The sequence below is a fragment of the Bacillus sp. JST-5 genome, from assembly GCF_057747715.1.
Genome location: NZ_JBYLHW010000013.1, coordinates 1 through 45,212 on the forward strand (window position 1 = coordinate 1; position 45,212 = coordinate 45,212).

Genomic DNA, 45,212 nt, shown 5'->3' on the forward strand with positions numbered 1-45,212 from the left:
AGACCTCTTGGAGGGTGGAGTGACCACTGGCATAAAGAGAACAGCTATTCACGGAAGTTATAAAGACTTGCGTCAATTATCTTAATTGAACCGCCGTATACGGAACCGTACGTACGGTGGTGTGAGAGGACGGGAGTTAATCGCTCCCTCCTACTCGATTAGGACTAATGACGTGAATCATAGCTACTTATTTATAAAAATAAGTTGTATCCTTTGTACATGAAAATATACTTATATTAAGAGAAAAAATCGAAGTTTGTCCAATCAAGAAGAAAATTATGTAATATAAATGTAATAAATATGGAAATAAATTCAAAATTTTAAAATCATTAAAATTATAAAAAAGCCACATATTATCTTAATTTTTAAAAATATCTAAATATTCAAAGTGTAAATCAAGGAAAACATTTGGAAAATTTATACAATATCAGTAATAAAATGTCATTAATTATACATTTATGTTACATTATGAATACGAATACCCAATTTATTGGATTTTATGATAAAGTATAAACTAGCTAGATTCTAGTAAACTTAGGTATTTGGGACTAGTTTAATAACTAAGCTGTTTGTTTAAACACGTTTAGGAGGATTTTTAAATGAAAACAAACATGAAAAAAGGTCTTCAACAAATGTCTGAAAGAGCTTTAAAGCTTCGATCAGAATCAACAAAGGCATTGAAGAAGACGATTGCAGCTACGATGGTGTTTTCTACAATATCCTTTAACACCGTCTTTGCAAGTGAAAATGATGATTCTTCACAATTAAATACAGTTTATCATGTATACTATAACGATAAATATTTGGGAACCGTTTCAAATAAAAGTGTTATTAATAAAGTCATTGATGAAAAGCTAGAAAAACTTCAATTAGTATATGAATCTTATAATCTATCACTAGGGGAAGAAATTACCTACATACCAGAAGAAGTATTTCGTCCAGTGAATACAAATAATGAACAAATTGCTGAAACGATTCGAGATTCATTACAAATAAAAGCAGAAGCTGTTGCCATTAAGGTTAATGGAGAAGTGGTTGGTCATGTTGAAAGTCATGAAAAAGCTGAAGAAGTAATAAAAAAATTAAAATTAAAGTACGTCTCTGAAGAAGACTTAAAAAAGCTTGAAGATTTGGAAAAGAAAAAATTAAACGGCGAAAAATTACCACCACTTAAGGAAAATGAATCTCGCATATTAGACGTTCAATTATCAGCAAATGTTACATTATCTTTAGATAAAACTTTACCAAATCAAATTTTATCTGTTGATGAAACTGTTAAGCTTCTTCAAAGAGGTACTTTAGAAGAGAAAATTTATAAAGTTAAAAAAGGGGACGTCCTAGGATCTATTGCAGAAAAACATGGATTAAAGCTTAAGCAATTACTGGAATTAAATCCTGGTTTAAAAGAAGATACTCTCCTACAAATTGGTCAAAAAATTAATGTAACAGCATATGAGCCTTATGTTAAAGTGATTGTTACTAAAGAAGTAAATAAAAAGGAAAAAATTCCGTATAAAACCGAATATGTTGAAGATTCTTCTATGTATAAAGGAGACACTAAAATAAAACAACAAGGACAAGAAGGACAAAAATCTGTTACATACTTAGTAACTGAGTCAAGCGGTAATACATCTAAGAAAAAAGTTATTAATGAAAAAGTTATTAAAAAACCAGTTAATCATGTAGTAATAAAAGGAACTAAAGTCATTCCATCAAGAGGAACAGGATCATTATCTTGGCCAACTGTTGGTGGATATATTTCCAGTCATGTAGGTTATCGTTGGGGTCAACTTCATAAAGGAATTGATATTGCAAGACCGTCTGATTACACAATCAAAGCTGCTGACAATGGTACAGTTGTATTTGCAGGATGGGATGGCGGTTACGGTAATAAAATAGTTATTGATCATAACAATGGTATCAAAACTGTGTATGCACATCTTTCCTCTATAAACGTATATGTAGGACAAACGGTTTCAAAAGGTTCAAAAATTGGAGTAATGGGATCAACAGGAAACTCAACGGGAACACATTTACATTTTGAAGTATATAAAAACGGTCAATTACAAAATCCATTAAATTATTTAAATTAAGAATAGAATCTCCGGAAGACCGGAGATTTTTTCATTATGAATATTAATAAGAAAAAGGATATTACAAGTAGAAAGGTGAAAATAAAAAAATAAAGTGATAAAGTAAAAGATATAATAAATTCAACTACAAATCGTGATACTTTTACTAACAATTCCTAAAATAAATAGGAAGGGAAGAAAAAGTAATGGAACAAAAGAAAATTTTAGTTGTAGACGATGAAAAACCAATTGCAGATATACTACAATTCAACTTGAAAAAAGAAGGATATGATGTTTATTGTGCACATGATGGGAACGAAGCCATAAAAATGGTTGAAGAAATCAAACCAGATTTAGTTTTATTAGATATAATGCTTCCCCAAAAAGATGGAATGGAAGTTTGCCGAGAAATTCGTAAAAAGTATGAGATGCCCATCATTATGCTAACGGCTAAGGATTCAGAAATCGATAAAGTATTAGGATTAGAACTTGGTGCTGATGATTATGTAACAAAACCTTTTAGTACTAGAGAATTGTTAGCTAGAGTGAAGGCAAATTTACGCAGACATCAACAAGGAATACAAGATAACGAAGATGATAAAAATGAAATAACCATTGGGTCATTAACTATTTTACCAAATTCCTATTTAGTTTCTAAAAGAGGGGAAACAATTGAATTGACCCACCGTGAATTTGAATTGTTGCACTATTTAGCGAAACATATTGGACAAGTAATGACGAGAGAACATTTATTACAAACTGTATGGGGATATGATTATTTCGGTGATGTAAGAACAGTGGACGTAACTGTTCGCCGATTACGTGAAAAGATTGAAGATAATCCAAGTCACCCTACATGGATCGTTACGAGAAGAGGGGTAGGGTATTATTTAAGAAATCCTGAACAGGAGTAACCTTTTTATGGGAAAGGTAAAATTTTTTCAGTCTATACGAATAAAGTTTATTCTCGTATTTGTTCTTTTAATATTAATTGCGATGCAAATTATAGGAGTTTATTTTGTTCGGGTATTAGAAGACAGACTTGTTGATAATTTTAAAAACGCAATGAACCAGCATGTGAACATTCTAACCTACTATATAGAAGAAGTTTTAGCTAAGGAAAGAAATGAACAAGAAACAACAACAATCGAACAAGATATTCAAAGTATTTTAGAAGATTATGCTGGAACGGCTACCGATATAAAAGAGATTAGAGTTATTAATAAGGACTATAGAATTATTGGAACGTCCAGTAGTGATCAACAAGGGCTTGTCGGACAACGAATTACGGACGAATTAATAAAAAGAACGTTCGTTATCGGAGAACGTGATGGGAGGATGTTTATTGATCCTCATACAGGACATCGAATTTGGTATTTATATTCGCCTATAAGATCCAATAATGAAATTATTGGAATTATTTATATGGAAGGTAAAATTGAAAAAGTATTTGAACAGTTAAGATTTATTAATGGCATACTAACAAAAGGTACTTTAATTGCTTTGGCAATAACAGCTTTATTAGCTGTATTTGTTGCTCAAACGATTACACGTCCAATTTCGGATATGAAAAAACAAGCACAAGCGATGGCAAAAGGTAATTTTTCAAGGAAAGTAAAAATTTACGGTACGGATGAAATTGGACAACTAGCTTCTACTTTTAATCATCTTACTAAAAAGCTTCAAGACGCCCAAGAAACTACTGAGGGAGAAAGAAGAAAGCTTTCATCTGTGCTAGCATATATGACAGATGGAGTAATTGCTACTGACAGAAAAGGTAGGATCATTCTCATTAATGAACCTGCAACCAATATGCTAAATGTTACACGTGAAACAGTTTTATCCCAGCCGATCGTATCTGTCTTAGGGATTGAGGACAAATACACATTTGAAGATTTATTGGAAGAAAAAGATTCGGTAACATTAGATTTTAGTACGAAAGATAAACCATATATTTTGAGGGCCAATTTTTCTGTTATACAAAAAGAAACAGGGTTTATGAATGGTTTAATTACCGTGCTTCATGATATTACAGAACAAGAAAAAATTGAGGAAGAAAGACGTGAATTCGTTGCGAATGTTTCACACGAGCTAAGAACACCTCTAACTACGATGAGAAGTTATTTGGAGGCACTGTCGGATGGTGCATGGAATGACCCTGAAATAGCTCCGAAATTTTTAAAAGTGACTCAAGATGAAACAGAGCGAATGATTCGCCTTGTCAACGACCTTTTACAACTTTCTAAGTTGGATTCAAAAGATTACCGTCTGGATAAAGAATGGGTAAATTTTTCAAGCTTTTTTCACCACATTATCGACCGATTTGAAGTTACAAAAGATCCTTCCATCACCTTTAATAGAGTAATACAAAAAGATAGTATGTTTGTAGAAATAGATCAGGATAAAATTACACAAGTATTAGATAATTTAATTTCTAATGCATTAAAATATTCTCCGGAAGGTGGAACAATTACTTGTAAAGCAGTTGTGCATAATGACGAGCTGCTTGTTAGTATCTCTGATGAAGGTGTCGGAATACCGAAAGAAAGCATACACCGTATTTTTGATCGATTTTACAGGGTTGATAAAGCAAGAACAAGGAAATTAGGCGGAACAGGTCTAGGATTAGCAATTGCTAAAGAAATGATACAAGCTCATAAAGGTAAGATATGGGTAGAAAGTCAGGAAGGAAAAGGAACGACTTTTTATTTCTCTTTACCATATGATCGAACTCAAGAGGATGATTTGGAATGAAGTACGAAAATGTAAAATCGTTAATCTTAACGATATTGGTGTTTTTAAGTATCATTTTGTCATGGAATATCTTGACCTTTCAGCCTAAAAATGATGTCAAACAATCTAATTATGTTGAGGAAATAAATATTAGTAAAAAGCTAAATGTATCTGAAATCATCAAACCTTATAAAGTGATGTACCATGACCAAAATGAATCTCATCGTGGTTCATGGAATATGGGAAATATAAATTTATTAATGAATGAAATTTTGAACTGGACGTTCTATGATTTTACTTTAACAGAACCTGTCAATCACTTGGACGATATCATCCATGGCCCTAATCGAGTGGAATTAATTTTTCCAAACTCTGTGCCATTTGAAATCTTTAAAAATGTAATAAATATAGATTCGAAAAATGTACCTAGCGGGTCATTTGATCGAATGATAATTAGCCAAGGAGAATTTCAAGGAGATGAGGGAGTTATATACTTTATCTCTCATGAAGAAAACGAAGTAATTAAAAGTTTGGTTCGTTCCCCGTTATTTAATCAGTTTACTGAAGTGTTAAATGAAGTGTTGCCAAACTTTCAGTCTTTTACCGTTTTTCAAAAGCCTAATGGACAATCATTATATTTATTAAATGAAGAAATGGTTTTACCAAAATATCGTTTTTATCCTCAATACATTCCATTAGAAGAATTTAAAAAAGCTCTTTTTCCAAATCCTGAATTTGTTACGCGATCAGATAACGAATATACAGATAGTTCAAGTTTACTGAATGTGAATGAACCAGTCATTGAATATGTTGATCCAACGAACCGTCATCAGATTTTAACACCGTCAGAACTTCTGCAAAAAGGGATAAATTTTATCAACTCTCATGGTGGTTGGACAGATACGTATATCTTTGATGATTTAAGAGGAAATAATGTTTCATTTCGTTTATATTTGCATGATTATTTTGTTATGAATGAATCAGGTTTAGCAAATATATCTTTAAGCTTTGATAATAAGTGGTTTAAATATAAACGAACATATTTAAAATGGGATATTTCGATACCTCAATATAATTCTGATGTAATATTAGTACCAGGCGAGAGAGTTATACAATATTTAGAAAAAAATAAGTCTACTAATATAGATGAAGTTCAAGATATTGCAGTTGGATTTTACTTAACGAAAAACAACAATGATCAACTATATCAATTAGAGCCCTCCTGGTTTTACCGAACGAATGGAACATGGAAGAGAATTGCCCCTGAAGAGTTAGGAGGGATTCTACATGGACTGGAGTAAAACGAAGACCATTTTTATTATTATGTTTTTAATACTGGATATTTTTTTAATATATGAGCTTATGAATCAAAGAAATGAAAGTCAAGTTCAATACAAAAAAGAAACATCACTTGAAGAAAAGTTAGAAGCTGAAAATATTAAAATTCCTCAAGTTCCAGAAGAACCAAAAAAAGAAAAGTTTGTAGAAGCATCATTAAAACAGTTTAAAGCTAAAGACTTAACAAGTCTTAATAATCAAGAGACAAGCATAATTGAAGGAACATCCATTCATTCTATTTTTCCTGATCCAATTCCTTTAGGGAAGGATTGGACAAAGGCGGATGTGGATGAATTTGTAAGGAAAAATATACTTTACGGGGATAAATATAAATATTGGTCATATGATGAAAAATCTAATACGATTACTTATTATCAAGTTTTTGAAGATAAATTGTTTTTTGAAAATAGCCGTGCACAAATTAAAATATTTTTGAATGAAGAGAATGAAATTGAATCATATGAGCAAACAATGCTTGACCAAATACAAAAGTTAAAAGATATAGAAATTATGACAGCCTTAGAGGCGATTGAGGTTTTATACCATAAAGGTATACTAGAGGCCGGAAGTGAAATTACAGATATTACGTTAGGCTATTATTCTCTTATTCCGAGTACATCCACCCAATTATTGGCGCCAACATGGAACTTTGTTATTGACGGAGAAGAGAATGTATTTGTAAATGCTTTAGAAGGTCATGTCATTCAACGTACGAACAACGAGAATAAAGTGTTGGAGTGAAAATAATGTCTTTTCAATTTAGTGTATTAGCCAGTGGATCTTCGGGAAATGCCATTTATGTGGAAACAGATAAACATCGATTTTTAGTAGATGTAGGTTTAAGCGGAAAACAGATGGAACTATTATTTAAACAAATAAAAAGAGAGATTAACCAACTAAGTGGAATTCTCGTAACACATGAGCATAGCGATCATATTAAAGGACTAGGTGTTTTAGCAAGAAAATATCGACTTCCGATCTATGCGAATGAAAAGACATGGAAGGCGATGGAACCATTAATTGGAGATATCCCAACGGATCAAAAATTTATTTTTCAAATGGAGGAAGTAAAAAGCTTTAATGGACTTGATATTCAATCATTCGGTGTATCTCATGATGCAGCTGAACCGATGTTTTATGTGTTTTATTCTGGAAATAAAAAATTAGTGCTTATTACTGATACAGGGTATGTGAGTAACCGAATGAAAGGGATCATCCATAATGCGGATACGTACATATTTGAAAGCAACCATGATGTGCAAATGTTACGTATGGGAAATTATCCGTGGAGTATAAAAAGAAGAATATTAAGTGATGTTGGGCATGTGTCCAATGAGGATGCGGCTTTAGCAATGAGTGATGTTATTGGTGAAAGAACAAAACATATTTATTTAGCCCATTTAAGTAAAGATAACAATATGAAAGATTTAGCTAGAATGAGTGTAGAACAAACATTATTAAGCCGAGGAATTGTTGTTGGAGAACAAGTGGAACTTCATGATACTGATCCAAAAATACCGACTCCTTTGGCTGCAGTATAATTTATTTTAAAAATCATTAAAATATACTAAAATATTTTCAGAAAAAAGGTTAGAACGATCAAATGTTAGAAAGAATAACTCTTAGTAATCGTTTCTTTTAAGGAGAGGAATGGTGAGAATGGGTTATTACGATGATCATGCTCATAACACACGAGAAAGTAATCGAAAACAAAAAGGAAATCGCAGCGGATATTTACTGGCTAGCCTCGTAGGAGCTATTTTAGGAGCTATGTTAATAGTGATTTCGATACCAACATTAGCGAATTTTGATATACTACCATACAGTATAGAACCACATGAGTATTCCAATGAAGAAAGTAAACAGCCTTCTGCAAGACAGACGGTATCGATTGACGTTGTGTCAGATATTACAAAAGCAGTGGATAAAGCTAGCGATGCTGTTGTAGGAATTACAAATATTCAAGCAGGAAGCTTTTGGGAACAAACAACAGAAGCGGGTACCGGTTCGGGTGTTATTTATAAAAAAGCAAAAAATTCAGCATTTATTGTGACCAACTTTCATGTTATTGAAGGTGCAGATCAATTAGAAGTAACACTTTCTGATGGGACAAAATTAGAGGCAAAATTACTAGGCGGTGACGTTTGGACGGATTTAGCAGTGCTTGAAATCGACGGTTCCAAAGTAAAAACCGTTGCTGAGTTTGGTGACTCTGATGCATTGAAACCGGGAGAAACTGTCATTGCCATCGGTAATCCGTTAGGTCTGCAATTTTCAGGTTCTGTTACACAAGGGATCATTTCTGGATTAGAACGTGCAATCCCTATCGATTTAAATCAAGATGGTGTCGTTGATTGGCATGCAGAAGTCATACAAACGGATGCAGCCATTAATCCTGGTAACAGTGGTGGTGCCTTAGTAAACGTCGCTGGTCAGGTTGTTGGAATTAATTCAATGAAAATTGCTCAAAGTGCGGTTGAAGGAATAGGTTTATCCATTCCAATTAATTCAGCTATTCCAATTATTGAAGATCTTGAGAAATATGGTGAAGTGAAACGACCATATATGGGCGTACAGCTTAAACCGTTAAGCGAAATATCGTCATACCATCAACATGAAACGTTAAAACTTCCTCCTGATGTAACAGGGGGACTAATGATCATAGAAGTTGTACCAAATTCTCCTGCTGATTTAGCGGGCCTCCAACGAATGGATGTAATCGTCCAACTTGATGACGAAAAGATAGAAGATGTGATTGATTTAAGAAAATATTTATACATTAAGAAAAATGTTGGAGATCAAATGAAAGTGAAGTTTTATCGAAACGGAAAGTTAAAAGAAACAACTGTTAAATTAACAGGAGAGTCAATGTAAATCACAAAAGCACTTTATCACGAAAATGAATGATAAAGTGCTTTTGCCTTTAAATTTGTCTTATTTCCTACAATTTCATTTCATGATAAGCTTTTAAATGTGGATAACTATTAATAAAAAGGGAAAGGATGTTCCAACATGATTTACGCCTGTGATGAACATGTGGATATTGCTCTAGAAATGATTGTAGATCGTTATGAAACAGCTCCAACATTGGAACCTATCCAAGAAGAAAAAAAGATATCAACAACCTGTGAATTTTGTCAAAAACCAGCTGCATATATTGTGGCGAACTAATATTCTGATACAACATGTGGATATAAATTGTGTATATGTGGATAACTTCTGTGGATAACATGTTTGTAAATTGTTTATAATTCAAATGGGAGTAGAAAATGAATATTTCAATTATTACGGTAGGAAAATTAAAAGAAAAATATTTAAAACAAGGCATAGAAGAATATTTAAAAAGATTATCAGCTTATGCCAAAATGGAAATTATTGAAGTTCCTGATGAGAAAGCACCAGAAACATTAAGTGAAACTGAAATGGAAATGGTGAAGAAAAAGGAAGGGGAGAGAATTTTAAGTAAAATTCATCCCGATACATATGTAATAGCATTAGCTATTAACGGTTCAATGAAATCATCAGAACAATTTGCAGAAAAAATTAATCAACTAGCTTTATATGGAAAAAGCAAATTAACATTTGTAATTGGTGGATCATTGGGATTAAGTGACGGCGTATTAAAAAGAGCAAACGAGTCCCTATCTTTTTCAAAAATGACATTTCCACATCAGCTAATGAGATTAATTTTAGTAGAACAAATCTATCGGGCATTTCGGATTATAAGAGGAGAACCGTACCATAAGTAAGTGCGGTTTTTTTAGGCTAAGACAAAAGGTTTTTAGGTAATGAAAAACCCGAACTATTATTTGAAACCTACATTTCAGGCTTCATTATAGTTCGGGTTTTAATCTAGTTTTTAAGATAGCTAATCCTTATTCGATTTTACGAGTGTTAATTTTCGTTCTTGATTCAGTATTTTTTTTATGCAAGTAGCACTAAACTAATTGCCATAATAGCCATTCCTGCTACTAAACCGTATATCGATAAATGTGTTTCATCGTATTTTTTCGCTGCTGGTAACAACTCGTCAAGTGAGATGAATACCATAATCCCAGCAACCCCAGCAAAAATGACACCAAACATAACATCTGTTAAGAACGGCATTAAAATCAAGTACGCTATAAATGCACCAAACGGCTCAGCTAATCCTGACAAAAAAGATAATTTAAACGCCTTCATTCGTATACCTGTTGCATAAAAAATCGGAACGGCTACAGCAATTCCTTCTGGCACGTTATGAATCGCTATCGCAACGGCAATTGCTACTCCAAGGTTTGGATCATGTAAGGCAGACATAAATGTCGCAATACCTTCAGGGAAATTATGAATCGCAATTGCAAGAGCTGTAAATGTACCAATCTTCATTAATTTATCTGCATCTCTAATCTTGTTCGCTTCTACTTGATTAATATCTTCCACCATACGTACTTCATGGGGGTTGGTTTTATTGGGAATAAACTTATCAATCAACGCAATCAGTAACACACCACCAAAAAAACCGACAAGTGTCATCCAATATCCTTGTTTATCTCCTAGTGCAGACGTTAAAGAATCTTTTGCTTTGACGAAAATCTCAACAAGCGAAACGTAGATCATTACCCCCGCCGAGAATCCTAATGCAATGGATAAAAATTTGGTATTTGTGCGAGATGTAAAAAAGGCAATTAAACTACCGACCCCAGTTGCAAGACCCGCAATTAATGTAAGACCAAGTGCGAGCAGTACATTTTCATCCATTTGAAACTCTCCCATTATCTATTTTTATAAACTGTATTATATACATAGAGTTTCCATTTGGGCAACTCTCTAAATTTATATATGAAAATGGGGATGAATTTATGCTTTTAGCAGTACAGGATAGTGAATTATAGGAATACAACCAATATGTACAAAGGTTTATTAATAATGATCCATGTAATTGGAATTAAAAAACATTCATTAGCAAGAAGTTGTCGGCAAATGAAAGTAGTAAAAAGCGCAATAAAAAAGAAATAAAGAAGCATTATTTAAGTACAAAGGTAGATGAGTAAGTGATAGTGGTGTATATTTTGTTTAGGTACATTTGTTGGATTAGCTTCTAGCATGTTATCAGAGGTAAGGGATTAAAAAAAATACTTAGAACGTCGATAAAACAACGTTCTAAGTATTTTTATGTTTAATAGTCTTATTTAGATTAGGATCATTTATTAAGCTTTTTTATCAATAGATAGCTTCTTAACTTACATTTATTATCTAGTTAATCTTCTTTTTCCACAAAAAATGTCACTAAAACAAATAGTAAAAATGCGAGTAATAAAATCGTTCCGCCAATGATAAATAGTACCATGACGAAAGTGTCGTTTAGGTTAAATGGATTTAGGTTGTACATCCACATACCAAACGTTAAGCCAAAAGCACCGAGCATGGATAAAATTGCATGTGCTGTTACTAACTTTTTATACTTTACACGGTATACTTTATAGAAAATTCCCCAGGCAAAAACTGAAAGCCAGCAAACAAGTAACATGTGTGCATGAATAGGGCGCAATGAATAATCCATACTGCCTGACATTCTTGAGCCTAAAATTACACCGATTAAACCGAAGATCGCCGCAAAGCGAATTAAACGAATACTCCATTTTTGTTCCATTATAAATATCCTCCTATGATTGTGTATGATCTGTTCCACATGTTGGGACCAGATAATCCCTATCATTGAAATTTTATTGTCAGAGTATTTCCCGTATGTATTAGCTTTACCATCAACAGAGATATCGCCCTCACATACAAATTGATATTTTATTTACAGAGTGGAATAATATTTGATTAGCATGTAAATTAATACTTTATTTATTATAAACATTTATTGAAAAAACTGCACTTCAAAAGTTCGTGTGAACCGTAGCAAACATACTCTACTTGGAGAGGTACAATTGGATTTTTTAGTTTAATGATAAAGGGGAAATGAACATGTCAATAGCCGTTATATATGGGGGAACCCGTCCTCATGGAAATTCTGAGATCTTGACAGAACAGGTGATACAAGATATAGCTACTGAAAAAATCTATTTAAGAGATTTTAAAATCCAACCCATTATTGACATGCGACATACGGAGGAAGGTTTCCAAGACAGAAATGATGATTATAATTCAATCATTGATCGTATACTCCCACATGATATTTTAATATTCTCTACCCCAATTTATTGGTATAGCATGTCAGGAACAATGAAAAACTTTATTGATCGATGGTCGCAAATGTTAAGGGACCCTAAATATCCTGATTTCAAGAGTAAAATGGCTTCTAAAAAAGCGTTTGTAATTGCTGTGGGAGGAGATGATCCTTACATTAAAGGACTGCCTTTGATTCAGCAATTTCAATACATTTTTGATTTTATGGGAATTGAATTTGCCGGTTATATCCTTGGGAATGGAAATAAACCTGGAGAAGTATTACAAGACAAAGTAGCACTTTTCGCAGCTAATCAATTGCGAAATAAATTAACTGAAATTCTCTAAAATAAATCATGTAATTGAGTTATTGTAAAGAATAAAACTCATGATGGAAAAAGGATGAAAAGATAGCGAAAAATACATAAACGATTACTGATTTCAAGACAGAAAGTATATAGGGATACAGTTTTTGATTTGGCTTAGAAATGGCATATTCGACTGGATTTAGGAATGGGGCGGAACTATAAAACCTTATTTAGGATTGTTCAGTGAACTGTATCATAAGTATTAGAACTTTTTGAAAACAACTTTAAATTTTATGGAGCCACACAAATTGGCTCCATTTTTTTTTGGTAATGCGTATAATGTAGAATTAAATGATTAACGAAATTCAGAATCTTTCCATTCATATAAGTCGATCAGTCTAAACTACCATAAAAAAGACTTGAAGAAAAAGATATTTAAAAAACATTTGCTTCAATAAATTATTTATGATATCATTCCGAATGAAAATAAAAATATTCATTCGGAGGTGATTTAAAGGATGAAGGATAAAAAATCGGAAATATTTCAATGTGGGAAAGAAATTTTTAAAGAGAAAGGGTTTAAAGATACAAACATTTCAGATATTACAAAAATGGCTGGAATAGGAGTCGGTACCTTCTATAGTTATTATTCTTCAAAAGAGGAATTGTTTTTAGATATCTATATTAGTGAAAATAAAAAAGAGAAAAATAAAATTTTAGAATCACTTGATGTCAATAAAGATCCGGTTTCATTTGTGAAAGAATTTATGACAAGGACCTTTGATGCCATGCATTCCAATAAGATACTAAAAGAATGGTATAACAGGGATGTATTCAAGAAATTAGAAAAGGCATTTGAGAAGAATCCACAAGCAGCTAATGAATCTATGCGTAATTTTTTCGTGAATTTATTAAAACAGTGGAAAGAAGATGGAAAAATAAGGAATGATATAAATGATGAATTGTTAGCAGCTTTTTTCGATTCTTTAGCCTATATTGATTCTCATAAAGAAGATATTGGAATTCAACATTTTCCAGAAATAATGCAGTACCTAGTTGAGTTTATAATGAAAGGCTTAACAGATAAGGGGGGAAGTGAATAAAATTTTCTTCCATTACCCAAAAATGAATGAATTTAAAAATATTCATTCAAGAAAAAACCGTTTTATATAAAAGGAGGATGCTATATGAAACAAAAAATCGAAGTATGGTTAAACATTCTTGGTATTTCTTTGAGCTTTATTATGGTTGGGACTGGAGTAGTATTTTTATACCTCACGAAAAGTGAGCGGTTTCTTCAATATTTAGAAGCTGGCTGGAGTGAAAGCGAAAATGCATATACACTAGAACAATTAGGTCAGGCAGGTACGATGTTTATTTTGCCAGGTATTATCGGTATGTTAATAGGCTTTATAGCTATTTTTCTAGTTAAAAGAAACTATAGTCCAAAACTTACTGGATGGAGCTTAATAATCGTAACTGTTATCATTACCGTTATTTCCTTATTCAGTGCTATTCCGGGTATGTTTTTCATCTTGGCAGGTGCTTTAGCATTAAGCAGAAAATCTATTAATCATGTGACAAGTTAAAATGATTATGAAAGGTTGGAATGTAAAAAATGTACAGCAATGAATGGATTGGTACATTCGAAACGTACATGGAACAAGTAATGAAAGAGGCTTCTTTACCTGGTGTTGCAATAGGGCTAGCAAAGGATGGTCAGCTCTTTTATGAAAAGGGTTATGGTTATCGAGATGTTGAAAACAAGTTAAACGTAACAATGGATACCGTATTTGCAATTGGTTCAATTACGAAAACATTTACATGTATTGCGTTAATGCAATTACAAGAAAAGGGTAGGATCCATTTACATGATCCTATAAGAAAATATTTACCTAACTTTCGTTTAAAGAATGGCAAGTATATAGATGAAATGACCATTCATCACTTTATGACACATACAAGTGGAATCCCAAATCTTCATACTTTTCCTATGGTAACTTATAACAGTTTAACAGAGGAAGATTTTCAATATGATCCAACGATTTATGGGAATATAAATGACTTTTATCAACTAGAAACGTATGAAGAATATTTAGACTATATATCCCGTTTGGATGTTGAAATGTTGTGTAAGCCGGGGGAAGAGTGGCATTACAATAATGATTGTTATGGAATTTTGGGATTAATAATTGAGCAAGTAAGTGGGCAAAAATACGAAGACTATGTTAAAGAAAATATTTTAGAACCTGCTGGAATGTTTTCCACTTCTTATTACCTTGATGATTTGCAAGAGAGAGAAGTAACGAAAATATATATGCCTCGTGAAGTGGATGGAAAAATCACAACTGTTGAAACAACTAACTGGTGGGATACACCAGTACAACGGGCCGCAGGTTTCCTAAAATCAACTGTTGCGGATATGGTGAAATTTATGGAAATCTTCCGAACTGGTGGAACAGTTGGTACGAATCAAATATTAGAAAAAAATAGTGTAGAACAGATGATGCAGGTTCATAGCTTGAATAATCCTTTCATCCAACAAGGATACGGATATGGATTATCTATCATACCAAATTACTTTGGTTCTAAACTATTGGAACATGCTGGTGGTATTAAAGGTGGGGGAGCACAAATATTTATTATACCTGAAAAAGGATTAAGTGGAGTTGTCCTTACTAACATTCTTAGTACAGCACCAACTGCTATATTGAATAGTGCATTTAACTGCATTGAAAATAGACCACTAGAGGCAATACATGTTGAACGGGATCAAAATAATTGGAAAACCCCGATGCTTTCGGATTACGTTGGAAAGTATCAATCAAAGTCAGTGAACTTGTTTGTTTTAGTAGACTTAAAGAAAAACAGCACTCTTCAGGCAAATGTTCTTGGAGCTTCTGTAAGTTTAACACTAATAAAAAAAGATATATTTTTAATAAATGGGACCTTTGATTCTATTGAATTCAAAAGAAGTAATCAAAATAAAATTGTTGAAGTGAAATATAAAGGGTATGTATTCAAAAAGGTGGAGGAGTGAAATCATTGAACCATTTATATACTTTCATAGTAGGAATCCATATTTTTGGAGCAATTGTTGGTATTGGGCCAACACTCCTTATTTATCGGATGTTAAAGGCATGTGAAAATAGCAATGAGCTTGTAATCACTCATAAAATGATTGTTAAACTTAATTCGCTATCTAGTATCGGGTTTGGATTACTATTTATTTCCGGTCTAGCAATGGGTTTTTTAAATACATCATTATTTCAATCAACTTGGTACGTGCTAGCAATTGTATTAATGGTCATATTAGCGTTGTATAGTTCGATCATTATAGAACCTAAAATGAAATCTATGTCGAAAATATTAATGGAAAATAAAGATAAAAAAATACCAGAAGAATATACAAAATTATTAAGAAAAGTATCCCAAAGTAATATAGTTGAAAAATCTTTAATAGTAGTGATACTTGTATTAATGGTATTTAAACCATTTTAGTAGATAAAAATTTACATTGCATTTAAAAAACCACAATCTCGTTGTGGTTTTTGTTTTGACTAAAACATGACTTGTTTCCTTAAAGTTCCTAACCCCATCAATTTATTGTTTCTTAACCTTCAAAAAAACTTAGTAGTATGATTTTATAATGGGGACTACATCCTATATAGGAGGACTTAAGGAGCCACAATTTCCACTTTTATTCTGTCAGGATCTTCAAAATAAACTGCATAATGATCGGGTCCTCCAGCATAAGGGTGTTTATCTTTATATAAAATATTTATTCCCATATCTTTTAATTGATTGGTGAGCTTGTCTACTTGTTCACGGGATTCTGCATGGAATGCTAAATGATTAAGGCCAACACGACAGCGATGATAGGGAATATCAAGAAATCTTTCTTCTGCTTGGACAAAAACAATGTATGTTTTTTCTAGCTTCCAACTTTGACCAGTCTCCCACTGTTGGAATTTTTTATACCCAAGTTCTTTTAATAACCAACCCCAAAACTCAACCGACTTTTTTAAATCGGAAACATACAACTCAATATGATGAATACAACCTTTTGACATTGCTCAATCTCCCTAAAAAATTTTTATTAAATCTTTCAAATCATGACCAGAATATAAACTGGAATTCCATATTCAAAAAAAGTAACTAATATGTTCTTAATCGTCATACGAAAGGCTAAATGAAAAGTTATTGATGTAAAAATTCCATTCATTTAGCCTTTCTTTTTTGATGATTTATGAATCTATTGTAACATTAAAAGTTTCTTATGGTTGGCAACATAACTTTCCTTCGCCTTTTTCAAGCGCGGATTTTAGACTATTCAGCACTTGTGACCATGCAATTTCATGCCATTTATATGCTTCTAGCCATTCTTCGCTGTTTTTAAACCCACTATGCTCGATAACCACTTCCGTCAAATTCTCGTCAACGGAATTGAATTTAATGGTAACACTTGTTAATTCGTTTTCATTATTCATAAAGGACTTAAATTGATCTGGCCCTTTCCAACTAAATTGTAGTTCCTTTTCATGAATGAGTTTCGTGATTTTACAACCTTTTGTATTCATGCTCTCACTATTTCCAGGTAAAAAGTAAAGTTCGAATGCACCGCCTTCTTTTGCTTCTACAATAGCTTCAGGTGCAAACCACTCAGTTACCCGCTCAGAGATAGTCCATGCTGCCCATACTAAATTTATTGGTGCATGAATGGTTTCCTTTTGAATAATAGTTGGATGATTTGTAGTACTTGTCAAACCGAACCCCTCCCAAATATTTATCCTTTAATTTTAAAATTATCATTATTCAGAAAAAATAGAAATAATTATTTACATATTTTTTACTGGGAGTTGTTCCAAGAGGGGTTAGTTCCTTTTTATAGATCGAATGAAAGCTAGTTGTTAGGGCAGTTTTGGCTTCATTATTTTATAACTGTGCAAGCTCTAATGCCAATGCAAGTTGTAGGATAAAAAAATTTAGGAATTACGATTAGACACAAGTTTTATTTGATTTTGATCATAATTTTTGCTTTGTACTAAAGCTTGAATAACAGCACCGATAGCTTGAATCCAACTGCCAACAAAATTAATCGTTTGCCCATTACCATTCCTTAGTTCGATCTTTTCTCCAATAGCCTGCAGGGAATTTCCAATTGCTTGTAGAAGGGATCCATAAATATTTAATAGATCGTCAATAGTTCTGTTCTCACTATTTAATAATTCGGGTAAAGACATCGTACTTCCGAGAGCTTGAAGCAAATTTCCTTTAATATTTAATTTAGATTTTGTCTCTTCGTTAACAGGAATCACTATTCCCGCAATACAAATAGAATTTCCGATAGCTTGTATTTGGTTTCCGATTTTTTCTAAAGTGATTTCCTTCTCACTATCAGTCACTAACGCGTTTCCTGTTGCTTGCATTGTATTACCTATTAAGAATAAGTTCGTTTGCATCGTTTCATTAATTACTGTAGAAGGGGTGCTGTTTATAGCGGAAGTAATGGTACCTATTGCTTGTATCCAAGAGCCAATTAATGCTTTATATTCACTTTCCATAATTTTTCCTTTCATGAATACTTATATGGATAATATACGTAGATAAAAGTGATTAGGTTATAGAGCAACCATACAGCTCATTTTATTGCACGATCATTAAAGATACAGATTAATAAATTTATAGAGAAAATTGCTTCGGATAATTTATAGTTTGAAAAAGAAGAAAGCTCCCCATATACTGTTATTTAACTAAATGGAATACCATCTAAAGGTTGGGAAGAGTCGTGTTCAAAAAGTGGATGTTCTTCTTATTGCTTTTAATAATAGTCTTGTCACTAGTCTATCTTTTTTGGCATTTGCATCAAAAGCAAAAAGAACAAAGGAATGAGGAAGTTATTAATCATCCAACAATTCCAGAAAAAGATGAGGAACTTCAAGAAATTAATGATATTCTCGAGAATGCAGAGTATGGAAAAATTAAGAACACGGAGATTATTGTTGGTGTAACGGAATATGAAGAAGTAACGGATATTCTAGGAGAGCCGGATAGGATAGAAGGGACAGAAACAGGTATTTTTGCACTTTATCCTAATCAAGATATTACTATTGGCTATCAAAGAGGAATTGCCTATGATTTGCGTTCTTATGATAAGGAAATTCAAAGAATTCATTATCAAAGGATTTTAGAGGAGTTAGGGGAACCGGATGATATTAAATATTATCAGGATCATGAATTCAACCAAATCATCCTTATTTACAATGTGAATGACGACTATCAGCTTAAGTGGATTCTTGACAAGCCTGACAACGAAAAACCTAATCCTTTGGTCCATCATATTTCAATTGTAGCGACCCATTTAAACCTGGATGAAAGATTATCCTTATCTGTTTCCCAAATCCTTGATGAAATGAGTCTAGAAGAAAAAATTGGACAACTAATTTTTGCAGGAGTTGAAGGAACAAGCAGAAGTGAAAAAAACGATCAATTAATTAAGAATTTGAAAGTTGGAGGCATAATCCTCAATAAAAAGAACTTAGATAATCCTTCCCAAACCGTGCTCTTAATTAATCGATTTAAAGCGTTAAATGACAAAAATCCAATTCCCTTATTTTTTGGTATTGATCAAGAGGGAGGAAGAATTTCAAAAATACCCGGGGGTTTAACAGATATTCCAACAAATATGGAAATCGGTCAAGTCAATAACCAAAACTTTTCATTTGAAATCGGTCAAGTACTTGGGAAAATGGTAAAGGTATACGGGTTTAATGTTAATTTTGCCCCGGTACTGGATGTCAATAGCAATCCGAATAATCCGGTTATTGGGGATCGTTCCTTCGGCAACAATCCTTATTTAGTTGCAGATTTAGGGATTCAGACAATGAAGGGGCTCATGAAGGAAAAAATTATTCCTACGATTAAGCACTTTCCTGGACATGGGGACACATCCGTGGATTCCCATCTCGAATTGCCGAGGGTTGATAAAACTCTTTCCCAATTAAAAAACCTTGAACTGATTCCATTTAAAAGGGCCATTCAGTCAGGAGCGGAGATGGTCATGGTTGCCCATTTATTGTTACCAGAGATTGATCCGAATCTTCCTTCTTCCCTTTCTGAAAAAATCGTTTCCGACTTATTAAGGAAAGATTTAGGTTTCAATGGAGTGGTCATAACAGATGATTTAACGATGAAAGCAATATCAGGAAACTTTACGATTGGAGCAGCTGCAGTAAAATCAATCAAAGCAGGTACTGATATGGTCATGGTTGCTCACAAATACGAAAATATTTTGGAAGTATTTTCGGCTTTAAAGGAAGCTGTACTACGTGGAGAACTAAGCGAAGAAAGAATAAATGAAAGTGTTCAAAGAATCCTTGAACTCAAGAAAAAATATGAAATCTCTGATGACCTTATTGCTACAGTAAAGACGGAAGAATTAAATCATGAGATTGAAGCAGTTTTATATAAATATTTACAATAAAATTCAATTGTCATAGGTCCTAGTTTTCTTTATTATGGATTTTGTTTTACTCGAGTGGGTTGTATGATGTGACAAACTTTGTACATGATATACTTTCCCTGAAGTTTTAGAAGTAACCCTTATAAAAATTGAAAATGGCAGTCAAAAGGAAGTTGCTCTGACTGCCATTTTTGAAATTTCAAATTTAAGTCTGTTAAAGTTTCGCCTTTTCTTGCAATGCCCGTTGACGAATCGGTTTTAATATGAGGGCTAACAAAACAACAAGAGCTGAAATGACAACGGTTGAATAAAATAAACCTCCATAGCCGTTTTGAGCAGCCATTAATGTAATTTGGTCGACGCTGGATTTGATGACCTCTTTTAACGTAGGATCTTGGATTTGTTCCAAAATACTAGAATAGTCCATGTTTGTTGAATGATCCATACTAGCCATTTTTCCAGCCAATTGCTGGAATTCTTGCATAGCTAGAGGGCTTAAATCTGCTGCCTCCATGTTTTTTTGCAGAATTGAACTAAAATCAGTTTTGAAAAGTTCAGGAATTTTGTTAAAACCTCGTACAATAAATCCTGCATAGATCGTAGGAGCAATGGTCATTCCGATTTGACGCACCAAGGAAAGTCCTGCTAAAGATGTTCCTTTATCCTTTTCCAAACGTTCTGTAGCTAAAATATTTAGCGGTGCTCCTAAAAGGATTCCCATCCCTAATCCAGCAATACAGGATGATATGATAAATTGCCACTTGAGTTCAATCCAAGTAGGGAATAATAAAAATCCTATAGCTGTAATTAATCCAGATACAAATACTGCGATAATTGGCCCTCTTTTATCCACTAGCATTCCACCAAAGGCAGCACCAAAACCAGAGGCAAGAGCTAAAGGAGTCATCCAATATCCTGAGGTTTCTGCGGATACCCCCAAAATTTCTTCCACAAAGGATGGAATAAATATCATTCCTGCAATTAATGCTCCAGAGAGTGCTCCAATAAGTAATGTTAATAAATAGGTAGGTTGAGTAAGTAATTTTACCGGTAGGATTGGATCTAAATCTCGCTTATCCAAAGAACGGTTATAGAAAATTAAAAATGTAAATAGGGCGATTCCTCCTAAGATAAATCCATAAACTTCAGGAGTTGCTATGCTATCAAGTAAAGAAACTCCATCGATATTAGTTAACCCGTACATAATGCAAAGTACGGAGAAGGATAAAAGAATTGCACCTACTAGATCAAGTTTCCCAGCTGAAGATTCTTTTGTTTCCTCAATTTTAAGAATGCCTAAAATTACTAATACTAATGCAATCGGAACATTAATCAAAAATAGATAATGCCAATTTCCAGTAAAATCTAAAATGATACTTCCTAGGTTAGGACCTAAAATCGCCCCAATCCCGTTCATCGCACCCAATGCTCCAAGAGCTTTTCCTTGTTGTTCTTTAGGGAAAGTGCTTAAAATATGGGAGCTTCCAATAATAAAGATTCCCCCGCCACCCATGGCTTGGATAAAACGAGAAATCAAATAAAATACGAAATTTGGACTCAGTGCAACCAATAATGATCCAAGTCCAAATAGTGTAATTTCCACGATAAACAGTTTCTTTCGCCCATAACGATCAGAAATTTTCCCGACAATAGGGATACTTATAGCTAAACCTAATGTATAAATGGTGACTCCCCATGCTCCCCAGTTGGCAGAAACATCGAAGGAAGAGTTAATAGTGGTTAGCGCGGCACTAATGATTCCGTTATCAAGTGCAGCCATCAAAACACCGATACAAAACAACGTTAACGTCCAAGTTGCATTTGATGATTGGTTTTTCATTTTCTCATCTCCAAATATTTTTTTGAAAAGATATTGACGTCTTGCGATACCTTATTAAAGGTTTATGAAAAAATTATAAAATATTGAAAAATATTACCAAGATTTTGATATTCATTTTAATATAGAAAAATAAATTTTCCATCTTTAATGATTTCCGAGATGAAGTCATTTCAGTCCATTTTTGAACCGAATAACGACTTTTCATTGACCTTAGAAGCTATAAAAGTTTAGTGATTTTATCATGTTTGATTTATGAAAAATGTTATCTAGTTGACCGTTTTTAGTTTTATATAAAGTTTTGAATATTATCAATCCTCCCCTCAGGATGAGATGACAATGATTTAAGTGGCTAGGAACAGATATTTGTTGAAAATTTATAATCACCATACTATTTGCTGATCAAGCAAAGGGCGTTTATCATGATGTTTCGTTCTCTTATTAAATAGACAAATGCACATTTTCCCAATTTTGTTGCATATAATGCTATGGACTTAGGAGAAAGGAGTGCTTAACTATGAACGGAGAATGGAAACTTAGTGATCCATACGTATATGAGAGTTTAATGAGATTACAAAATCAATCGATTGCCGTACAAACTGCTCGTGGGTCTGTTCGAGGTGTATTAAGAAAAGTGATGCCAGACCATATAGTTGTTCAAATGGGTGGCTCCCCTTTTTATATTCGTACCGATCAAATTATTTGGTTCCATCAAGTTTAAATGAATACTGCACAAGAAACTAAGGGATGATAGGAATACATTTTATTTTAATAAGATTGGGGTGTTGTGCTTATGATGAAACGTGTAAACAAAATTGCAATTGAGCTTCCCATTCCGGAACATGGAGATATGAACGCTGCTGCAGCCGTTCAAGAATTATTAGGTGGGAAGTTTGGAGAAATGTCTACATTGAACAATTACATGTTTCAATCCTTTAACTTCCGTGCCAAGAAAAAATTCAAGCCCTTTTATGATTTAATTGCAAGTATTACTGCTGAAGAGTTTGGTCACGTAGAGTTAGTGGCAAACACAATTAATCTTTTATCCAATGGCAATACAGTTCCAGGGGATCCAGATACAGCTCCTCTTCAAAATGGTAAGGATGCAAGATACTCCTTGCATTTTACAACAACCGCCCAAGCTTCCTATCCAGGAGATAGTATGGGAAGACCATGGAATGGAGAATTTGTCACAAACACAGGAGTATTGATAGAAGATTTATTGTTTAACTATATGCTGGAAATCGGTGCTAGAACCCATAAAATGCGTGTATATGAAATGACAACACATCCAACAGCTTTAACAATGATCGGATATTTGCTTGTTAGAGGTGGAACCCACATTATTGCCTATGCAAAAGCAATTGAAGTAGCTACTGGTGTGGACGTAGGGAAAATGCTTCCAGTTCCAAGTTTAGATAATAATAAATTCGATTATGCGAAGAAATTTATGGATCAAGGCTTATATAACGTGTTATATACTTGGGGAGAACCTGAATATCGAGATATTAATCAAATATGGAAAGGATTAAATCCAGAAACCGGAGAACCGTTAAAAGTCATTGATGGAATGCCAGAAGGAGCACCTGTACCAGATTTTCCAGAACTTCCGGAGGAATTTGCGCCTGGAATTGACAGAGATGACTATCAACGCATTTTAAAACGATTAAAGAGCAATTTGTAAAGGGAGTAAATTAGAGAGAGAAACCTTCTTGCCTCGTAAATCCTTTTTTCAAGTTAAATAGTTAATCGTAATTGGATAAGGTTTGTTAAAACGTACTAGATGTTAATCTAGTATGTTTTATTTTTTATAATAGATATTTATCAATCATATAATCTAGGGGCCACTTGTATAAATCCAAAAATATAGACAAAATGAAATGATTAAGCATAATCATTAAAGAAAAGGAATTAATCCCTATTAATAGAATATAATAGAAAGCACGAGTTATTAATAGATATAATACTATTGTTTATGTCCAAACACTTATAATCGCAACTTCATTAAAAATTCAGGTATGCGATCTTAGGGGGAAATTTGATGAAGAAACTAATATATTCCATGTTGACCGTTATTATTATTGGGGCAGCAGTTTGGTGGGGTATCTCAATCATGAATGATGGTAAAGAACCAATCAATCAATCGGATGCATTTGTTTATGCAGAAAATAGTGTTTTACAATGGTTTGATCTATCTATCCGAAATGAGACAATTAAAGGAACTTTCAATGAAAAGAAAATAATAGAGGAAATAGGAAAAGTTCCGGTATTAGCAGAACACACATACAAAGTAACAGGCACATCGACAACAAATGGATATGAATTACAAGTCCAAAAAGATGGAAGTTTAGAAAAATACGATGCTTGGTTTGCTAACGATCAATTTCATATTCGTTCTCATATAGATGGAGAAATCAAAATCTTAAAGGGAGTAAAAGAGAACGAGTTGAAAAAATATATGGACGATTTACAAGAGCAGTTGGATATTGCGGTTTATCATTCAGAAAAGAAAGAAAAGGATCGAATTCAAAAGTTTTTCAATGATTTAAGAAGCAAATACGGTTTTTTATATAGAAGTGATGATGAATCTTTCCAAGTTTTCATTAAGATTGATGAAGCTTATCTTGAAGGTGAATTATCCGGTACTCTCACCTTAATGGAAAAGATAGACGGTCAAGAAAATCCGTATAAAGAAACGAAATATGAAATAAACGGTATTACAGACGGCTTAATGATCAATTTATATACCACGGTTGATGGAAAAACAGTAAAGATGGAAGGGAATTTTCCAAATGGTGCTGATAGTTTTCTATTAACTTTTTGGATGACAGAAAAGGAAATAATGTTTCTCTCAGTAACAGAGGAAGAATATAAACAAAGTTATGAAGAATTTAAAACGAAGTAAAAATCATTATACGGTTGGGGAAATACAAAACAATGTATATACCCAGCTTTTTTTATTTTTAGGCATTATTAAAAATGGGATGAAATGGATATTAGTCTCTCTCCCTTTTTAATCCGATATAAATAGTTTATAATGATTAAATAGTAGTAGAAATTTTTATTTTTTAATGATTATAATGAATAATGGTATGAAGATATACATGGCTTATAGGTAAATTTGTGCTAACTTGCTCTATGTCTTAGGGGTAAAGGTGGCCCGTTTCTTTTTTGTAAATTTTAAAAGGATAAGGAAGAGGGAATAATGCGTAACATGGAGAAAAAAACAGACGTCATTTTAATCGGTGCCGGAATAATGAGTGCAACGCTAGGTTCCTTATTAAAAGAACTTGCTCCAGAATGGGAGATTAAAGTGTTTGAAAAGCTCGCAAAACCGGGAGAGGAAAGTTCCAATGAGTGGAATAATGCTGGAACTGGACATGCTGCATTATGTGAGCTGAATTACACTCCTGAGAAAAAGGATGGAACCATTGATATTACTAAAGCCATAAAGGTTAATGAACAATTTCAAATTTCTAAACAATTTTGGTCCTATCTTGTAAAAAGTAACTTGATTAGTAATCCAAAAGATTTTGTAATGCCAATTCCACATATGAGTTTAGTGCAAGGAAAAGAAAATGTTTCCTTTTTAAAGAAAAGATTTGAAGCGCTTTCTAATCATCCGTTATTTAAAGGGATGGAATATACAGAAGATCGGGATCAATTAAAGAAATGGGTTCCATTAATAATGGAAGGTCGTACGTCCGATGAACCAATTGCTGCGACAAAAATTGATTCTGGGACAGATGTGAACTTTGGTGCTCTTACTCGAATATTGTTTGAACATTTAAAAAGACAAAATGTTGAAATCAACTATAATCATAGTGTCGATGATATAAAACGTAATCGTGATGGTTTATGGGAGTTAAAAATTCGTAATTTAGAAAATGGATCTATCGATTATCATAAAGCAAAATTTGTCTTCATTGGTGGTGGAGGCGGTAGCTTACACTTGTTGCAAAAATCTGGAATCCCAGAAGGAAAGGGTATTGGGGGATTCCCGGTAAGCGGATTATTTATGGTATGTAAAAATCAAGAAATCGTTGAAAAGCACCATGCAAAAGTATATGGGAAAGCAAAAGTCGGTGCACCGCCAATGTCAGTACCACATCTTGATACACGTTATATTAATAATAAGAAATCTTTACTGTTTGGACCATTTGCCGGATTTTCACCAAAATTTTTAAAGAACGGTTCTTATTTTGATTTAATAAAATCCGTTAAACCGCATAACCTTTTGACTATGTTAGCGGCTGGCGTAAAAGAAATGAAATTAACAAAATATTTAATTCAACAAGTTTTACTCTCTAATGAAAAACGATTAGAAGAATTAAGAGAATTTGTGCCAACAGCTAAACTTGAAGATTGGGAAATTATTGTAGCCGGTCAACGTGTACAAGTTATTAAGGATACAGAATCTGGTGGAAAAGGGACACTTCAATTTGGAACAGAGGTAGTATGTGCTCAAGATGGAACAATAGCAGCATTACTAGGGGCTTCTCCAGGAGCATCTACAGCTGTTCACGTAATGCTCGAAGTATTAGAACGTTGCTTCCCTCAACGTATGAAAGAATGGGAGCCAAAAATTAAAGAAATGATCCCTTCTTATGGATTATCTTTAAGCGAACATCCAGAACTACTTGAAGAAATTAATACGACAACATCCCAAACTTTAGGCCTTTCTGACAAAATACCAGTAAATCGCTAATAACTATAAAAGGAATCTAACTCCTTTATAAGGGGTAAGATTCCTTTTTATTTTAAGTAAAGATATAAACATTAACAGCTTTGTATCAATAGGTGAAAGTGTTAACTTGTCGAAGGGAGTTTCCTAAACAAATAATGGATGGTTTCGGCATCGGATCTCGCCGGCAGCTGGAATTTCTCTTGATATTGTTCAGGACCTTTTCCAGTTATTACAATAACATCTCCGGCCTTTGCTAAATCCCAAGCATATTTTATTGCTAATGTACGGTCTGAAATGATGACAGTATGTTCACATCCGTAGTTCTTTGATAGTTCTTCTAATTGATGAATCATCGCTTCTTTTTGAACACCATTTAAATCATCAATAGTTAAAATTGTTTGTTGACTATATTGATTTGAAATATTTAACATTAGCCCTCTTTTCGTTAAATCCCGATTCCCTCGAAATCCGAAAATATGAATGATTCTTTTGTAAGAAAGTTGTTTGACAGCTTTTAAAAACTTTTCTAATCCGTCAGGTGTATGAGCATAATCGATAATAAAATGAATATTAGTAGGATGTCGATAAATTTGGAATCGACCGGGAACACCTCGGAAGTGTTTCAGTGACTGTTTAATCGAGAAAATGCTTATACCCTCTAAAAGTGCAACTAATATAGCAGCAAGGCAATTATAAACGTTGTATATGCCTGGTAAAGATAATTCGAATTCCCAAAGCACATTTAACCAAGAAACTTTTATCGTATTTCCTACTCGAGAAATGTATTGTAAATCATCATCTAATGAAGAACCATATGTATAAACAGGGATATTTTCAGCACGGAGTTTATGAATTAATCGCCTCCCCCATGGACAATTAGAAAAAATGATAGCTTTTCCATTGCTTTTTAACTTTTGGAAAAGTCTACTTTTTACATGAAAATAGTCATCTAAACTATTATGGTAATCTAAATGTTCATGGGTTAAGTTCGTGAAAACAGCATAATCAAATGCAATTTCTTCTACCCTTTTTTGGTGAAGTCCATGAGAAGACACTTCAAGGACAACATATTCATCGTCACTTTCTTTTAGTAATTGTTGCAATTCCAGTGCATTGGGAGTTGTAGCTGTTGATGGATACGATTTCCCGTTTATAAAATTTTCAACGGTACTAATAAGAGCACAAGATCGGTCATAATCATTCAGCAAGTGCTTGATGATATAGGAAGTAGTTGTTTTGCCGTTTGTTCCAGTAACACCAATCATTTTATGTGTTTTTGACGGGTGTTGAAAAAAAGTAGACGCTAGTTTTGCCAGTGCCTCTCTAGCATCATGTACTTGAATATATGGAATGGAATTTAAGATGATTGGTCTTTCACCAATAATCGCAATAGCACCTTTTTCAATTGCTTCGTTTATATACTTATGTCCGTCATCTTGAAATCCTTTAATGGCTACAAAAATGTCTCCTTTTTTCACCTTGTTTGATTGAAATTGAATACCGCTTACCTTCAGATTAGGAATATTTTGAGGTGATATATTTAGAGGTTGTAAAAGTTGATGAAGATTCATATTTGCACCTCATTTAATGTACAGATTCAATAGACTTTATATCTTTTATAGTATTTACTCATTTCCCGGGAAGTAGAACATATTTTGTGAATTTGTCATTACTTATGAAAGGTGCATGACATGAAAAAAGCAGGCTGATGATAGCCTGCGGTTCAAACCATGAGTTATATTTCTTTTGGATTGGCTTCTCCTTTAGGTTCAGGAACAATGGCAAGAATTAAAATGCCGATTATAAATAAAATAACGAGACTAAACACACCAGTTCGAGAATTACCAGTAATTTGAGAAGTTACTCCAACTAATAAAGGTCCCATAATGGAAGCGAATTTACCAAAAATATTATAAAAACCGAAAAATTCATTGGAATTTTCTTTTGGTATAAGTTTAGCGAAATATGATCGACTTAATGCTTGAATTCCTCCTTGGGATGTTGCAACCAGCATCGCTAATACCCAAAAGTCAAAAGAAGTTTTCATAAAATATGCGTAAATACAAACGATAATATAAATAATAATTCCAACATAGAGCATCTTTTTCCCGGTAAATGTTTGTGCAAGTCTACCATACAATATGGAAAAAGGTGCAGCGACCACTTGGGTAACAAATAAAACAATTAATAAAGTTGTAGAGCTAATTCCTAAGTCTGTACCATAAGCAGTCGACATTGAAATGATTGTTACGACCCCATCAATATAAAAGAAATAAGCTAATAAAAACAAAAATAATGAACGATATTTTTTAATCTCTTTAAACGTATTCCCGATTCGAATAAAACTATTTTTAATCAAATGAGGTTCTCTTTGAATGAAGTAATGTTGTTTCACATTTTTAAACATTGGTATCGTGAAAACGATCCACCAAACAGCAGTAATTAAAAATGCTATTCTGCTTGCTGCTGTAACAGATAGCGGAAGTACTTCATTCTGTGCTAAAAGAATAATAGCTATACTTATAATAAATGGAATCGTGCTACCGATATAACCAAGACCGAATCCTCTCGAAGATACATCATTCATTCGTTCTTCTGAGGTAACATCAACGAGAAACGCATCGTAAAAAATGTTCGCACCCGCAGAACCGATCGTTGCAACGGTATAACAAATCAGCAATAAATACCATTGTTCGAATGGGATAAATGCTAAGCAAGCTGTTGCAGCGGCACCAATGGAGAAGAAGAAACTGAAAAATTTCTTTTTATAACCTTGATAATCTGCAATCGTTCCTAAAATTGGCCCAAGCATCGCTAAAATAAACGTAGCGACGGCAATCGTATAACCTAAGTATGCGGTAGAATTTGCATTACTAATACCTGCACTACTCGCAGCAGATTTATAGAAAATAGGGAAGACCGCAGTTGTAATGATAATGGAATAAGCAGAGTTAGCCCAATCATACATCATCCAACTATTTTCTTCTTTTGTATATCGTCCCATACTACTTAACCCCCAATGAAAAGAAATAAGATTTTAAAAAAATAAAATGAATGAAAAACGTTTAATAAATATTTATAGATTTAATAGCGTTTCTATAACTCCGCCATCGGTATCCCCTAAATTTAAACCTAAAAGTCGAGCAAATGTTGGACCTTCATCAACAAGATGCATAGATGGAATGACGACATTTGGTTTAATTCCTTTCCCTTGAGCAATGAAAATCGTTTTGTAATTATCTTTTTCCGGTGAGTAACCATGTGAAGCGAATGTATAGATCCCTTGTCTAACATCTTGTTCTGTTACATGTTCAATAAATTCACCATTTAACGACTCTTTAAAATAAAAGCCTCTTTTTGCCTCTAACATGAAAAACGCTTGTTCATCGGCCCCTTTCTGTTTTGCCTCTTCACCGGTTAGAACGGTTTCGATTCCATTTTGCTCATCACGAAGAAGTTCATCCATTAACAGTTGTAGTTTATTCTTAGTTTCTTGATCGGATGGATCGTTCAAATAAATATAGGCAGATCCGTCGCAACTTTTACAGTATGCCTTCCAACTCACAACCTTTCCCCATTTATTTAATTGAATAAGTCCGTGGTTCTTTAACAAAACATTTAGTTTAATCGCTTTATTTTCATCTAATGCACTATGATCTCCAAGCACTACAAAGGTCATTTCTTCTTGAAGACCTGCTTCCTTAACTGCTTCCATAATTTTACCTAAACGCTGATCATGTCGTTCAATGGCGGCGATTGCTTCTTTAGAAGAAAAACCGTAATAATGCCGCTGTGTATCTAAGTCTGTAAAATGTACTAGCAATAAATTTGGTTTTTTTGTTTTGATGGTCTCAACTGTGGAAGCTAATACAAAATCATCTAATTCTGGTTGACTTAACCCTTTGCGGATATGACCAAACTTTTTGTTCATCTCTAATTGATAGAGAGGGCTTCCATTCCGAAGAGACACACCGACTTGATGATGCCAAGGACGATTAGCGAAAATCTCAGGCATATTGTAATCAATGTTCGCTCTAGCGGTAACGGGCCATAAAAGCGCAGCTGTTTTTAATCCAGCTTTTTTCGCCTCATCATACAAAGTGGTCCCTTTTACATATTTCCTGTACCAATACCAATCTGGGGAAGTTTTTCCTGGTTGTAATAGAGTATTATTTACCACACCATGATTATTAGGGAATTTTCCAGTAACAATAGTAACGTGACATGGGTAGGTAACAGATGGATAAATGGTTTGAACATTTTCACAGTATGAAGCTGAATCAAGGAGTCGTTTAAAGTTTGGAAGCTTTTTAATTAATGGGAAGTCTAGTGATGAAAGGCAATCAAATGAAATGATAAATAAATACTTTGTAAGGGGCGACATGAAAACCTCCTTTAAAATTCAAGAAAATTCTATATATTTCATTTTATACTAGCCAAATGCTCTTGAATAGATGATGTTTAAACTTTGTTATTAGATTTAGCGTTCAAAATGAGGTAAATTGAATTTCTCCGTATTTTTCAACTAAAAAAGTTGTCATGATTAAAATATGGTAGGATATGAAGTATAAATATCACATATTTTAAAGAATTCATTTTATTGTTTAATGCTGAAGGAAAGATAAAGAAGGAGGGAATGTCGATGTTCAATGCTGAAACATATATTGAAAAACTTCAATTAGAACCGCATCCGGAAGGTGGATTTTATCGATCTACGTTTCAATCTGATGAGTGGATGAACTGTAAACAAGGACAAAGAAGGCTATATACAAGTATATATTTTCTATTACGTTCAAAAGATGTATCTCATTTCCACCGTTTACAATCCGATGAACTATGGTATTTTCATGCAGGCTCACCTCTTACCGTTCATATGATTCATGTGGATGGTACTTATGAAGCGTTAAAGTTAGGATTAAATGTTGAAAAAGGTGAACAACCACAGATTCTTGTTCCGAAACATACTATATTCGGTTCAACTGTAGATGAAGCAAATACATTTGCACTAGTTGGCTGTATGGTATCGCCGGGATTTGATTTTAAAGGTTTTGAGCTTTTTAAAGAAAAAGAATTGTTAGAGCAGTACCCACAACATGAAAAAATCATTAAACGGCTAACGATAAAAAATTAAACCTATTTGGAGCCAATATCCAAATAGGTTATGCGATCGTTTTATTATGGTAAGAATCTCTATGGATGGATGGATTCGAATCAATAAATATTTTATGAACGTAAGGAGAAGTCATAGCAGAGATTAAAGCACCATAATCAACAGAGAATGGCACTTCGTCACCTGGTTTTAATCGGACATGTTTACTATCAAGAATAATATGATCACTACTAGAACCAAGAATCTCAACTGGAATTAATGGGGTTAATCCGGAAACAAGTATATCTTGTCTTCCTACCCCTACAATTGCTCGTTGGATAATTCCGCGATTTTGAAACGTAACGGTTTCACCAAATGCATTTTTGGCTGTTTTACCGAATGGAACAGATGGTTTCCATTTAGATTCAATAACTTCTGCTACAAATTTAAAGGCATTTTGGTAAAGACCGGGAATTGGTAAACCTTCAATTGTATCTTTTCCTAATAAAATGGACTCGCCTAAACGAAGGTGGTTAATTCTCCCAACATTATTAACTTGTGTTGCCCATAGGTAATTTGCTGAATTTCCTCCCGATACATATTGGAATTTCAAAGAAAGTTCATTCTCTAATCTTTCAACAATGGAGGAAAATTCTTTCATTTTTTCTTCGGTTGGAATGACACCTCCAAAACAAGCGAAATTCGTCCCGATTCCAACAATACGAATATTCGGGAATGTTAAAACCTCTTTTATAAAAGAAGAAACATCCTTTGCTAATATTCCCTCTCTTAAATCCCCCATTTCAACCATAACGATAATGGAGTGTACTTTATTTTGATTTGTTGCTTCTTTTGACAGAGCTCGAACGACTTCCAATTCGGTATTGAGGCTAATATCAGCAAATTGTATCGTATCTGATATTTCACTCATGGAAGGAGTTCGCAACAATATCAACGTTGCATGAATATTTGCTTCTTTTAATTTTTTTAGATTAGTAATTTTTGTGTCTGCTAAACTATTGATTCCACACTGTACTAATCTTTTTGAAATTTCTATATTGGAGCAAACCCCTTTTACTACGGCGGTAATATTAATACCTTTGTTTTCAAAAAAATGTTTTAATCGTTTGGCATTGTGTTCTAATTTTGCTATATCAATTTCAATTCTAGGGGTTACCTTCTTGATCATATGGCAACCCCTGACTTTTCTTTTTTCTTTAAAGATGGGAAAAAGTTAATAATGGTGTCTATCATTTTATTCGGGCCAAATTTTAGAACGTCATCCACTGGTAGCTTAAATTTATTCTCATAATCTTTGATGGTTTGTTGTATTTCTCCATCGGTCATACCTTCGTGATTTAATGTAATACCAATCACTTTTGTTTGACCGTAATGTTCAATAAGTTTGATTTCATTTTCAACGGATGGCATTGGGATAAAAGGGAAATCACCTAATACTTTTCTTTTTGGTGGATGTTGTAATATGACTGCATCAGGTCTTGCGCCTTTTAAAATGCCTGCGGAACTTGCATATGCTGGGTGGCTGAGAGCACCTTGACCTTCAACGATGATAATGTCAGGTTTCTCTTTTTCATAAGCGCGAATAATTTCATTTTCTAACTCTCCTATTAAATATTGGAGCGGGAAGGCATCCATGGCAAAACCGTAGGAAGCACCTTGAATAAGTCCAGTTTGACCTGTAGCAATAAAAGTTGCTTTAAATCCTCTCTTTTCAAAACCACGTTGCAATAGTAAAGAAGTTGTTCGTTTTCCGCATGCACCATCTGTTCCTAACACAGTAATAACGGGGGTTTCTAGTTGAAGAATTCTTCCGGAGAATAACCTCCATTCTTTTTTCGGCTTTGGTTTCCGAACATCTCGAATGGTTACACCAAATTTTTCAGCTATAGACATCATTTCTTTATCCTCTGTTAAAAACTCTTGGAGCGGATTAATAATATTTAATCCAAATTTCATTGCTTTTTTAATAATTTCCCGCTCATTTTCTTTCAAAAATGCTTCGGCGGGAGCTATTCCAAAAATAAAATCTTCTGGTTTTTGCTGACTGATGGAAAGAGCTTCTTCAAGATCTTTACAAATAGGAATGCCGTTTTTCTTTCCATCTAAAAATTCTCCTGAATCCATTCCGGCTTTTGAACTGTCAATCACCGCAACAATTTTATAAAAACCAGAATCTCTTATTAAACCATTTGCTGTCTTCCCATCCATTGAACCAAATTGATTTTCACAATAAATAATGGCTCTTTTCATCAATGATCCCTCCAACTACAAGTGATATTAATGAAAACCATTAGAAAAAGAACACCTTCATAACTTCTGAAAGTAATGTTGACGTAAGGTCTCATACTAAAAGAAGAAAAAAAGATGTCCAAGATTATGATTATCTATAATTTCTGTGGATAGAAAGATAGCAAAAAATCTACCTATATTATAATAAAATGCAATAAAAAGGAGAAATATTATGAATTATTAACAATTGCATTGGAATGGTTACAAGAAAATTTATTATTCCAATTAAATAGTTAGTAAATTCACCTTTGAATCATCGGATTGCAGATATAATCTCCGTAAAATGAAAAATATTAGTTCATAATTGAAAATGAATAAAAGGTACATGATGTATTAATAATATAAAAGCGTTACAAAAAAGATGTTTTTAACCATTTAATTAATATTAAAAAAAGTTTTGATAAAAAGAAAAAATATTAATATTAAGTCATCTTGATTATTGTTCTATTAAAAGTTATATTTATTTTGGAAGAAAAAATTTTAAGAAATGTTTTAAGGGGGCAAATTATGAAAAAGTTTTTCATGATGCTACTAATTGTTTGTCTTGGCCTACTTACTGCTTGTGGTGGGGATAACGACAAAGGTGGCGAAGGCAAAAAAGATGGAATGAAAGTAGGAATGGTTACTGACGCAGGTACCATCGACGATAAGTCATTTAACCAAGGTACTTGGGAAGGTATTAAACAAGCTGAAAAAGAATTAGGTATTCAAGCAAAATATTTAAAACCAGCTGGAACTACTGAAGCTGACTACTTAAAAGAAATTGCTAACCTATATGATGCTGGTTACAAATTCATTGTAACTCCTGGATTTAAATTTGAGACAGCCATCTATAAAGCTCAAGATCAATATAAAGATGCTAAATTTGTTATTCTTGATGGAGCTCCTCAAGATGGAAATGGAAATTATAGTGTAAGCGATAACACTGTTGCTATTTACTTTGCTGAACATGAATCAGGATTTTTAGCAGGATTAGCTGCAGCTCTCGAATTGAAAGAAGGCGAAGCTGGATTTATCGGTGGAATGGAAATCCCAGCGGTACAAAAATTTAACTGGGGATTCCAACAAGGAATTAAATATGCGAATGAGAATTTAGGCACAAATATTACAATGAAAGCTGAAAACTTTGTTTACCAAGGTTCATTTGACAACACTGCTGCAGGAACTCAATTAGCTGCACAAATGTTTGATCGTGGTGTAGATGTGATCTTTACAGCTGCTGGTGGCGTTGGTGTAGGTGCGATCACTGAAGCTAAAAACCGCGCTAAAGCAGGAGAAAAAGTTTGGATCATTGGGGTAGACGTTGACCAATACGACGAAGGGAAATATGATGGAGACAAATCCATTATCTTAACTTCAGCAATGAAGAAAATCGACCATGCATCATTTGATATGATTAAACAAGAGTTAGATGGAAGTTTCCCTGGTGGTAAAACTTTAACATTTGACGCGAAAAATGACGGTGTAGGAATTCCTGAAGAAAACCCTAACCTAAGTGATGAAACTGAAAAAACAGTTAAAGAAATCTATGAAAAACTTAAATCAGGGGAAATCAAAGTTTCTGAAGAACAAGGCGACTTATTTAAGTAAGACATAAAAAAGAGGCGGTCTCTTCCGTCTCTTTTTGCACTATTTTTTATTAAATAAAGGAAATATTTCGATAATAATGAATTTCAGCAAAAGAGAAAGAGACACTTAATGAATTTTTTATAAAAGGTGAGTGTTTAAATGGAATATGTAGTAGAAATGCTGAATATTCGAAAAGAATTTCCAGGTGTTGTTGCCAATGACAACATCTCTATTTCTCTTAAAAAGGGAGAAATCCACGCCCTTTTAGGAGAAAATGGAGCCGGTAAATCAACATTAATGGCGATTCTTTTCGGACTATATCAGCCTGATAAAGGGATTATTAAAGTAAAAGGAAAAGAAGTAAAAATATCCAATCCAAACGTTGCAAACGACTTAGGTATTGGAATGGTTCATCAACATTTTAAGTTGGTTGAGAATTTCACAGTTACTGAAAATATTATTTTAGGAATGGAACCTGTAAAGGGAATGCGTATCGATATTGATTCTGCAGCGAAAAGAATCGAAGAACTTTCTAAACAATATGGTTTAAACGTAGATCCATATGCAAAAATAGAAGATATTTCTGTAGGGATGCAACAAAGAGTTGAAATTTTAAAAACGCTGTATCGAAATGCAGATGTTTTAATTTTCGATGAGCCTACTGCTGTATTAACCCCTATGGAAATACAAGAGTTAATGAAAATAATGAAAAATCTTGTGAATGAAGGTAAATCTATCATTCTCATTACACATAAATTAAAAGAAATTAAAGCAGTCGCCGATCGTTGTACGGTTATTAGAAGAGGGAAAACTATCGGAACGGTAAATGTAGCTGATGCAAGTGAAGCTAGTTTAGCCGAAATGATGGTTGGGCGTAAAGTTTCATTTAAAGTAGATAAAGCAGAAGCTAAACCTGGAAAAGTTATTTTAAAAATGGAAAATGTGTCCGTTAAAAGTGGTAAAGATGTTCTTGGTTTGAAAAACTTTACTTTCGATGTACGTGCGGGAGAAATTGTTGGTATTGCTGGAGTAGATGGAAATGGACAAGCAGAATTGGTTGAAGCAATTACAGGTTTAAGAAAAGTTGAATCCGGTTCCATTTATTTAAATAATGAAGATATTACTCACTTACCAATACGTGATCGGATTAGAAAAGGTATCGGACATATTCCAGAAGACAGACAAAAACGAGGTTTAGTTTTAGATTATACAATGAGTGAAAACATGATTTTACAAGTTTATAATCAGCCTCCATTCTCAAATAAGGGATTATTAAATAAAAAAGAAATATTAAAATATTCCCAAGCAATTATGGAAAGCTTTGATGTTCGATCAGGTGAGGGACCGAATTCCATTGCAAGGTCATTATCCGGAGGAAATCAGCAAAAAGCGATCATCGGCCGTGAAATGGAATTAAATCCAGACCTATTAATTGCTGTCCAACCTACTCGTGGTTTAGATGTTGGTTCCATAGAATATATTCATAAACGCCTAGTTGAACATAGAGATCAAGGAAAAGCTGTATTATTAATTTCATTAGAATTAGATGAAGTTTTACAATTATCTGACCGGATTGTAGTAATTAACAACGGTGAGATTGTTGGTACTGTACAAGCCTCCGAAACGAATGAGAATGAGGTAGGATTGATGATGGCTGGAGTAGGTAAGGAGGAAGGTCGATGAAAAATACAATTATTTCGTTAATCGCCGTATTTTTAGGTCTTATCGCTGGGACAATTTTAATGGCGTTAACAGGTAATAATCCAATAGAAGGGTTCTCCTACCTATTACAGGGCGGACTTAAAGATATCAAACGAATTGGAGACACATTAGCAACAGCGACACCACTTATTTTTACAGGATTATCTGTTGCTTTTGCTTTCCGTACAGGACTTTTTAATATCGGTGCTTCTGGTCAAATGCTAATCGGTGGATTATGTGCAACAGCCATTGGATTAACTTTAGATGTTTCTAGACCGGTATTATTGATATTGATGATATTAGCTGGATTTATTGGTGGGGCATTATGGGCATTTATTCCGGGTTTATTAAAAGCTAAATTTAATGTCCATGAAGTTGTATCCACAATCATGATGAACTGGGTTGCATATTGGACGATTTACTATGTCGTTCCAGGATATTTTAAAGGTGAATATTTAGAAACAGAATCTAAAAAACTTCCAGCTGAAGCAACACTTCAATCCCCAATGATCTCTGAATTCTTTGGCGGATCTTATGTCAATTTAGGTTTATTTATTGCAGTAATTGCTACAATCGTAATTGCATTTATCATTAATAAAACAACATTAGGATATGAATTAAAAGCGGTAGGATTTAACCGTCATGCAGCCGAATATGCGGGAATGAAAGTAAATAGAGATATCATTTTATCCATGTTAATTTCCGGCGGATTGGCAGGATTGGCGGGAGTAGCACACTATACAGGAAATTCCACTTCGATACAAATCGGTATCCTTCCATCACAAGGATTCGACGGAATTGCTGTTGCATTATTAGGTGCTAATGCTCCTTTAGGCGTATTTTTTGCAGCAGTTTTCTTTGGAATTCTATATTCGGGAACCGGATTTATGAGCGCAATGACAGCTATTCCACCAGAAATTGCAAACTCCATCATTGCCATTATTATTTATTTTGCCGCAACTAGCGTCTTGATTGAACGACTGCTAAGAAAATTTTCGAATAAGAAGAAAAATCAAGAACAAGGAAATGTAGCTAATTCAAAAGAGGGGGGACGTTAACATGTGGACGATTATAGAACAAATATTCCCATACGCTATAATGTTTACTGTTCCTCTTCTTATAACGGCATTAGGTGGATTGTTTAGTGAAAGAAGTGGTATAGTTAACATTGGTTTAGAGGGATTAATGGTTATAGGGGCATTTGCTTCAGCCATAAGTATCAATTATTTCTTAGAAGTTTTTAATGGTGGGCAAATTGCTATTTGGCTTGGTATACTAGTCGCGATTGTTGCAGGTGTCCTTACATCATTATTACACGCATTTGCTAGTATCAACTTAAGTGCTAATCAAATTATTAGTGGTACAGCTATTAACTTGATTGCAGGTGCTATTACAGTTTTCTTAGCTCGAAATATCACAGGTAGTGGAAATATACGTATTACTGAAGGGTTTACGCCATATACAATCCCATACTTATCAAAGATTCCAATAATAGGAGATTTATTCTTTACTAGAACATATTGGACAACTTGGGTTGTATTACTAATTGTCATTATTAGTGCTTATTTACTTTATAAAACTCCTTTTGGTCTGCGATTAAGGGCATGTGGAGAATATCCGCAAGCAGCAGAGGCTGCGGGAGTAAGTGTTCGGAAAATGCGTTATATTGGTGTAATGATTTCAGGTGCCTTTGCAGGTATTGGTGGAGCTGTAATCATTGTTACTTATTCTGGGGAGTTTACAGGTAACGTATCTGGTTTAGGATTTTTAGCGTTGGCGGCTTTAATCTTTGGTCAATGGAGACCATTTGGCGTATTAGCAGCTACATTCTTCTTTGGTTTTGCTAGTACTGTAGCCAACGTTTCACAAGTGATTCCGGCATTAACGGTTATTCCACCTATTATTCTAAAGGTATTTCCATATGTTATTACACTTATTGCATTAGTATTATTCTCTAAATCATCACAAGCCCCTAAAGCAGCTGGGGAACCATATGATTCAGGAAAAAGATAATTGTTTCCTTCAGATCGGGCAGGAATGTCCGGTCTATTTTTGGTAGGCTAGAAATAAAATAAATGGTATCACAAAGTATGATTCAATAAATGTATAGTCCTTTACAACGATACAAAGATTTTTGAATGTCACGGTCTAAGATGCCGTGATATTTTCTTTTTCTCTATAATTAAGAAAATCTTATGGAAAAATATAATAAATATAAAATTTACTTATTAAATAAATGAGAATAAACTAAGGAGTAGAAAGGGGTGGAATAAAAATGGAATATGTAATATTATTTTTCATTGGCGTTTGTGGAACAACATTAGGGACAATAGCCGGTGGTGGAGGTTTAATTAGTTTACCTGCAATGCTTTTACTCGGTGTTCCCATCCACTCTGCGATAGGAGCGAATAAAGTATCAAATACTGTTAGTTCCTTTTCAAGCATTTTACATCTTACCTTAAAAAAACAATTATCATTGAAACAATGTGTTTGGATCATTCCAGTAAGTTTAGCCGGTGGAATTAGCGGAAGTTATATAGCAACCAATATTTCAGAAGAAAAAATGGGTATATTAGCTGTTTTTCTATTATTATTCGCGTTCATCACCTCATTTGTCCGAAAAAAATCATTTTTTGGCGAGGAGTCTTTAAAACCTAATAAAATCAGTATAACTGGTTTATATATGATTGGCTCGTATGATGGAATGTTTGGTCCAGGGCAAGGAACGTTGATGTTGTATTTATTTAGTTTTTTAAATATCGCCTATATTAAAGCAGTAGGTTATGTACGATTAGCTACATTCTCTAGTTGTATTGGAGCAGCAATAACCTATATTTTATCAGGAAAAGTCATTTGGCCGGTAACTATTGCTTTATTGCTAGGTTCGGTTACTGGAGCTCAAATTGGCATTCGAATAGCAGAAAGAATAAGATCGGATCTTGTAAAACCTATTATAAGAATCGTATTACTAGCATTAATTATCCAAATATCGTTAGATTATTTCCCATTTTAATAAAAAAATAAATTGCTAATATTTTTGTCATGGTGCTATTATTATAGTATTCTAAAATTTTAAATTCGGAGTGTGGACGCTATTATATGAAATTAGTTTCATTTAATCCTTTCCGCACGATAGGAATGCCAGGGGTCCGTTATGTAAAACCGGAACATATGTTTAAAGATATTGACATTATAAAGGAAGCAGATGTTGTTCTGTTCCCTGAAACATGGCAAGTTCCTGCATTAGTTTATGGATTAAAAAAGAAAATTTTCCCTAGTATTGAAACGTTGCAGTTAGGGTTTAGTAAAGTGGAAATGACTCGTGCCCTTTGGACAGTTGCCAAAAATTACGTCCCTTATACTGAAATACTTGGAAATACAGAAGGTAATATCCATTATGTGCTAGAAACTTTTCCTTTCCCGTTTGTTGCTAAAGAGGTTAGAAATTCAATGGGTAAAGGAGTTTTTTTGATTAAAAATGAGCAAGATTTTTACGAATATGCAAAAAACAACGAAATTCTTTATGTTCAGGAATATTTAGAGAACGATGGGAAAGATTTAAGAATATGTGTAGTCGGGAATGAGATATTTACATCTTATTGGCGTATTGGAGCAGAAGGAGAATTTCTCCATAATATTGCTCAAGGCGGCGAGCTTTGTTTTGACTTTATTCCACAAGAAGCGTGTGATTTAGTTCTTCAAGTTGCGAAAGAACTGAATATCAACCATGCAGGGTTTGATGTAGTAGTGAGTGGCGGACGCTACTATATATTGGAGTTTAACGTATTATTTGGGAACCAAGGAATTGTAAAAAAAGGATTATCGGTGGAAGAAGCTATTTATCAATATTTATTAAATACATTTAATCCGCCTTTTCCACGATCCCCGATTACACCAAATCGAATTATATCATAAATTAAAGAGCTATTATTCCATGAAGAGTAATAGCTCTTTTCTATTTTAACGTAAAATAAGAAACACTAATAAAAAGGTAAGTAATAATGATGGAACAAAGCTATTTTATAAAACTGATTAAATATAATAGTTGGAAAATTTTGAATGGAAAAATATATTCCTCTATTATAAAATATCTGTGTTAGGGGGAATAAGCATATGGATAAAAGCGTAAACAAGAAAGTATTAATTGCAAGTTTAGTAGGAAGTTCTATTGAGTGGTTTGATTACTTTTTATATGGAACAGTAGCTGCACTTGTTTTTAATCATTTATTTTTTCATAGTGAAGATCCTGTTGTTGGATTAATGCTTGCATATGCAACATTTGCACTGTCATTTTTTATACGTCCATTAGGAGGAATATTATTTAGCCATATTGGGGACAGAATCGGAAGAAAGAAAACGTTAGTTTTAACTTTAACCTTAATGGGTGGAGGAACTGTCCTCATGGGTCTTTTACCAACGTATGAATCTATTGGAGTAGCTGCTCCAATTCTCCTCATAATCCTTCGTTTAATTCAAGGATTAGGACTTGGAGGAGAATGGGGAGGAGCGTTATTACTCGCTGTTGAGTATGCTCCAAAAGAGAAAAGAGGACTATTCGGAAGTATTCCTCAAATGGGAGTTACAATCGGTTTATTATTAGGAACGGTTTCCATGTCGATTATGACGCTATTACCTGACGATCAATTTATGAGTTGGGGTTGGAGGGTGCCATTTATATTAAGTGCTCTTCTCGTTATTTTCGGTTTATGGATACGTAAAGGTATTGATGAAACACCATCGTTTAAAAAAGCATTAGAAAAAAACGAGATTGTAAAAGTACCGTTCGTTGAAACAATGAAAACACACTGGAAAGAAGTCATTATAGCCGTTGGGGCAAAAGTTGTTGAAACAGCACCTTTTTATATTTTTGGAACGTTTATTGTTTCATACGCTACCAACCAATTAGGTTATTCAAATACAGAGACATTAAATGCTGTGACAATTGCAACGATTGTAACTACTATTTTAATTCCAATTATGGGTCGCTTATCCGATAAAATAGGAAGAAAAAGATTATATGTAGGCGGAACTCTTTTAATGATTTTGTATGCGTTTCCATATTTCTGGATTTTACATTTAGATTCAGCAATAGCAGTAATCATTGCTACAGTAGTTGGATTAGGGATTATTTGGGCACCAATTACAGCGGTGTTAGGAACAATGTTCTCTGAAATCTTTAAATCCAATGTTCGTTATACAGGTATATCACTTGGTTATCAAATCGGGGCAGCAGTTGCTGGGGGAACGGCACCATTAATTGCTACCGCTTTATTAAACGAATTTAATAATTCGTACGTACCTGTAGCCCTATACATTATATTAACATCAGTGATTTCATTAATAGCCGTTTGGTCTGTTAAAGATCGTAAAAATGAAGAGTTGGATAAAGAAGCTTAAGGAATCGCGATGAATGCGATTCCTTTTTTTACATAATAAGAGAGTATAATAGAAGTATATAGTAATGAAATTTTTATTTGCTACAGACATCGCTTTTTAAATGAGAATAGGAGGTAAAAGCATGCTGATTTTATCCGAACAGCAAATTCGTTCTATATATACGATAAAAGATGCTATTAACGATTTGAAAGAGAGTATTGTTTCCAAAGTGAATGGAAACGTAAAGAATCCATTACGAACTGTCATAGAATTCCCGAAGAAAAAAGCCTCAGCTTTATATATGCCGTCTTCAAACACCTTTTTAGAAAAAATGTCAGTGAAAATTGTCACTATCTTTCCGGATAATCCTAAAAAAGGATTAAAGACAACTCAAGGGGTGATTGTATTAAGTGATGCAAATAGTGGGGAACATGTTGCCTTATTAAATGCTACATATTTAACAAGAGTAAGAACAGGGGCATTAAGTGCCATTGCAACGGAAAAATTGGCACGTATAGATTCATCTATTTTATGTGTTATCGGTTGTGGTGCTATGGCAGAAGAACAACTGTTAGGAATTTTAGAGGTTTCTCCTATTCAAAAAATATATTTATATAACCGTACAATAGAAAAAGCTTATCAATTTGCAGAAAGAGTTAAATTAATAGCACCTCATTTTAAAGGGATTGTAGAAGTAGTCGATGATCCTAATATTGCTGTAAGACATTCACATATTGTTATTTGTAGTACTCGTTCGGAGACTCCTGTATTTTCTGGAGATTCGCTAATGCCTGGTACCCATATTAATGGGATTGGCTCGTATTTACCGAATATGCAAGAAGTTGATGAAAAAACATTATTAAAATGTTCTAAAATAGTAGTTGATACAATTGAAGGAGTGAAAGAAGAAGCAGGAGATTTCATTATTCCTGTAAATAAGGGAGTATGGAGTTTTTCTAATATTCATGGAGAGATCGGCGACTTGCTTGTTGGAAACGTTGAAGGAAGAAAAAATGATAATGAAATTACTTTTTTTAAATCTGTTGGAATGGCGTATTTTGATTTAGCAGTGGCTGCCGGTGTTTATCAAAAGGCAACCAAACATAATGTTGGAACTAGAGTGGAACTATAATTTAAAGGTTCTAAAATTAATTTATATATAGTTTTCAATGTATGGTGATTCTAAAAGACTTTTCACATACAATTGTTTCATTATTAAATTAGATATACTTATTATGGTTAAAGTCTTGGAGAAAGGTGAAAACATGAAAAAAGTTATTGTCATAGGAGCGGGAATATTAGGTGCTTCCACTGCTTATCATTTAGCGAAGTTTGGATATCAAGTAACAATTATTGATCGGAAAGACATTGGACAAGCAACAGAAGCTGCAGCAGGGATGATTTGCCCATGGGTTTCCCAACGTAGAAATAAAGCATGGTATACACTCGCAAGAAAAGGAGCGGCCTTTTATCCAAATTTAATTCAAGAATTAGAAAAAGAAGGGGAAAGAAATACAGGATACAAAAGAGTTGGCGCCCTATGCTTACACATAGAAGAACATAAATTGAACCAAATGGAAGAAAGAACGATATTGCGAAAAAAAGAAGCGCCAGAAATCGGAGAAATATTGAGAAAAAACAAAGAAGAAACATTAGATCATTGTCCAATACTATCCGATGAGTATTTTTCATTATATGTAAGTGGTGCAGCTAGAGTAAATGGAAAAGCTGTAAGAGATGCACTTTTAAATGCAGCAAAGAAATATGGAGCAACAGTCATTTATGACTCAGCTTCATTGGAAAAAAATAATAACCAATTAGTAGTCCGAATCAATAATGAGGAAATGGCTGCGGATGCATATATTGTTACTGCTGGTGCTTGGGCTAGTGAGCTTCTATCTCCTATTGGTATAGATCTACAAATTAGAGGACAAAAAGCGCAAATTGTCCATTTACAAATCAATCGTTCCGATACCGATCAGTGGCCGGTTGTCCTTCCACCAAATAATCAATATTTATTACCTTTCGAGGACGGTAAAATTGTCATTGGGACTACTTACGAAGATGAACATGAATTTGAATCAAGAGCTTCTGTCAAAGGAATATACGAAATTTTAGATAAAGCGATGTCAATGGCACCAGAATTAGCTAATGCACAATTTATGGATGCAAAGGTCGGTTATCGTCCTGTTGCTCCAAATTTTCTTCCGATCATGGGTAGAGTTTCAGGTTATGAAAATCTTTATGTTGCCAACGGGCTTGGATCATCTGGCTTAACAGTTGGACCATTTTTAGGAAAAGAACTCGCAAAATTAGTTATAGACAAACCATTAGAAATTGACTTAGATTTATATAGAGTAGATCAAGCAATAAATATTAAATAATTGAATATAAAATATATTATCTAGAAAATATGGTTGTTTAAAAGGGGGCTGTCCGATAAGTCCCTAAAATGAAGCAAGTGGAGAAAAACAATTCGTTTCTCTCCACTTGCTTTTATATTTTTTCGATTTTTATCTGAAAGTAGCTGGCGGATGCCGGCTACTTTCAGGAAGTTGTGGGCTAATGCCACAATCC

Annotated in this window: 40 protein-coding genes; 29 read left to right on the forward strand and 11 right to left on the reverse strand. The window is 33.6% G+C overall.

Features of this window, described 5'->3' with window-relative positions; genetic code table 11:
- The first annotated feature begins 599 nt into the window (after positions 1-599).
- The 9 genes from AC3ASS_RS04665 to rlmH all read left to right on the forward strand — a co-directional run bounded on the left by AC3ASS_RS04665 (position 600) and on the right by rlmH (position 9,892).
- Positions 600-2,093 carry a peptidoglycan DD-metalloendopeptidase family protein gene (locus tag AC3ASS_RS04665; protein ID WP_488282349.1) on the forward strand — a complete coding sequence of 498 codons (1,494 nt, stop codon included), beginning with the start codon at positions 600-602 and terminating at the stop codon, positions 2,091-2,093.
- A 185-nt stretch (positions 2,094-2,278) separates the two neighbouring features.
- Complete coding sequence (gene yycF / locus AC3ASS_RS04670) at positions 2,279-2,986, forward strand: response regulator YycF (RefSeq protein ID WP_488282350.1); 708 nt, start codon at positions 2,279-2,281, stop codon at positions 2,984-2,986.
- A gap of 7 nt (positions 2,987-2,993) precedes the next feature.
- Positions 2,994-4,826, forward strand: a complete 1,833-nt coding sequence (walK, locus tag AC3ASS_RS04675; RefSeq protein WP_488282351.1) for a cell wall metabolism sensor histidine kinase WalK — start codon at positions 2,994-2,996, stop codon at positions 4,824-4,826.
- On the forward strand, positions 4,823-6,106 hold the full coding sequence (locus AC3ASS_RS04680) for a YycH family regulatory protein (protein WP_488282352.1): 1,284 nt from the start codon (positions 4,823-4,825) through the stop codon (positions 6,104-6,106). The genes walK and AC3ASS_RS04680 overlap by 4 nt, the downstream gene beginning before the upstream one ends.
- Positions 6,093-6,884, forward strand: coding sequence for a two-component system regulatory protein YycI (locus tag AC3ASS_RS04685; protein ID WP_488282353.1), 792 nt, complete (start codon positions 6,093-6,095; stop codon positions 6,882-6,884). Before AC3ASS_RS04680 ends, AC3ASS_RS04685 begins: the two co-directional genes overlap by 14 nt.
- 5 nt (positions 6,885-6,889) lie before the next feature.
- Positions 6,890-7,684, forward strand: coding sequence for an MBL fold metallo-hydrolase (locus tag AC3ASS_RS04690; RefSeq protein WP_488282354.1), 795 nt, complete (start codon positions 6,890-6,892; stop codon positions 7,682-7,684).
- Between the two features lie 118 nt (positions 7,685-7,802).
- Positions 7,803-9,017 carry a S1C family serine protease gene (locus AC3ASS_RS04695; protein ID WP_488282388.1) on the forward strand — a complete coding sequence of 405 codons (1,215 nt, stop codon included), beginning with the start codon at positions 7,803-7,805 and terminating at the stop codon, positions 9,015-9,017.
- Positions 9,018-9,155: 138 nt separating this feature from the next.
- Positions 9,156-9,314, forward strand: a complete 159-nt coding sequence (locus AC3ASS_RS04700; RefSeq protein WP_488282355.1) for a CxxH/CxxC protein — start codon at positions 9,156-9,158, stop codon at positions 9,312-9,314.
- Positions 9,315-9,412: 98 nt separating this feature from the next.
- Entirely contained in the window at positions 9,413-9,892 is a 480-nt protein-coding gene (gene rlmH / locus AC3ASS_RS04705) for a 23S rRNA (pseudouridine(1915)-N(3))-methyltransferase RlmH (RefSeq protein ID WP_488282356.1), read from the forward strand.
- A 175-nt stretch (positions 9,893-10,067) separates the two neighbouring features.
- On the opposite strand, the gene zupT is transcribed toward rlmH, so the two are convergent.
- Both zupT and AC3ASS_RS04715 read right to left on the reverse strand, forming a co-directional pair.
- The gene (zupT, locus tag AC3ASS_RS04710) at positions 10,068-10,883 is read right to left on the reverse strand and encodes a zinc transporter ZupT (protein WP_488282357.1); all 816 of its coding nucleotides are present in this window, start codon (positions 10,881-10,883) and stop codon (positions 10,068-10,070) included.
- Between the two features lie 499 nt (positions 10,884-11,382).
- The gene (locus tag AC3ASS_RS04715) at positions 11,383-11,775 is read right to left on the reverse strand and encodes a hypothetical protein (RefSeq protein WP_488282358.1); all 393 of its coding nucleotides are present in this window, start codon (positions 11,773-11,775) and stop codon (positions 11,383-11,385) included.
- A gap of 320 nt (positions 11,776-12,095) precedes the next feature.
- Between AC3ASS_RS04715 and AC3ASS_RS04720 the strand changes: the two genes are divergently transcribed.
- From AC3ASS_RS04720 to AC3ASS_RS04740, 5 genes are all read left to right on the forward strand, one after another.
- On the forward strand, positions 12,096-12,644 hold the full coding sequence (locus AC3ASS_RS04720; protein ID WP_488282359.1) for a flavodoxin family protein: 549 nt from the start codon (positions 12,096-12,098) through the stop codon (positions 12,642-12,644).
- Positions 12,645-13,122: 478 nt separating this feature from the next.
- The gene (locus tag AC3ASS_RS04725; protein WP_488282360.1) at positions 13,123-13,707 is read left to right on the forward strand and encodes a TetR/AcrR family transcriptional regulator; all 585 of its coding nucleotides are present in this window, start codon (positions 13,123-13,125) and stop codon (positions 13,705-13,707) included.
- Positions 13,708-13,791: 84 nt separating this feature from the next.
- Positions 13,792-14,193: a DUF4064 domain-containing protein gene (locus AC3ASS_RS04730; RefSeq protein WP_488282361.1), complete on the forward strand. Its 402-nt coding sequence runs from the start codon at positions 13,792-13,794 to the stop codon at positions 14,191-14,193.
- Between the two features lie 29 nt (positions 14,194-14,222).
- Positions 14,223-15,644, forward strand: a complete 1,422-nt coding sequence (locus AC3ASS_RS04735) for a serine hydrolase domain-containing protein (protein WP_488282362.1) — start codon at positions 14,223-14,225, stop codon at positions 15,642-15,644.
- Positions 15,645-15,649: 5 nt separating this feature from the next.
- Positions 15,650-16,105 carry a DUF2269 family protein gene (locus AC3ASS_RS04740; RefSeq protein ID WP_488282363.1) on the forward strand — a complete coding sequence of 152 codons (456 nt, stop codon included), beginning with the start codon at positions 15,650-15,652 and terminating at the stop codon, positions 16,103-16,105.
- A 176-nt stretch (positions 16,106-16,281) separates the two neighbouring features.
- Here the strand turns inward: AC3ASS_RS04740 and AC3ASS_RS04745 are convergent, their stop codons facing one another.
- From AC3ASS_RS04745 to AC3ASS_RS04755, 3 genes are all read right to left on the reverse strand, one after another.
- Complete coding sequence (locus tag AC3ASS_RS04745) at positions 16,282-16,677, reverse strand: VOC family protein (protein WP_488282364.1); 396 nt, start codon at positions 16,675-16,677, stop codon at positions 16,282-16,284.
- 204 nt (positions 16,678-16,881) lie between these two features.
- Positions 16,882-17,370, reverse strand: a complete 489-nt coding sequence (locus AC3ASS_RS04750; RefSeq protein ID WP_488282365.1) for an SRPBCC family protein — start codon at positions 17,368-17,370, stop codon at positions 16,882-16,884.
- A gap of 219 nt (positions 17,371-17,589) precedes the next feature.
- Positions 17,590-18,168 (reverse strand): DUF6944 family repetitive protein, encoded by a 579-nt coding sequence (locus tag AC3ASS_RS04755; RefSeq protein WP_488282366.1) that lies wholly within the window; start codon positions 18,166-18,168, stop codon positions 17,590-17,592.
- 224 nt (positions 18,169-18,392) lie between these two features.
- Between AC3ASS_RS04755 and nagZ the strand changes: the two genes are divergently transcribed.
- Entirely contained in the window at positions 18,393-20,087 is a 1,695-nt protein-coding gene (gene nagZ, locus AC3ASS_RS04760; protein WP_488282367.1) for a beta-N-acetylhexosaminidase, read from the forward strand.
- A gap of 193 nt (positions 20,088-20,280) precedes the next feature.
- On the opposite strand, the gene AC3ASS_RS04765 is transcribed toward nagZ, so the two are convergent.
- Complete coding sequence (locus AC3ASS_RS04765) at positions 20,281-21,906, reverse strand: MFS transporter (RefSeq protein ID WP_488282368.1); 1,626 nt, start codon at positions 21,904-21,906, stop codon at positions 20,281-20,283.
- A gap of 514 nt (positions 21,907-22,420) precedes the next feature.
- Between AC3ASS_RS04765 and AC3ASS_RS04770 the strand changes: the two genes are divergently transcribed.
- The 4 genes from AC3ASS_RS04770 to AC3ASS_RS04785 all read left to right on the forward strand — a co-directional run bounded on the left by AC3ASS_RS04770 (position 22,421) and on the right by AC3ASS_RS04785 (position 26,611).
- Complete coding sequence (locus AC3ASS_RS04770; RefSeq protein ID WP_488282369.1) at positions 22,421-22,624, forward strand: YuzF family protein; 204 nt, start codon at positions 22,421-22,423, stop codon at positions 22,622-22,624.
- Between the two features lie 72 nt (positions 22,625-22,696).
- Positions 22,697-23,587: a manganese catalase family protein gene (locus AC3ASS_RS04775; RefSeq protein WP_488282370.1), complete on the forward strand. Its 891-nt coding sequence runs from the start codon at positions 22,697-22,699 to the stop codon at positions 23,585-23,587.
- Between the two features lie 357 nt (positions 23,588-23,944).
- Positions 23,945-24,808 carry a hypothetical protein gene (locus AC3ASS_RS04780; protein WP_488282371.1) on the forward strand — a complete coding sequence of 288 codons (864 nt, stop codon included), beginning with the start codon at positions 23,945-23,947 and terminating at the stop codon, positions 24,806-24,808.
- 300 nt (positions 24,809-25,108) lie between these two features.
- Positions 25,109-26,611, forward strand: a complete 1,503-nt coding sequence (locus tag AC3ASS_RS04785) for a malate:quinone oxidoreductase (RefSeq protein WP_488282372.1) — start codon at positions 25,109-25,111, stop codon at positions 26,609-26,611.
- 101 nt (positions 26,612-26,712) lie between these two features.
- On the opposite strand, the gene AC3ASS_RS04790 is transcribed toward AC3ASS_RS04785, so the two are convergent.
- From AC3ASS_RS04790 to AC3ASS_RS04800, 3 genes are all read right to left on the reverse strand, one after another.
- Positions 26,713-28,161, reverse strand: coding sequence for a UDP-N-acetylmuramoyl-L-alanyl-D-glutamate--2,6-diaminopimelate ligase (locus AC3ASS_RS04790; protein ID WP_488282373.1), 1,449 nt, complete (start codon positions 28,159-28,161; stop codon positions 26,713-26,715).
- 164 nt (positions 28,162-28,325) lie between these two features.
- Positions 28,326-29,594: an MFS transporter gene (locus AC3ASS_RS04795; RefSeq protein WP_488282374.1), complete on the reverse strand. Its 1,269-nt coding sequence runs from the start codon at positions 29,592-29,594 to the stop codon at positions 28,326-28,328.
- Between the two features lie 72 nt (positions 29,595-29,666).
- A complete protein-coding gene (locus tag AC3ASS_RS04800) occupies positions 29,667-30,974 on the reverse strand; it encodes an alkaline phosphatase family protein (RefSeq protein WP_488282375.1) in 1,308 nt (435 codons plus the stop codon).
- A gap of 252 nt (positions 30,975-31,226) precedes the next feature.
- On the opposite strand from AC3ASS_RS04800, the gene AC3ASS_RS04805 reads away from it, so the two are divergent.
- A complete protein-coding gene (locus tag AC3ASS_RS04805) occupies positions 31,227-31,721 on the forward strand; it encodes a cupin domain-containing protein (RefSeq protein WP_488282376.1) in 495 nt (164 codons plus the stop codon).
- A 28-nt stretch (positions 31,722-31,749) separates the two neighbouring features.
- Here AC3ASS_RS04805 and AC3ASS_RS04810 read toward each other — a convergent pair whose 3' ends face one another.
- Complete coding sequence (locus tag AC3ASS_RS04810) at positions 31,750-32,868, reverse strand: alanine/ornithine racemase family PLP-dependent enzyme (RefSeq protein WP_488282377.1); 1,119 nt, start codon at positions 32,866-32,868, stop codon at positions 31,750-31,752.
- Positions 32,865-33,953 carry an N-acetyltransferase DgcN family protein gene (locus AC3ASS_RS04815; RefSeq protein WP_488282378.1) on the reverse strand — a complete coding sequence of 363 codons (1,089 nt, stop codon included), beginning with the start codon at positions 33,951-33,953 and terminating at the stop codon, positions 32,865-32,867. Before AC3ASS_RS04815 ends, AC3ASS_RS04810 begins: the two co-directional genes overlap by 4 nt.
- A 543-nt stretch (positions 33,954-34,496) precedes the next feature.
- Between AC3ASS_RS04815 and AC3ASS_RS04820 the strand changes: the two genes are divergently transcribed.
- The 9 genes from AC3ASS_RS04820 (at position 34,497) to AC3ASS_RS04860 (ending at position 45,019) form a co-directional block, all read left to right on the forward strand.
- The gene (locus tag AC3ASS_RS04820; protein ID WP_488282379.1) at positions 34,497-35,579 is read left to right on the forward strand and encodes a BMP family lipoprotein; all 1,083 of its coding nucleotides are present in this window, start codon (positions 34,497-34,499) and stop codon (positions 35,577-35,579) included.
- Positions 35,580-35,717: 138 nt separating this feature from the next.
- Complete coding sequence (locus tag AC3ASS_RS04825) at positions 35,718-37,241, forward strand: ABC transporter ATP-binding protein (RefSeq protein WP_488282380.1); 1,524 nt, start codon at positions 35,718-35,720, stop codon at positions 37,239-37,241.
- Entirely contained in the window at positions 37,238-38,317 is a 1,080-nt protein-coding gene (locus AC3ASS_RS04830; RefSeq protein ID WP_488282381.1) for an ABC transporter permease, read from the forward strand. Before AC3ASS_RS04825 ends, AC3ASS_RS04830 begins: the two co-directional genes overlap by 4 nt.
- 1 nt (position 38,318) lies before the next feature.
- The gene (locus AC3ASS_RS04835) at positions 38,319-39,272 is read left to right on the forward strand and encodes an ABC transporter permease (RefSeq protein ID WP_488282382.1); all 954 of its coding nucleotides are present in this window, start codon (positions 38,319-38,321) and stop codon (positions 39,270-39,272) included.
- A gap of 262 nt (positions 39,273-39,534) precedes the next feature.
- Positions 39,535-40,272 (forward strand): sulfite exporter TauE/SafE family protein, encoded by a 738-nt coding sequence (locus AC3ASS_RS04840; RefSeq protein WP_488282383.1) that lies wholly within the window; start codon positions 39,535-39,537, stop codon positions 40,270-40,272.
- A gap of 86 nt (positions 40,273-40,358) precedes the next feature.
- Entirely contained in the window at positions 40,359-41,174 is an 816-nt protein-coding gene (locus AC3ASS_RS04845) for an ATP-grasp domain-containing protein (protein ID WP_488282384.1), read from the forward strand.
- A gap of 198 nt (positions 41,175-41,372) precedes the next feature.
- The gene (locus AC3ASS_RS04850) at positions 41,373-42,656 is read left to right on the forward strand and encodes an MFS transporter (RefSeq protein ID WP_488282385.1); all 1,284 of its coding nucleotides are present in this window, start codon (positions 41,373-41,375) and stop codon (positions 42,654-42,656) included.
- Between the two features lie 121 nt (positions 42,657-42,777).
- Positions 42,778-43,767 carry an ornithine cyclodeaminase family protein gene (locus AC3ASS_RS04855; protein WP_488282386.1) on the forward strand — a complete coding sequence of 330 codons (990 nt, stop codon included), beginning with the start codon at positions 42,778-42,780 and terminating at the stop codon, positions 43,765-43,767.
- A 103-nt stretch (positions 43,768-43,870) separates the two neighbouring features.
- The gene (locus AC3ASS_RS04860) at positions 43,871-45,019 is read left to right on the forward strand and encodes an NAD(P)/FAD-dependent oxidoreductase (protein WP_488282387.1); all 1,149 of its coding nucleotides are present in this window, start codon (positions 43,871-43,873) and stop codon (positions 45,017-45,019) included.
- Positions 45,020-45,212 lie beyond the last annotated feature (193 nt).

Bases quoted from the DNA above. Each gene is read 5' to 3' on its own strand.
- AC3ASS_RS04860 (WP_488282387.1), top strand. From the start codon at position 43,871: ATGGTTAAAGTCTTGGAGAAAGGTGAAAACATGAAAAAAGTTATTGTC.
- AC3ASS_RS04690 (WP_488282354.1), top strand. From the start codon at position 6,890: ATGTCTTTTCAATTTAGTGTATTAGCCAGTGGATCTTCGGGAAATGCC.
- AC3ASS_RS04840 (WP_488282383.1), top strand. From the start codon at position 39,535: ATGGAATATGTAATATTATTTTTCATTGGCGTTTGTGGAACAACATTA.
- AC3ASS_RS04820 (WP_488282379.1), top strand. From the start codon at position 34,497: ATGAAAAAGTTTTTCATGATGCTACTAATTGTTTGTCTTGGCCTACTT.
- AC3ASS_RS04795 (WP_488282374.1), bottom strand. From the start codon at position 29,594: ATGGGACGATATACAAAAGAAGAAAATAGTTGGATGATGTATGATTGG.
- AC3ASS_RS04665 (WP_488282349.1), top strand. From the start codon at position 600: ATGAAAACAAACATGAAAAAAGGTCTTCAACAAATGTCTGAAAGAGCT.
- AC3ASS_RS04785 (WP_488282372.1), top strand. From the start codon at position 25,109: ATGCGTAACATGGAGAAAAAAACAGACGTCATTTTAATCGGTGCCGGA.
- AC3ASS_RS04810 (WP_488282377.1), bottom strand. From the start codon at position 32,868: ATGATCAAGAAGGTAACCCCTAGAATTGAAATTGATATAGCAAAATTA.
- AC3ASS_RS04700 (WP_488282355.1), top strand. From the start codon at position 9,156: ATGATTTACGCCTGTGATGAACATGTGGATATTGCTCTAGAAATGATT.
- AC3ASS_RS04845 (WP_488282384.1), top strand. From the start codon at position 40,359: ATGAAATTAGTTTCATTTAATCCTTTCCGCACGATAGGAATGCCAGGG.
- AC3ASS_RS04805 (WP_488282376.1), top strand. From the start codon at position 31,227: ATGTCGATGTTCAATGCTGAAACATATATTGAAAAACTTCAATTAGAA.
- yycF (WP_488282350.1), top strand. From the start codon at position 2,279: ATGGAACAAAAGAAAATTTTAGTTGTAGACGATGAAAAACCAATTGCA.
- zupT (WP_488282357.1), bottom strand. From the start codon at position 10,883: ATGGATGAAAATGTACTGCTCGCACTTGGTCTTACATTAATTGCGGGT.
- AC3ASS_RS04735 (WP_488282362.1), top strand. From the start codon at position 14,223: ATGTACAGCAATGAATGGATTGGTACATTCGAAACGTACATGGAACAA.
- AC3ASS_RS04800 (WP_488282375.1), bottom strand. From the start codon at position 30,974: ATGTCGCCCCTTACAAAGTATTTATTTATCATTTCATTTGATTGCCTT.
- AC3ASS_RS04855 (WP_488282386.1), top strand. From the start codon at position 42,778: ATGCTGATTTTATCCGAACAGCAAATTCGTTCTATATATACGATAAAA.
- AC3ASS_RS04745 (WP_488282364.1), bottom strand. From the start codon at position 16,677: ATGTCAAAAGGTTGTATTCATCATATTGAGTTGTATGTTTCCGATTTA.
- AC3ASS_RS04775 (WP_488282370.1), top strand. From the start codon at position 22,697: ATGATGAAACGTGTAAACAAAATTGCAATTGAGCTTCCCATTCCGGAA.
- AC3ASS_RS04755 (WP_488282366.1), bottom strand. From the start codon at position 18,168: ATGGAAAGTGAATATAAAGCATTAATTGGCTCTTGGATACAAGCAATA.
- AC3ASS_RS04685 (WP_488282353.1), top strand. From the start codon at position 6,093: ATGGACTGGAGTAAAACGAAGACCATTTTTATTATTATGTTTTTAATA.
- rlmH (WP_488282356.1), top strand. From the start codon at position 9,413: ATGAATATTTCAATTATTACGGTAGGAAAATTAAAAGAAAAATATTTA.
- AC3ASS_RS04720 (WP_488282359.1), top strand. From the start codon at position 12,096: ATGTCAATAGCCGTTATATATGGGGGAACCCGTCCTCATGGAAATTCT.
- AC3ASS_RS04680 (WP_488282352.1), top strand. From the start codon at position 4,823: ATGAAGTACGAAAATGTAAAATCGTTAATCTTAACGATATTGGTGTTT.
- AC3ASS_RS04780 (WP_488282371.1), top strand. From the start codon at position 23,945: ATGAAGAAACTAATATATTCCATGTTGACCGTTATTATTATTGGGGCA.
- AC3ASS_RS04695 (WP_488282388.1), top strand. From the start codon at position 7,803: ATGGGTTATTACGATGATCATGCTCATAACACACGAGAAAGTAATCGA.
- AC3ASS_RS04835 (WP_488282382.1), top strand. From the start codon at position 38,319: ATGTGGACGATTATAGAACAAATATTCCCATACGCTATAATGTTTACT.
- AC3ASS_RS04850 (WP_488282385.1), top strand. From the start codon at position 41,373: ATGGATAAAAGCGTAAACAAGAAAGTATTAATTGCAAGTTTAGTAGGA.
- AC3ASS_RS04765 (WP_488282368.1), bottom strand. From the start codon at position 21,906: ATGAAAAACCAATCATCAAATGCAACTTGGACGTTAACGTTGTTTTGT.
- AC3ASS_RS04770 (WP_488282369.1), top strand. From the start codon at position 22,421: ATGAACGGAGAATGGAAACTTAGTGATCCATACGTATATGAGAGTTTA.
- AC3ASS_RS04715 (WP_488282358.1), bottom strand. From the start codon at position 11,775: ATGGAACAAAAATGGAGTATTCGTTTAATTCGCTTTGCGGCGATCTTC.
- AC3ASS_RS04825 (WP_488282380.1), top strand. From the start codon at position 35,718: ATGGAATATGTAGTAGAAATGCTGAATATTCGAAAAGAATTTCCAGGT.
- AC3ASS_RS04730 (WP_488282361.1), top strand. From the start codon at position 13,792: ATGAAACAAAAAATCGAAGTATGGTTAAACATTCTTGGTATTTCTTTG.
- AC3ASS_RS04790 (WP_488282373.1), bottom strand. From the start codon at position 28,161: ATGAATCTTCATCAACTTTTACAACCTCTAAATATATCACCTCAAAAT.
- walK (WP_488282351.1), top strand. From the start codon at position 2,994: ATGGGAAAGGTAAAATTTTTTCAGTCTATACGAATAAAGTTTATTCTC.
- AC3ASS_RS04725 (WP_488282360.1), top strand. From the start codon at position 13,123: ATGAAGGATAAAAAATCGGAAATATTTCAATGTGGGAAAGAAATTTTT.
- AC3ASS_RS04830 (WP_488282381.1), top strand. From the start codon at position 37,238: ATGAAAAATACAATTATTTCGTTAATCGCCGTATTTTTAGGTCTTATC.